The following is a 55,892-nucleotide window of genomic DNA, read 5'->3' as shown; positions in this document are numbered from 1 at the left end:
CGATCATACCGAGATTGGCCATGGTCAACCTCCGCCGCCCTGCGAGATGCGCTCGATGAATTCGTCCGGCGTCTCATCGGGCGAGCCCTTCTCGTAGCTTGGGCGGCGGCCGCCGACGACATTGACCATCTCATCGATGAGCGCGATCGACAGGATCGCAAGGCCGCCGGCAAAGCCGAGCTGCGGAATCCAGAGCGGGAGCGCGACGACGCCCTGCGCCACATCGTTGAAGCGCCAGGAATCGTAGGTCATCTGCACGGCATAGCGGGTGAAATAGAGGATGAAGGCGGTGGCGATACCGAGCGCCGTGATCTCGGCGATCTGCTTGGTCCGCCCGTGCAGACGCTCCAGCAGCAGGCCGACGCGGATCATCTCTCCGCGCTTGAAGGTGTGCGCGAGACCGAGGAAAGCCATCGCGGCCATGCACCAGGACGCGAAATCGTCGCCGGCGGGAATGTTGATCGCAAATTGGCGCCCGACCGACATGGCCATCATGATTGCGAAGATCGCGACCAGGAAGACGCCCGCGGCGTAGCCCGCGCCGAGATAAAGCAGGTCCAGAGCGCGTCGCACCGGTCCTTGAGCCGCCACATCGTCCTCTGCCAACGCGATCCCCATCCTCACACGAGGCGATTCGACCGACCGATTGCACTTGGGTAGTGCCGGTTCCGTTTGAATATCGCCCTGCCCAGCGCCTGTCTTTCAGACGTTAGATCAACATGATGGGGCAAACGCAAGCAAGGTCTATGCCGGCCGGCAGCAGAATTTCCACCCCAGGTTCAGTGCATTTCCAGTCGCAGCCCGTCATAGGCTGGCACCACGCCGGCCGGCAGCGACTGCCGGATGACCTCGTAGTCGACGTCGGCGGTCATGTTGGTGATGACCGCGCGCTTCGGCTTGAACCGCTCGATCCAGGACAGCGCGTCGTTGATGCTGAAATGGCTGACATGGCTGGTGTAGCGCAGGCCATCGACGATCCAGAGGTCCAGATTTTCCAGTGCGCCCCAGCTCTCGCGCGGGATGTCGTTGAGGTCGGGCGTGTAGGCGGCATCGCCGATGCGATAGCCGAGCGCGGGAATGTTGCCGTGCTGCACCAGGAAGGCTGTCATCGTCACCGCGCCACCCTTCCCCAGGATGGTCTGGCTCTCGCCCGCCTCGATCGAATGCCGAGTCAGGATCGGCGGGTAGTCGCTGCCCTCCGGCGAGATGAAGCAATAGGAGAATCGCGACAGGATGTCCTTGGCGGTCGACTGGTTGAAGTAGGTCGGGATACGACGGCGCATGTGCATGACGACCGAGCGTAGATCGTCCATGCCGTGGGTCTGGTCGGCATGCTCGTGCGTCAGGAACACTGCGTCGATGTGATCGACATTGGTCGAGAGCAACTGCTCGCGCAGATCCGGCGAGGTGTCGATCACGATGCGTGTCGTGCCGTGCTCGGACGTCCGTTCGACCAGCAGCGAGCAGCGGCGACGGCGGTTCTTTGGATTGTTGGGATCGCAGGCGCCCCAGCCGAGCGCCGGGCGCGGCACGCCGGCAGAGGAGCCGCAGCCCAGGATCGTCAGCGTCAACGTCATGTGGCCCCCAGTCTCAAGCTCTCACCTTCGAGAACAGGCGGAAGAAGTTTTCGCTTGTCTGGCGCGAGATCTCGTCAAACGACACGCCGCGTGTCTCGGCGAGCACCTTTGCCACCTCGACGACATAGGCCGGCTCGTTGCGCTTGCCTCGAAACTTGCCGGGCGCAAGATAAGGCGAGTCCGTTTCAACCAGAATACGGTCCGATGGCAGCTCGGCCGCGAGCGCGCGCAAAGCCTCTGATTTCTTGAAGGTCAGGATTCCCGTGAAGCCGATATAGAGCCCGAGCGACACCGCCTTCAGTGCCAGCTCGCGTCCGCCCGTATAACAATGCAGCACGGCGCGAAACGATCCCTTTGCCACCTCGTCTTCCAGAATGCGTGCGCAGTCCTCGTCGGCTTCGCGGGTGTGGATCACCAGCGGCAGGCCGGTGGCGCGGGCGGCGGCGATGTGAGCGCGAAAGCCCCTCGCCTGCGCCTCCGGCGAGCCGTTGTCGTAGAAATAATCGAGCCCGGCTTCGCCGAGCGCGACGACCTTGCGGTGCTGCGTCAGGGCAACGAGCTCGTCCGGCGCGATGCCGTCCTCCTCGTCCGCGTTGTGCGGATGGGTGCCGACCGAGCAATAGACGTCGTCATAGCGTTCGGCGATCGCGAGCAGATCCTTGAGCCGGCGCACCCGCGTCGAGATCGTGACCATGCGCGTGATTCCGGCCGCTCGCGCCCGCGACACGATCCCGTCGAGATCTTCCGCAAAGTCCGGAAAATCCAGGTGGCAGTGGCTGTCGACCAGCATCACGCGAGCGCCTTCAGGCCGCCGGCTCGACGTAGCGCGGGAACGCCGGCGTCGGCGCGGGCAGCGTCGAACCGGGCGCGATGCGCCTGGCACCGCCGAGCATGGCAAAACCGCGCTCGGTCTCGGGGATGCCGAGGCTGTCGAGCAGCTTGGCTAAGGCGGTCGGCATCGCGGGCTGAGCCAGGATCGCGATCTGGCGCACGACTTCGGCGGTGACGTAGAGCACCGTCTTCTGCCTTGCAGGATCCGTCTTCGCGAGCGCCCACGGCGCCTCGCCCGCGAAATAGCGGTTGGCCTCCGCGACCACGGCCCAGACCGCGTTGAGCCATTGATGGATCTGCTGCGTCGCCATGGCCTCGCGCGACGCAGCGATCATGCCGTCGGCCATTGCCAGCATCGCCTTGTCGTTGTCGCTGAAGTCCCCGGGCTCGGGCAGCACGCCGCCGAACTGCTTGGCGATCATCGAGAGCGAGCGCTGCGCGAGGTTGCCGAGGTCGTTGGCGAGATCGGCATTGATGCGCGCCACGATGGCCTCGTGATTGTAGTTGCCGTCCTGGCCGAACGGCACCTCGCGCAGGAAGAAATAGCGCATCTGGTCGACGCCGTACTGGTCGGCGAGATTGAAGGGATCGACGACGTTGCCGACCGACTTCGACATCTTCTCGCCCCTGCTGAACAGGAAGCCGTGGGCATAGACCCGCCTCGGCAGCCGGATTCCGGCCGACAGGAGGAAGGCCGGCCAATACACCGCATGGAAGCGGATGATGTCCTTGCCGATGATGTGCACGTCCGCCGGCCAGTAGCGCCAGTTCCTGTCGCTCTCATCGGGAAAGCCGACGCCGGTGATGTAGTTAGTCAGCGCGTCGACCCAGACATACATCACGTGTCCTTCGTCGCCGGGCACCTTCACGCCCCAATCGAAGGTGGTGCGCGAGATCGAGAGATCGCGCAAGCCGCCCCTGACGAAGCTCACCACCTCGTTCTTACGGGAGTCCGGACCTATGAAATCAGGGTGGTCCGCGTAGAGCTTGAGCAGCCTGTCCTGGTACGCCGACAGGCGGAAGAAATAGCTCTTCTCCTCGACCCATTCGACCGGCGTACCCTGCGGGCCCAAGCGCACGCCGTCGTCGTTCACGCGCGTCTCATCCTCGGCGTAATAGGCCTCGTCACGGACCGAGTACCAGCCCGAATAGGTGTCGGCATAGATGTCGCCGTTCGCTTCCATGCGCCGCCAGATCTCCTGGCTGGAGCGGTGATGCTGCTCCTCGGTGGTGCGGATGAAGCGGTCGAACGACACGTTCAGACGCTCGTCCATCTCCTTGAAGCGGCCGGCATTGCGGGTCGCGAGCGCGGCGGCGGACATGCCCTCCCCGGCCGCGGTCTGAACCATTTTCTGACCGTGCTCGTCGGTGCCGGTCAGGAAGAACACATCCTTGCCGTCGAGCCGCGCAAAGCGCGCCAGCGCGTCGGTCGCGATCGCCTCATAGGCGTGACCGATATGCGGGCTGCCATTGGGATAGGCGATCGCGGTCGTGATGTAGAAGACGTTGTCGCGCGCGGGGGCGGTAACGGGCGCGGCAGTCACGGCAGGTGCAGCGACCGGCTTCGGCGCACGCGGGCTCTTGGGTTTCGATACCTTGGGCGTCACAGCCCTCGGCGGCGTGACGACAGGAGACGGCGCGGCGGTCACGGCAGGTGCAGCCGCCTTCTTCGCAACCTTCTTCGCCGGAGCCCTTGCCGGAGCCTTTGCCGGCTTGTTGACAGCTGATTTCTTCGAAGCCTTCTTGGCGACGACCTGCCCCTTCGCGGCCTTTTTGCCGGCCTTCTTCGTGGTCTTTGCAGCGCTCTTCGTCACGCCCTTCCTGGCGGCGGCCTTCTTGGACTTCTTGGTCTTTTTGGCGGCTTTGGCCGGGCGCGCCTTCACGGTCTTCACGGCCTTCTTGGCAGACTTCTTCTTGCTGCTCTTGCCTTTGACGGTCTTCTTAGCTCGCGTTGCCACCACGAATTCCTTTACCGGCCTGTCCGAAATCTGGAAACGAACCTGCGTTAGGTTGTTGTTTTGCGCATGATCTTTTCGGAAAACCGCTCCACACTTTTCCGGATCATGCTCTAGCGCGTTGCGTCCGCCAGCCAGCCAAACACCGAGAAGACCAAGGGCTTGCGCTCCAGATTGTAGGTTTCGGTGTCGCGCGCGGCGCGGACGATCTTTTCCCATACCTCAGCTAGGCGCGCAAGGCGCGGCAGGTTCTGGTTGGCATTGGCCTCATCCGCATGCAGCCGCTCCGCGATCCAGCGGTCGATGCCGTCGATGAAGGCGGCAAGCGCGACGCGGTCGCTGGTGCCGAGCGAATCGCCGAGCGTGTGCAATTCGCGTGGATCGACCTGCGGCAGGCGCGCGAGCAGCGCTGCCGTGCGCTGTTGAAGTTTCAGGGCGTCGCCGCCGAGCAGCGTCAGCGCCCGTGCGACGCTTCCCTCGGAGGCCTCGGCCGCCTCGCGCAGCGCGGGATCGTTCGGATCGAGCTCGGCCGCCGAAGCTGTGGCCGCGATCACGTCATCCGTGGCGAGCGGCCGCAGGCGCAGCTTGCGGCAGCGTGACTGGATCGTGGCGAGCACACGCGCGGGCGCGTGGCTCACCAGAAGGAATAGCGATTGCTGGGGCGGCTCCTCGAGGATCTTCAGAAGCGCATTGGCCGCGTTTGGATTGAGCTCGTCGACGGTGTCGACGATGCAGACGCGCCAGCCTTCGGCTGCCGCGGTCGAGCCGAAGAACGCAATCGTCTCGCGCGTCTCGTCCACAGTGATCACGGTGCGCATCACGCCGCGATCATTGGCGGTTCGCTCCAGCGCCAGCAGGCCACCATGCGAGCCGGCGGCCACCTGCCGCGCGACCGCGTCGTCAGGATCGCTCGCAAGGTTCTCGGCGCGCTGCACGGCGGACGCGAGCGGCTGAGAATGAGCGAGCACGAAGCGCGCCATGCGGTAGGCCAGCGTTGCCTTGCCGATGCCTTGCGGCCCGCCGATCAGCCAGGCATGTGGAATGCGCCCGCTGCGATAGGCCGCCAGCAACGCGGCCTCGGCCTCTCGATGGCCAAACAGCCGCGATGTTTCACGCGGATGGGGAATGGCGGTTTCGCGTTCGGCCTGACGCGGGCTCATGCCGAAATCACCGAAGCCGGCGTGGGAAGAAGACGATCGCGCAGCGCCGTCCAGATTCGGGCTGCGACCGTGTCAGGATCGGAATTGGCGTCAATCAGCACGCAGCGCGCGGGCTCGTCCGCCGCGATCTTGCGATAGGCTTCGCGGAGGCCCTCGTGGAAGCTGAGCTTCTCGGCCTCGAACCTGTCAGGCGTGTCGCTGCCGCGGCGCGCGGCAGCGCGTTGCAGGCCAATCTCGACCGGCAAATCGAGGATGATGGTGAGATCAGGCTTGAGATCGCCGATCGTGACCCTTTGCATGGCGTTGATCAGGCCCTCGGGAACGCGGCCGAGGCTGCCCTGATAGGCCCGAGTCGAGTCGGCGAAACGGTCGCAGAGCACCCAGGTGCCCTGGTTGAGCGCAGGCAGGATCACGGTGCGGACATGGTCATCGCGCGCGGCGGCAAAAAGCAGCGTCTCCGCCTCAGGGCCGAGCAGCTTGCCCATACCCGACAGCACCAGGTGACGCATGATCTCAGCGCCTGGCGAGCCGCCCGGCTCACGCGTGACCCGGATGCGCAGCTTTGCCGCCTTGAGGCGGTCAGCGAGCTTCTTGATCTGGGTCGACTTGCCCGCGCCCTCGCCGCCTTCAAAGGTGATGAAGCGTCCACGTCCGGACGGCCGTTGTACCGCACTCTCACTCATGATCAGAGCTTCTCGGCGCCTGCGCGGAACATGCCGATCACGAGCTCGCTGGCACCGTCGATCGCGCGGCGCATGGTCGAACCGGTTCCGATCGCTTCCGCCGCATAGACCGGCGTCTCGACCGCGATGTTGCCGCTGCGCCAGACCCTGACCACGCCGACCCGCTGGCCGGCCTCGATCGGCGCGCGCACCGGACCGCTATAGACGATGCGCGCAATCAACTTGTCGCTGCCGTTCTTGTGCACCATCACCTTCACCGGCGTCCTGGCGACGAGCTTGACCGAGCGGCTCTCGCCGCCGAACACCTTGGCGTAACCGACCGGCTGCTCCGCCGCGAACAGGATGCGGGTCTCGAAATTGCGGAAGCCCCATTCCAGCATCTTCTTGGCTTCCGTGGCGCGATCCTCGGGGTCTTCGAGGCCATTGACGACGACGATCAGCCGCGTGCCGTTCTGCACGGCCGAGCCCACCATGCCATAGCCGCCTTCCTTGGTGTAGCCGGTCTTGAGACCGTCAGCGCCTTCCATCGAATTGAGCAGCGGATTGCGGTTGAACTGGCGGATCTTGTTCCAGGTGAACTCCTTCTCGCCGAACAGTTTGTAGAAGTCGGGAAAGTCGAGAATGATATGACGGGCGAGCATGCCGAGCTCGCGCACCGTCATCTTGTTGCCGGGGTCGGGCAAGCCGTTGGAATTGGCGAAGGTCGATCTGGTGAGACCGAGTTCGCGTGCGCGCTTGGTCATGAAATCGGCAGCAAAGATCCGCTCATTGCCCGCCATGGCCTCGGCAAGCGCGATGCAGGCGTCATTGCCGCTCTGGATGATCGCGCCGTGCAGGAGATCGTCGACCGAGACCTTGCTGTTGATGGCCGCGAACATGGTCGAGCCGCCCGAGGGCGCGCCGCCCCGGCGCCAGGCGTTCTCGCTGATCCGGTACTCGTCCGTCAGCTTGATGTCGCCTTTCTTGATCGCATTGAAGACGACCTCCGCGGTCATCAGCTTCATCATGCTCGAGGGCGCGCGCAGCTCGTCGGCGTTCTTCTCGAACAGCACGCTGCCGCTGGAGGCTTCGATCAGGATCGCAGTCGGGGCATCGCCATCGAATCCGGCCTCTTCCGCTTTCTTGGCGCCCTGGACGCTCTGGTTGGCGGCATAGAGCGCCCCGCCCCAGCCGATCCCCGCCACCAGGGCCGCAGCGATCAGCCCGCGCACCAGCCTGCCGGCGGTGAGCCGGTTGCGACGAAGCAAAGGAAGACGAAATGCCATGGCGAAGCCCTGAGGGAGGCGTTCTAACAGCTGGAACAGATGCGAACAACACGCGGTTGGATGCTTGCCCGTGAGATTGCACGATTCTCCTCGCGCCCCTATCGTGGCATCTCATATTTCCCGACCAAACCCCTGAAACAAGGCGGAAAAGCGAATGTCCTCAACCCGCATGATCAAGGCCAACGGGGTCGAGCTGTTCGTCCGCGAAGCCGGCCAGGGACCGCTGGTGGTGCTTTGCCATGGCTGGCCGGAACTGTCCTACTCCTGGCGCCACCAGATCCCCGCGCTCGCCGAGGCCGGGTTTCACGTCGTCGCGCCCGACATGCGCGGCTACGGCCAAAGCGCGGCGCCGCCCGATGTTGCGGCCTACTCGATCTTCGATACGGTCGGTGACGTGGTCGGCCTCGTCCAGGCGCTCGGCGAGACCAGGGCGATGGTGGTCGGCCACGATTGGGGCGCCCCGGTCGCCTGGCACGCGGCACTGTTCCGGCCCGACATCTTCACGGCGGTCGCGGGCCTCAGCGTGCCGCCACCGTTCCGCGGGCGCGGCAGGCCGCTCGATTTGTTGCGCCAGGGTGGCGTGACCAATTTCTATTGGCAGTATTTCCAAACACCGGGCGTCGCCGAGGCCGAGCTTGAGCGCGACGTCGCCCGCACCATGCGCATCGTGCTCGGCGGACGTGGCCTCGCCGATCCCACCGCGGCCATGTTCGTGCAGGAGGACAAGGGCTTTCTCGGCCATGCGGGCGCCGAGCAGCCGCTGCCCGGCTGGCTCAGCGAGACTGATCTGGCCTATTTCACCGAAGCCTTCCGCAAGTCCGGCTTCCGCGGCGGGCTGAACTGGTACCGCAACATCGACCGCAACTGGGAGCTGACCGCGCCCTGGCAGGACGCACAGATCGACCAGCCTTCCCTCTTTATCGCAGGCTCAAAAGACGCCGTGATCACCGGCCTGATCGGCGCCAAGCGCGTCAACGAACTCGAGCGGGTGCTGCCCAATCTCAAGGGCAGGCTGATCCTCGAGGGCGCCGGCCATTGGGTGCAGCAGGAGCGGCCCCATGAGGTGAACGCGGCGCTGGTGAAATTCCTGACGGCGAGCGCGGCTCAGTAGAGCCCGCGGCCGCTCAGGATGTTGCGCGCCTCGGCGGCGCCATCCGATGAGGGCGCGCCCTCGGCGAGGTAGCGGCGGTCCTCGTCATAGGACACCGCGCGGGCGTTCTGGAGCGGCCGGCCCCGGCCGCGGCTCGAGGCCGACATTTCCGAGGTCGCATTGAGCGATGCCATGTCGGCCGAGGTGTTGCCGAGATTGTAGGGGCGTCCTTCCGGCATCGGGACCTCGCCGCGGATGGAGCCGCGGCTCGATGACGGCAGCTCCGGCACGAACGGCTTTGCCGAAGCGACACGGACCATCGAGGGCGACGGTGCCGGAACGCCGGTGCGCAAAGTGGCCATCAGCTGGCGGTCGTCGGAGCCTTCAAGCGGCGCCCGGCCGACATATTCGACGCGGACCTTGGCGACACCATTGCCTTTGAATTCAAGGAGTTCGGCAGCCTTGTTCGAGACGTCGATGAGGCGATTGCCGTGATAGGGCCCGCGGTCATTGACACGGACGATCAGCGACTTGCCGTTCGAGATATTGGTCACCCGGGCATAGGACGGCATCGGCAGGGTCGGATGCGCCGCGGTCAGCGAGGTCATGTCGAACACTTCGCCGTTGGCGGTCAAGCGGCCGTGGAAATCATCGCCGTACCAGGACGCCATGCCCTCGGCGCGGTAGTTGACGTCCTCCTCCGGCACGTAGGTCCGGCCCGCCACGACATAGGGCTTGCCGACACGGTAGGTGCCGCCGCCCTTCGGGACCGGTTCGCCCCAGGCCACCACTCGCGGGCTCGACGACACGCCGTATTTCGGATCGACGCGGCTGGCGAATTTGTTGGACGAGGCGCAATTGGCGAGCGCGATGCAGGTCGCGACCGCCGCAACACCACGCGCGGCCCGCAAAACCGAATCTGACCGTCGGATCCCCATGCGCCCCAAAATACCATTCCGCCGGAGGCGTACCCAACCCGCTTTGGCAACGGAGAGCGCTATCCGGTCCTGTGATTCCAAGGCGGCCCACCACCGCGTCGGAAGTAGTAAGGATAACGCAACCCGAACACGGCGGAAATGGGGAGCCCACACCGATCACGCCGGCATGGTAAACGGCGGGTTCGCTTCTCCCGCTGATCTACGGAACCTGGGCGCCCTGCTCTGTGCCACCGCTGGACAAGCTGTTGCGCCAAATCCTCACCCCACCCCGATTGTCGCGGCGCTCACCGAAATTCTTTTGACTGTGCAAGGCCGCACGCGTTTTCTCGGCTGGCAGGGGCGGATTGGAATTTAACGATGATCGAGACGGTTTCGGCACTGATGGGTCTGGTAAGCGCGGGGATCTTCCTGGCCCATGCGTTCGAAGGTTACCGCACGAGGGCCTGAAGGCACTCGCGCGGGCGGTAAGCGTCACCTCTTTCAAGGCGGCCCGTTCGGACGATTTTGATGGATCCGACCGAGCATCGTAGACGAGAGCAGCAGGTGTCCCATGCGCAACCATGACCTCGTATCCGATGGTTTCCTGGCATTGACCGCGGGCGGCCTGGTGCTGCTCTGCTCGAGCCTCGTGGCCCTGGCATTTGCCTGAGGGCCTTGCTTCCCGATCTACGACATCGCTGCACCGCGGCGCGGCAAGCGCCACTGTCCCGCTCCCATTCAGTTGATTGAATTTCTGCGTTCGGCGCCTCGACCAATTGGGAGAGCCATCACCAACGAGGGTGACGCAGATGCTTGCCGAGAAATTCTTCCTGGTCCTGGAATCCTTGATCCGCGGCGACCGTACCTATCCGGATGGAAGTCCCCGGATCATCAGCACCTGCCAGCACGTGCCGATCAAGCTGCCGGCGCAGAAATAGCCGGCGCGTCGGCAAGCCTGGATCACGTGCCGCTCAGCGCAGACCCAACAGTGAGCGGCGATAGAAGCCGCCCCGCGCCTCGCTCAGGCAGACGAAGCTGCCGTCAAATCCCTGGCCATAGCGCTTCTGACCCTTGCGGTAGTAGACGCCCTTCCTGAAGTCGAGCCAGACCACCCTGTCATGCGGGCAATGACGCTGCGCCTGCGCCTCGTAGCGAAACGGCGTCAGCGGCGTCGCCGAGACCTCGGCGCCGCCTGCACCAACCAGCATGGCGCCCGCGCACGCGACTGCGCCGGACCACTTGCTAAGGCCGCTCCGAGACACTCCCCACCTCCAGCTTCCGGTCGTCCCGTGATGGTCGCCGGTCTCACTGCTTGTCTGCTTCGAGCTGCGCCAGCGCCAGATGCAGGCACTCCTGAAGCTTCAGAGCGACCTGCTCGCGCGCGACGCCCTTGTCTGCGAGATCGCCCGACACCTTGCCGACGATATCGTTGATCGTCCGGCTCTCCAGGTGGTCCGTCACCAGCGCGGTCGCGTAGCCTGCGGCGGCATCCCCGCTGAGCCCGAGCTGGCCTGCGGCCCACAGCCCGAGCAGCTTGTTGGACCGCGCGGTGGCCTTGAACATGAACTCCTCGTCGTGAGCGAATTTGGCTTCAAAGCCCTGCTCGCGCTTGTCGAACGTGGTCATGGTCAGCTCCATTTTGGTTTCGCTGATGAGGATCGGACTTGCTGGGAGCGAAGGTCTCCGTGCTTCAGGTCAGTTTGGGATCATTTGAAGCTTCCTCCCGGAAGCCGAACGGCGTCAAGCCTGCCGATGCACGCGGGTGCACGGGACGCACCAGCCCCGCGCCAATCAACCCGGCCAGGCCGGCGATGCGTAGAAACGAACTGCTGAAGGTCGCCGACGTTTGTCGCAGCGCGGCCGAAGCGTCGCGCCGCGGGCCTTGGCAGAGGCCGTCCTGACGCTGAGCTGGCCCTGAGTGTCCAAGCGACACAAGCGGACAAAAAGGCCGCCGGGAGAAAGGAGAAAAGATTCAAGGATTGGGCAGCAAGCGCGTCCGCTCAGCCCTTCGGCGCCGCCGCTTCACGCGCCAGGCGCTCGGCCCTCAGCCGTTCCTTGTTGGCGTAAAACGCCTTCTGCGCCGCCTCGTGATCGCGCATGGCCTTCTCGGCCTCGATCCGGCGCGCCGCATCGCGCGCCTGGCGCTGTTCGGGGGTCAGGGGTTTGCGTCGAAAGGAAAGGTCTTCAGTCATGCCGAATGAACGCGGCGGCAAGGCAGAAGTTCCGTATGGTCCCGTTGAAGGGCATAGGCCCATCCATGAAGATTTGCGAAAACAACCCCATGCACAGCAGATAAGTCCTGCTGCCGCAACGCTTTTTCAAGGGCGCAAGAGCCCGTTCATCCCTCGGAACATCGTCTGACCGGGTTCCCCTTTTTGGGCCACGGCGAGAGGAGAAATGAAACGGGCGCGCCGGCAAATCAGATCTCGATGTCCGCGATCACAGGCAAATGGTCCGAATAGGCCCTCGCCTCGTCGTCGGTCCAGACTTTCCCGAACCGGCTATCGCGCGTTGCATAGATCCGGTCGAGCCGAAGCAAGGGTAAGCGTGCCGGGAAGGTTCGCAGCCGCGTACGGTTGGGGCAGGCTTGCGCGAGCACGCGCCGCACCGATTTCACCCAGAACCAGTCGTTGAAATCGCCGAGGACGACAGTTCTTCCAGGCTTCACCAGGCTCACCAGGGCCTGAGCCTGCGCATAACGCTCGTGGATACTCAGGCCGAGATGAGTGGCGACCACGCGGACGTCGCCAAGAGGCGTCAGCAATCCCGTGGCAATCGCTCGGCGTGGCTCCCGCTCCCGATACGACACGTCGACGATCTCCGGCACACCGGAGAACGGAAAGCGGCTCAGGAGCATCTGACCGTAATCACCATCCTCCGTGACGATCGACTTGGCGTGGACGCGATGATCGCCGACCACACGCGCGAGCTTCCCAAACGGATCGTCCGACCGGGATCGGGAATCCACCTCCTGAAGCGCGACGACATCCGGCGACCATTTGCGAATGATGGAGCAAACACCCTCCAGATCGAATTTCGGATTGAGACTGAACGTGCCGTGCACATTCCACGTCATGAAGCGCATCGGCGCCATCAGCGCCTCCCGGCGAGCCAGGTCGCGAGGAATTGCGCGCCCGCGCAGAACCCGAGCCAGCCCAGAAACGCCAGTGCGAGCAGCAAAACGTTGCTCCAGGACGCATTCCTGGCCAGATCCGCGATCTGAGCTCCCAGAACGGCCATGGCGAGAATCCCGGGCGTGATACCCAGCAGCGTTCCAACCATAAAGTCGCGAAGCGGCAGCGTGCTCGCACCGGCCACGACATTCACGATCGAGTACGGCGCGACGGGAATCATCCTGATGACGACGACGGCCAGAATACCTCTACCGACAATGCGTTCCTGGATGCGCGCTGCGCGTCGTCCAAGCAGATGCTGGAGGCGCTCTCGACCGAGTACCCGTCCGATCGAGAAAAGGACAAGGGCGCTGAGCAAGGCGCCAGCCATTGCAGTGAAGAAACCCAGCCATGGCCCGAGTGCGGCCGCAGTTGCGGCGATGAGGACGAGAATCGGAAACACGACCAGCCCGCCGACGACAAACGCTGCGATCGCGAACAATGGCCCCCAGATGGATTGCGAATAGGCAGACAGGAGCGTCGAAATGCGGCCCTCATCGGCGAAACCGCTCAAGGATGTGTACGACCAGGCCAGCGCCAGCCCAAGAAGCGCCACGACGATCGAGGCGATCCCGATTAAGGTCTTCGTTCTCCACATGCGAGATGCCGCGCGCTCCAGATGAAGAGGCAGCTCAGGGTCCGCCACGGGCTGAACCAAGGTAGCCAGCGTACTGGTTAGAGCCGAAGACTCGACTTTCCGCAACGCCTTGGCGCCACGCGCTTTTGACAGCTCGCCCAGCAGAGCGAACAGTCGATGCTCGTTTGTTGTGATCGCGTGCTCATCGAGATCGCAGAAATGGGCGATCAGGCGACGGCGGACCGATGTGATGAAATCCCGATGCTCCTCGGTCGCGGCTTCAAAGATCAAGTCACATTCGCTGTCCGCGCCCATCGACCGGTTGTTCAGGTTGGCCGAACCGATCCGCAAAATCCTGTTATCGACGATCATGAGCTTGCTGTGCACCATCACCGCGGCTTCCTTATTCCCGCTGCGCGAGACCGGGTAGACGAAGCGGATGCGATCGGCCACGCCGGCCTCGCTGAAGCAGTCGATGAAGGCACCGCGGCCGTTTTGCATGGCCTGGGATTCCAGCCACGAGGAATGCAGTTTCGGAGCGACGATCAGGGCTCGGAGCGACGGCACGCGGCGCATCTGCTCCGCCAGTTCGCGCGCCATCCTGGTCGCGCTGGTGAACTGATTTTCGATGTACACGAAGCTGGTCGCCGACCGGATCGCCGCAATGAAGGAGCGTTCGACTTCCCTGATGGTCGAACCTGCCGGACAGACCACCTCGGTCCTGGCGATACCGACCGGCAAGTCCTCGGCCTCGACCGGCACGTTCGCCGGCCAAGCGCTGCCCTCCGCTGCGTGCAGTACGTCCACCGGTTGACCGGCTGCACGCCAGCGCTGCTCCACGAGGTCGAACAGATCTGCCGCGGCATCCCCGTCGACCAGGCACTGAACATCATGAAACGGCGGGTATGGCTTGCGCTGGGGGTCGCAGCGCATGGCGAGATCGGCGCGATGATCACTCGTGTCCCAGCGCCTGATCGTCAGATCCAGCCCGCCGACGAACGCCAGCAAGCCATCGATACAGACGATCTTCTGGTGCTGGGCCGAACCGAACGGCAGCGTGGCGTCCAGATGAAACCGCACGCGGCCGTCCGTGCCGGCGGTGAATTTCGCAGCCGAATTCCATTCCCGTTCCGAGGCGTAAAACGAGACAAAGTCCCAGACGAGAATGTTGACGCGCAAGCCGGGACGTCGCTGGACCAGCGCGCGCAGGAATGGACCAAGCTCCTCAGGCAAGCCGTCATCCGTGCGTCCGGAAGCTCCGACCAGCCGGGTTTCACTGTGAATGTCCCACCCGACGATATAGACGAGATCTTGCGCCTCCAGCAGCGTCTCCCGCAGGGCCGCGAAATAAGCGGCAGCATCGTTCAGAACCGCCACACGCCGCGCTTCGCACCGCCGCCAGACGGTGTCGCCGGGGATCAGGATCGATGAACTCTGAAGCAGGTGGACCTCGCAATTCGCATTCGCATCTAAACACCTTGGATGCTCAAGGGGTTCCCACGATCGCGGTTCGGAGCGCAAAGGCCGTTGCCGCATCCCTGCATGACGTGCTCAACCGCAAGCTCGGCACCACGACGCGTGGTCGAATTCTCCGATGATGGTACTTCCAAGCATGCTCTCCATGTGGTCGAGAGTTCGAACAACAGACCGGACGGGACCAAGTTCCTGAAGCTGAGCGAACGACATCTCGAAGGCGGAGAGCGCCGAATGCAGACCACAAGGTCATTGAGACAGGTCAATACGGGCCAGCCCGAGCTCTGGAATTCTGACCTCGCAAGTCAACGGAGGCGGCCATGTCACAGCAGAGCAGCATGCATTTTTACCTCAACTGGGCCAAGGAGCGGATCGACGAAATGGATGCCGCATTGGCTTCCTTCGAGGTCAAGGCCGGCCAGGCCAAGGCTGAATCCAAGGTCAAGACTGATCAATTCCTGTCCGACCTGAAGAAGCGTCGCGATGAGTTTCAGGCGCAGCTCAAGACCCAGGCGGAGGCGGGCGAAGCCGCTTGGGCTAGTGCCAAGACAGATCTCGAAAGGCAATGGGCTGGATTCGAAGCCCAAATGAAGACCTTCTTCGAAGACGCTGGCAAACAGCTCGAGCAGCAGCAGGCCACGTTCAAGGACGTTGCGGCGGCACAGGCCAAGGCCTGGCGCGAAGCGGCGGACAAATTCCGCGAGGCCGCGGGCAAAGTGACTACGGCGCGCACCGCCGACGTCGATGCCGCACTCAAGCAGATGAAATCGGACGCGTCCGAAGCGGAAGCACGTCTGCAGAAGCTGAAGCAGGCCGGCAGCGAATCCTGGTCGGTCCTGAGCGCCGCGCTCGCCGAATCCCGGAAGGCGTTCGATCAAGCGAACCAAGCCGCGTGGAATGCGCTGAAGAGCGCTGATACGAAGAGCTGAAGCCGAGGCCCGCCAGTTCACCGCTGGCGCGGCTTCTCAATAATAGCGGCGTCTGGGGCGGCGTTCGTAGTCGTCGTAGCCATAGTACCCCTGTCGACCCTGCTGAAACTGCGGCGGTACCGTACCGTTGGGGTAGCATTGACCGTCTCGAACATCGACGTCTGCGCCATGACCACAGGGAACACGATATCTGCCGTAGCCTCCACCACCGCGATAGTAGTACTGCCGCGCAGCCTGTTCCTGAGGAGGAAGGTACCCGTTTGGATAGCACATGCCGTCACGGGCGCTCACATCCCAACCATGACCGCACGGTGGCGGCCTAACGGGGACATGATATTGGACAGTCTGAATCTCGGGTGAAATGTCCTGTGCCGCCGGGGTCCCGAAGTGAAGGGCGAGCGCAGCCGCGGCAACGCTGATGATCATGATCCGTCTCCTCCCCACAACGTATGACGGAGGCGCTGAATACCCGATGAACGGCATCTTGCGCGTCTCGAGACGCGCATGCTGGTCGGTGGTAGCCTTGATGGTTGGCTATGAAGCGGGCTCGTTTTGCCAGACCAACCTGATGTGATTGCGAGCACCACCACCGGCAGAAGCCATCCGACGATATCGACCGCTATCTTGGCCGTACCGAAACGATTGTACGTTCGCTCGTGCTCCGGTCGGTCGAACTCAGCTCAAACACCTGATCTTGCTGATTTTTTGGCGGAAGGGGTGGGATTCGAACCCACGGTACCCTTGCGGGCACGCCGGTTTTCAAGACCGGTGCCTTAAACCACTCGGCCACCCTTCCCCGTCAGCGGGCTCAAGCACTTAGCCAATGGTGGCGTTGAACGCAAGGCGAACACGTACAATCCGGTTCTGAACCGCGTCGCCGCTCCCGCATGATCAAGCCGAAACAAGGCAATCCCGTTCTTGAACAGATCGTCGCCGCATCATCGAGACTGATCAACAGGCGGCCTCGCCGGCGGCCGACGGAAACGGTGCGCATATCCCCGGAATACGCGACCGACAGCCGTCGACTCGCAGCGGGTCGGCGGCTCGATGGCTGTCCCAGGCTGGCACATGAACCTTGGCACGCGCCATGCAGACCCACCTTTAACCGGGGATTTTGCATTTCCCTCCCTGGGGCTGGAGCAACGCCGCCTGCCATATTTCAAGCAGGCGGCGTTGCTGTTTCCGCGGCCTGCGGATCGGGCGTATCCGTGTCAACGATCCGATTGTGCCGGCGATCACGGAAGTTCTGCCTGTTCGCGCTCTGAAGCAGCACCGGAAAAGAAAACGGCGCCCCCGAGGGAGCGCCGCGTGATGCTCGTCCGTGTCGGCTCAGTAGCCGCAGGACGCGCAGCCCATCTGGACCGGGGCGTAGTAGGAATAGCCCGGCGAGACCATCTCGACGCGCTGGCGCGTGGCGTATTGCGGGGGGATGCGCTCGTACTGGACGCCCGGGGGCGCGACCATCACGGTCTGCGGCACCATCACGGTACGGTACTGCGCCGGCGTGCGGTGCGCGACCACGGCGCCCGGCGAGACCATCACGGTCTCGTCGACCGCGCGGTATTGCGGCGGCACATATTGCTGCTGATAGCAGGTCGTGCAGGGCGGCGGCGTGTAGCAATTGTAGCAGCCGGCGGAGGCTGCGCCCGTCAAGGAAACCGCGGCGACGGCAGTCGAGAAGACGACGGCGAGAGTACGAGACATTGTGGTGGCGCCCCAGTTGCCCGAAATGGATTTGCGAAGGTGCCGCAGTATACGCCGTAAAATCCTCGGCTGCCGAACTTCGTCGAGGCATCCTTAATGCGAACAGCCGGCTTTCGCCGGCCGTTCAGAACTCGTTGACCATCTGCGTGCCGCGCAAACGCAGCGTGCGCTCAGTTCGAGCGGCGCTTGACCTCGCGCACCGCGCCGCGCGCGGCGCTGGTGGTGAGCGCGGCATAAGCCTGCAGCGCGGTCGAGACGTTGCGCTTGCGGCCCGTCGCCTGCCAGGCGGCATCACCCTTCGCCTCTTCCGCTGCGCGGCGGCTGGCGAGCTCCTCGTCGGAGACCTCCAGCGTGATGCTGCGGTTTGGAATGTCGATGGCGATGATGTCGCCGGTGCGAACCAGGCCAATGTTGCCGCCTTCGGCGGCTTCCGGCGACAGATGGCCGATCGACAGGCCGGACGAGCCGCCGGAAAAGCGTCCGTCGGTGACGAGCGCGCAAGCTTTGCCGAGGCCCATCGATTTCAGGTAGCTGGTCGGATACAGCATCTCCTGCATGCCGGGGCCGCCGCGCGGGCCTTCGTAGATGATGACCACGACCTCGCCGGCGATGACCTTGCCGCCCAGAATGCCTTCGATCGCGGCGTCCTGGCTTTCGAACACGCGCGCGGGGCCCGAGAATTTCAGGATCGAGGCGTCGACGCCGGCGGTCTTCACGATGCAGCCGTCCTGCGCGAGGTTGCCGTAGAGCACCGCGAGGCCGCCGTCCTTGCTGAAGGCATGCGCGAGGTCGCGCACCACGCCCTTCTCGCGGTCGGCATCGAGCTCGTCGTAGCGGCGCTCCTGGCTGAAGGCGACCTGGGTCGGGATGCCGCCGGGCGAAGCACGGTAGAAGGTGCGCACCGTCTCGCTCTTGGTGCGCTTGATATCCCAGCGCTCCAGCGCCTCGTTCATGGTCGGCGCATGCACGGTCGACACCGAAGTGTCGATCAGCCCGGCGCGGTCGAGCTCGCCCAGGATGCCCATGATGCCGCCGGCGCGGTGCACGTCCTCGACATGCACGTCGGCGACCGACGGCGCGACCTTGCACAGCACGGGCACGCGGCGCGAGAGGCGATCGATGTCCTGCATGGTGAACGCCACCTGCCCTTCATGGGCGGCGGCCAGGAGATGCAGCACGGTGTTGGTCGAGCCACCCATGGCGATGTCGAGCGTCATCGCGTTCTCGAACGCCTTGAAGTTGGCGATGTTGCGCGGAAGCACGGATGCATCGTCCTGCTCGTAATAGCGGCGGACCAGATCGACGATGGTGTGGCCGGCCTCGACGAACAGGCGCTTGCGGTCGGCATGGGTGGCGACCACCGAGCCGTTGCCGGGCAGCGCGAGGCCGAGCGCCTCGGTCAGGCAGTTCATGGAGTTGGCGGTGAACATGCCCGAGCAGGAGCCGCAGGTCGGGCACGCCGAGCGCTCGATCACCTTGACGTCGTCATCGCTGACCTTGGAGTCGGCGGCGGCGACCATGGCGTCGATGAGGTCGACCGCCTTGGTCTTGCCGGCCAGCTTGACCTTGCCGGCCTCCATCGGCCCGCCCGAGACGAACACGGCGGGGATGTTGAGCCTGAGCGCGGCCATCAGCATGCCGGGCGTGATCTTGTCGCAGTTGGAGATGCAGACGAGGCCGTCGGCGCAGTGCGCGTTGGCCATGTACTCGACGCTGTCGGCGATCAGCTCGCGCGACGGCAGGCTGTAGAGCATGCCGTCGTGCCCCATGGCGATGCCGTCGTCGACCGCGATGGTGTTGAACTCCTTGGCGACGCCGCCGGCCTGCTCGATCTCACGTGCCACGAGCTGGCCGAGGTCCTTGAGATGGACATGGCCCGGCACGAACTGGGTGAAGGAGTTGACGACCGCGATGATCGGCTTGCCGAAATCGCCGTCCTTCATGCCCGTGGCGCGCCAGAGGCCGCGGGCACCCGCCATGTTGCGGCCGTGAGTGGTGGTGCGGGAGCGATAGGCTGGCATGGCGGTTTCCGTCCTCGGGTTTGGGCCGGGCGGGAAAATGTGGAGCCGCCTCAGGCCTTTCCGGCCGGATAGCGCACGGGGTGAGCGGGCGCAACGGGAACTTGGGGCGGACAGGGCTCCCCTGCTCCCGGCGCGGGCTCCTGCCGCGCCTTCAGTTGTCGTCCCGGACAAGCGCGCCTTCGAGCGCGCGCCGATCCGGGACCCATACCCACAGGGAGCGGTAGGGGCACGAAGCTGATCGCTCCAAGTCCCCGCAACCACGTCCGCCAGTGGGTATGGGTCCCGGATCTGCGCTTACGCTTGTCCGGGACGGCGACTGAGAGTGTCGCACTGGCGCGTAACCGCCGGACGCCTCTCATGCTATTGCAATGTCGGATCGAGCCGGTCGCGCAGCCAGTCGCCGATCACGGAGACGGCCAGCGTGGTGATCACAATGGTGGTGGCCGGGGCCAGCATGATCCAGGGCGCCCGGGTCAGGTACTCGCGGCCATAACCGACCATGTTGCCGAGGCTGGTCATCGGCGGCTGCACGCCGAGGCCAAGGAAGGACAGCCCGGATTCCATCAGGATCACTTCGGGGAAGACCAGCGTGGTCGAGACGATCAGGGTCGAGGCGATGTTGGGCAGGATATGGCGGAGATAGATCCGCGACGGCGTCGCCCCCAACTGGCGAACAGCGGCCGCATAGCCTTGCGCGTTGGCGGAGATGGCGAGGCCGCGCGCGATGCGGGCATAGCGCTCCCAGCCGAACAGGCCCATCAGGCCAATCAGCAGGGGCAGCGAATTGCCGAAGAAGGCGAGCACGGCCAGCGCCATGATCAGGAAGGGCATGCTGGCCTGGAAGTCGGTCAGCATCAGCACGAGTTGCTCCGCGGCGCCGCGGAAATGAGCGGCGAGGAAGCCCAGCGTGGTGCCGACGATCGCCGAGATCGCGGTGGCGCCGAAGGCGATCAGCAGCGAGATGCGGATGGAAACCAGCAGCCGCGACAGCACGTCCCGGCCGAGCTCGTCGGTGCCCAGCCAGTGCGCGGCATTGCCGGGTGCGGCGAGGCGATTGCGCAGATCGAGCTGGGTGAAGCCGTAAGGCGCAAGCTTCTCGGCGAAGGCCGCAACGACGAGCATGGCGACGATCCAGCCGATCGCGAGCGCGACCGAAATCGGGATCGCCGGCAGGTTGATGCGGCGCAGTGTGGTGTCCTTCAGCGTCGCCTCGCTCATGCATGCGCTCCTTTGCTGCGCAGCCGCGGGTCGAGGAAGCCGTAGAGGAAGTCGACGATCAGGTTGGACGTCACCATGGTCATCGCGACCAGCAACAGGATGCATTGCACCACCGCGAGATCGCGATTGGCGACGGCGACCACCAGCAGGCGCCCTACCCCCGGCCAGGCAAACACGCTCTCCACCACCACCGCGCCGGCGATCAGCGTGCCCACCATGAAGCCCAGAATGGTGACGGTCGGGATCGCCGCATTCGGCAGCGCATGCGACGTCACCACCCTTCGCCACGGCACGCCCTTGGCCGAGGCGGTCCGGATATAGGGCTGGCCGAGCACTTCCAGCATCGCGCTACGGGTGAAGCGCGCCAGCACCGCGGCGCCGCCAAGGCTAAGGGTTGCGATCGGCAGGATGGCGTGACGCCAGCTGTCCTGCCCGCCCGACGGCAGCCAGCCGAGCTGCACGGCAAACACGAGCACCAGCAGCAGCGCGAGCACGAAGCTCGGCACCGTGAAGCCGGCGACCGCCGTCATCATCACGGCGCGGTCGATCGCCGAGCCGCGATGCAGCGCGGCGTAGATGCCGGCGGGAACGCCGAGCGCGACCTTGAAGAAGAAGGCCGGCAAGGTCAGCGCCAGCGTCGCCGGAATCCGCTCCAGCACGAGCTCGATCGCGGGCCGTCCGTCGCGCATGGAGCGGCCGAGCTCGCCCTTGGCGATGGCCCCGAAGTAATCGAGATACTGGAACCAGATGGGATCATCGAGGCCCCAGGCCTTGCGAAACGCCGCGAGCACCTCCGGCGGCGCCTCAGGCCCCAGGATCATCAGCGCGGGATCGCCTGACAGCCGCAACACGACGAAGGCAAAGGTGACGACGAGCACGATCGTCAGAGCCGCGCGCCCGATCCGAATGGCGAAATAACGTCCCATCAGGCTGCGTCCCGTGTCGCGGCGCCCGCGACGAGATGACAGGCGACCTGCCTGTTGCCGCCGACGGCCGCGAGTGCCGGCACCTCGCTCGCACAGCGCGCGATGGCGCGCGGGCAGCGCGGATGAAAGGCGCAGCCGCTCGGCCGTGCCGCCGGGTTCGGCGGATCGCCCGACAGGACGATGCGGCCGGCGCTGCGGCGGCCCGGTGCCGGCGATGCGGAGACCAGCGCCTGGGTGTAGGGATGCTCGGGCCGCGCGAACAGGTCGTCGGCGCTGCCGATCTCGACGATGCGGCCGAGATACATCACGGCAACGACATTGCTGATCTGCCTGACGACGCGCAGATCGTGGCTGATGAATAGCAGCGTCAGCCCAAGCTGCGCCTGGAGATCGGCGAGCAGGTTCACCACCTGCGCCTGGATCGAGACATCGAGCGCGCTGACCGGCTCGTCGCAGACCAGGAAATCAGGCTTGGTGGCGAGCGCCCGCGCCAGCACGATACGTTGGCGCTGGCCGCCGGACAGTGCGCCCGGATAGCGCGCACCATGCGCCGGCGTCAGCTCGACCGCGCGCAGCAACTCGCGGACGCGGTCCTCGCGCTCGGCGGGCGTGCCGAGGCCATGGATGTCCAGCGGCTCGCGGATTTGCGTCGCCACCGGCAGGCGCCGGTCCAGCGCGCCGAGCGGATCCTGGAAGATCATCTGCATGCGTGCCCGCTGCGCGCGCCAGGCGGCCGTCCCGGCAGCGGCCATCGGCTTGCCCTGGAAACGCACTTCGCCCTTATCGGGCGGCTCAAGGCCGAGCACGATACGTCCCGTGGTCGATTTGCCCGAGCCGGACTCGCCGACGAGACCCAGCGTTTCACCCTTGGCGATCGTGAGCGACACGCCATCGACCGCATGCACGGCCGTGCTGCGGCCGAACATTCCGGAGCGCATGGCATAGCTGCGCGAGATCGCGGACACCTCGACGAGCGGCGGGCTCATTCAGCCGCAACCCCAAGCAGCGCGCGGCGCGAGGCCTCGGCCCGGATGCAGGCGACGCTGCGGTCAGCCGCGATCGGCGCCAGGCTCGGAGCGGCAAGGCCGCACGGCTCGGCCGCCAGCGTGCAGCGCGGCGCGAAGGCGCAGCCGCTCGGCATGTGCGCCGGATCAGGCACCGTCCCGGGAATGGCGACGAGACGCCGGCGTGGTCCATCGAGCGGCGGCAGCGCGCCGATCAGCCCTTGCGCATAGGGATGCACGGGATCGGCGAAGAGCTGGTTGCTGGGCGCCTGCTCGACGATGCGGCCGGCATACATCACCGCGACACGGTCGCAATTCTCGGCGACGACGCCGAGATCGTGGCTGATGAGCACCATCGCCATGCCGAGCTCGCGGCGGACCGTGGAGAGCAGCTCCAGGATTTGGGCCTGGATGGTGGCATCAAGCGCCGTGGTCGGCTCGTCCGCGATCAAAAGGTCCGGATTTCCGGCGAGCGCCATCGCGATCATGATGCGCTGGACCTGGCCGCCGGAGAATTCGTGCGGATAGGCCTCTAACCGCCGCGCCGCATCGGGAATGCCGACGAGATCGAGCAGCCGGCGCGCTTCCGCCTTCACGGCGTTGCCTTGGAGATCACGATGCAGGGCCAATGCTTCGCAGAGTTGCTTGCGGATGGTCAGCACCGGGTTGAGCGCGCTCGCCGGATCCTGGAAGATCATGGCAATGCGTCCGCCCCGCACGCGATCGAGCTCGGCGGCCGACGCGCCGAGGATCTCTCGTCCCTCGAGCCGCACCGAGCCGGAGACCTGCGCATGGCGCGGCAGGAGGCCCAGCGCACCGAGCCATGTGACCGACTTGCCCGACCCGGACTCGCCGACGAGGCCGAGGGCCTCGCCCTTCTCCAAGGTCAGATCGACGCCGCGCAGGACCGGCACGCCGCTGAAGGCGACGCTCAGGCCTGCAATGCTGACCAGCTGCGGCACGTCAGGCCTCGAAATTGCCGGCGCGGAAATCCATCGCGAAGGCGGGAGATGCCTTCCACTTGATCGATTTCGGCTTGGCGGTGAAGGTCGCGTTCTGGTGCAGCACCGTGTAGGCGGGGTCTTCGCGCTCGGCGATCTCCAGCATGCGGCGGAACGCCTTCTTGCGCGCAGGCCGGTCGGTCGAGGTCTCCAGGAACTCCGACAGCTTGTTCAGCTCGACATTGGTCCATTCGCCGATCTGCTGCTGCTGGCCGTTCGGCCCGTGCTGGGCGACCAGCGAGGACACGGGATCGTTGAACGCGGCCGAGTTCGACCAGTCGCGGACGGCGCGCGCGGGTCCACGCTCCATGATCTGCGACCAGTTCTCCTTGGTCTCGATCTGGACGTTGAGGCCGACCGACTTCCACATCTCGACCAGAATCTGCGCCGTTGCGACCTGGTTGGTGTAGTAGTTGTTGAGCAGGCGATACGGGATCGGATCGCCCTTGTAGTTGGCCTGCTTCAACAGATCCTGCGCGAGCTTCGGGTCGTAGGCCGGCACGCTCCAGTCGGCATTGAACATGTCGCCGTAGAATTCCCACTGCAGGCCCTTCGGCACGCGGGTGCGGCCAGCCCACAGGCTGTCGACGATGGCCTGGCGATCGATCGCATGGGTGAACGCGCGCCTCACCAGCGGATTGGCGAGCTGAGCGTGGTTCTTGTCGAATACGGTCAGGCGGTGATTGAGGATGGTGCCGCCCTGCACTTCGAATGCGGCGTTCTTCTCGATGCCGGCGATCTGGTCCGGCGGGATGTCGCAGGCGAACTGGTATTCGCCCGACAACAGGCCATTGATGCGGCTCGCGACTTCAGGCACTTCGAGGAAGCGTATGCGCTTGAGCGGCGGACGGCCACCCCAATATTCGTCGTGGGCTTCGAGCGTCAGCGAGACGTCGGGCTTGAGCTCGACGACCTTGTAGGGGCCGGTGGTAACAGGCTTGCGCGCCCAGTCGAGATAGCTCGCGGACTCATCCCAGGCGCGGCGGTTCATGATGTCGGAGCCGTAGCGCGACAGCCGGCCCTCGATGGTGACGTCGGGCGTCGCGTTGTAGAAGCGCACCGTGTACTTGTCGACGGCATCGACGCGCACGAGGTCCGGCCAGATGCGGCGGGCGACGGCCGGCACATCCGGCGGCAGCTCCTTGCCCGGCCGCGGCGTCGGGATCTTCTCGAACGCCTTGATGGTGGAGCGGTTCTTGGCCTCGGTCTCGCCGAACATGCGTTCGCGGCTGAAGGTGAAGACGACGTCGTCTGCCGTCAGTTCGTCGCCATTGTGGAACTTGACGCCCTGACGCAGCTTCACCTCGACAGTCTGATCGTCGATGCGGCGCCATTCGGTGGCAAGGCCGGGCACGGCTTCGAGATTGCCGCGCCAGTTCTTGGAGATCAGGCCCTCCCAGATCGAGGAGAAGAATACACGCTCGCCGACATTGGACTGCTCGCGCAGCACGTCGAGCACGTTCGAGTTGGTGACCTTCTGCACGGCGATCGTGACCGACGGACGGTTGTCGCCTTGCGCAATCGCAAAGCGCGGAAGCAGCAGCGTGCTCGCGGCAACGCCACCGGATTTCAGGATGCTGCGACGGGTGAGCTTGCTCATGATGATGACCCTGCCCTTTGTGATGACGGTTATTCGGCGAGGCCGAGCGCGGCGAGATGGGCGGCGCCGGTGCGGACGTCGTCGTGATTGCGGAGCTCGAGGATCAACCGCGGATTTGACGTCAGACGGCCAAGGGCGCGGAACACGGCCACCCACGGGATATTGCCTTCGCCCGGCGCCCAGTGCCGGTCGGCAAAGCCGTCGGTGTCCTGGAGGTGCACGTGCGTGAGCATGTCGCCGGCGGTCTCGACATAGTAGTCGACCGGCGGCGCTCCGGTGGAGATGTGCGCGTAGTTGGCGTGCCCGGTGTCGAGCGAGACTCGGACCTTGCTGCTTTCGAGCGCCCTGGCGAGGCGCACGCGGTCGCGCGGATCCTTGTCCTCGATGTTCTCGATGACGATCTCGCAGCCGATGGTCTCAGCGCGCGCAATCACCTCGGCGAGCGTCGCCTTGACGCGTTCGACGATGTTGCCGCGGCTTTCGGGATAGAGATCGAGATTGTTGTGATCCCATGTCGTGAACGGCGAGTGGATCACCATCTGCGTCGCGCCGAGGAACTCGGCGGCATCGAGCCCCTGAAGCAGGCGCTTGGTCACCGCCTGGCGGATCATCGGATCGTGACTGTCGATCTTGAAACCCCAGAACGGGCCGTGGATGCCGAGCCGGCCGGTATGGCCGGAAAGCATCTGCTTGATCTCGCCCGCCGTGCTCCGCCAATCGCTGTCGAGCAGATCGGCGCGGAAAAAATCCTGGATCTCGAGATCGCGCTGCCGTTCGAGAAGCCAGTCGCGATGCGCGGGGATCGATTTGATGGACAATGCGGCGCCCAGCACCGGCTTCGACATGGCTTGCTCCTTGACCGTCGGCGATGACGGGAGCAGCGCTAGACCAGTTCAATGACAGGCCCGTGAATGTGTCTTCGGCGGCGCTGACGAGATGTGGACATCCTGCGCATTGCAAGCAACGATGTTGAGCAGCGGTGCTGCCGTCAATGCAGGCATCTGCAGATTCCCAAAGCAGCAAGTTCGATCGTGTCCGTAGTGATCCGGATTTGAATCCTATTCAGATCTCGCGTACATCGCGCGACATCGATCGGCGGCACTTCAAGAGGCATCACCTTCTGATCGCGCACCTCGGGGTTGGGGGACCACATGGGGCGGGGGATCTAAGGCTGGGGCAAGGTGACGAGGTCCGGACTCCTAGGCACTCCGGACCTCGAAACTTTCGACATCGAACGCAATCGCGCCGCCCGGCTGGTTTCTGCCGGGCGGCGCGTTGTCGTTTCAGCGTCGTCGTAGTCAGCGCGTCTGAGGCTCGATCGTCACCGTGCAGTCGCCCTGCCCTTGCGTTGCGACCACGATGTTGCCCGCGGGAGCGCCGAGCGCGATCGGCGCGGACGAGCCGCCGTCGGGCATCTGGACCGTCACGCTCAAGGAATCGGTGCGCGCAGTCGAGCCAACGGTCGAGGGTTCCGCTTGGGCGACATTGCCCGAAGCGTCACGCCGCATGATCTGGCAGTTCAAAGGGCTTCCGCCGGCCGCCGCCATGCTCGACGAGGCACTGCCGCCCATTTGTGCACGCGCCCGCGACGGATCGCGGGGCACCTGGCTGACGATGCGATGCGTCCGGGGCTCGACAATGACCACCTCGTCGTCCGTTGCGAAATATTCGTAGTCCCGATATTCGGGCTCGATCGAGACGATCTCGGGCGGCAGCCGGTGGAGACGCACGCGCGGCGGAATCGTCTCGCCGATCCGGATCGAGATGTTCAGATTGCGCTCCGGTTGCGCGAGTCGTGTCCGGCTCATCGTTTCGGAGATCCGCACCTGCTTCTCGGTCGTCACCTGGGCCTGCTGATTGACCTGCGTGTTGGTCTGGGTGGTCTGATTGGTCTGCGTGCCCGATGTGCTGGGCGCGGTCTGCGCATTGTTGGCCGGAGCCGTCCGGCTCGTATCCGTCGCGGTTGCCGGCCGGTTGGTCTGTTGCGCTGGCTGCTGTTGCTCGGCGGCATTGCGCGGCGGCTGAGCCTGGTTGCGCTCGTTCTGCTGAGCAGTTGGGGCGGTCCTGGACTTCTCGGACTCGGCGGTTGATTTCTGCGGCAAAGACTTGTCCTGCTTCGTTTCCGCGCTGCTCTTGCCGCTATCGCGTCCCGGCTTCGCGCTCTCAGCCTCGCGGTTGCGATCGCGTGAAGGTTCGCGAGAGTCTCGTGCCTGATCCTTCGCCTTCGGTTGATCGCGCTCGGCAGAAGGGGTCGGCTGGCGCTTGTCGTCGGCCTCGCGCCTGGCCGCGCCGCCCTTGTCCTCCCGTCCCGCTCCCTGCAGTCTCTCTTGAGCGCCCTGCGCGCGCTCTTGAACGCGCTCTTGAGCGCCTTGGGCAGCGCCACCGCGCTGCGGCGCAGCGCCTTTCGCGGGTTCCTCGGTTCGTTTCGGCTCGTCCCTTCGCTCACCGGGCGCCTGAGCGTAGGCGAATCCGGATGCGAGCATGAGTCCGATGGCTGCAGTCGATAGCATCAAGTGTTTGCGCATGGTCCCTCTCCTCGACAATTCGCAACAACAGACGCGAACGTTCTGTTCTTGCGAAGGTTCCTGAGTGGGAACGTAGCGTTTCACCAGCGGGCCGATCAGGCCGCGCCTCACATCGCATCCTTGAGTGTCAGTCGCGCCGTGAACGTCACGCTGGTCTTGCCGACCAGTGCCATGCCTTCGACGTCCGCACCGCCGGGAAAATAGTCGCCGGAAAAGCCGCAGGTGACCTCCCTGCCGCCGAATGCAAGCGTTCTGCCGACCGCCTCGGCGTGCTGGTTGACGACCAAGTCGCCACGCCACTTGCCGTTCCGGAAAGAGTAGCTGCCGGTGTAGTAGAAGTAGCTGTCGCCGCCCATGATGCGGCCCTCGCAGAGCACGACCACGCCTCGCGCCCGCCCGCGCTTGCCATCACGCATTTCGATGTCGAAAATGTAGAGGCCGTTGGTGACCTTGGCCTCTTCGCTCGTTTGCGCCCCATCTCCGGTCGACATCGATCGTCTCCCAACAACGCCGATCGGCCGCGCCGATCAATCCGGCACGTTCCTTTCGAGATCCTCGAGCCACGCGGCCGCACTCGAATCCGACGGCGCACGCCAGTCGCCGCGCGGCGACAGCGAGCCGCCGGCCGAGACCTTCGGCCCGTTCGGCATGGCCGAGCGCTTGAACTGGCTGAACGCGAAGAAGCGGCGCAGGAACACTTCGAGCCAGCGGCGGATCTCCGCCAGATCATAGGCCTTGCGCCGATCATTCGGGAATGCTGGCGGCCACTCGCCCTTGGCGACGTCCTTCCATGCCTGAAGCGCCATGAAGGCGATCTTGGACGGCCGCATGCCGAAGCGCAGCGTGTAGAACAGGTTGAAGTCCTGCAGCTCGTAAGGTCCGACGGACGCTTCCGTGCTCTGCGGCCTCTCGCCGGCCTCGACCGGCACGAGTTCCGGCGAGATCTCGGCCACAAGGATCGAGCCAAGCGTCCGATTGACGTCGTCGCTGAACTGTTTGGAGGAGATCACCCAGCGGATCAAATGCTGGATCAGCGTCTTCGGCACGCCCGCATTGACGTTGTAATGCGCCATCTGGTCGCCAACACCATAGGTGCACCAGCCCAGCGCGAGTTCGGAGAGATCGCCGGTTCCGATGACGATGCCGCCGTGATGGTTGGCGAGCCGGAACAGGTAATCCGTCCGAAGGCCCGCCTGCACGTTCTCGAAGGTGACGTCGTAAACCTTCTCGCCCTTGCCGAAGGGATGACCGATGTCCTTCAGCATCTGGGTTGCGGTGGTGCGGATGTCGAGCTCCTGCCAGCTCGTCCGCAACGCCTGCATCAGTGCCAGCGCATGGGTCTTGCTCTCGCTGCCGGTGGCAAAGCCCGGCATGGTGTAGGCCAGGATGTTCTCGCGCGGCAGGCCGAGCAGATCGATCGCCTTGGCGGCCACGATCAGTGCATGGGTGGAATCGAGCCCGCCGGATACGCCGATCACGACGCGCTTGGTGCCAGTCGCGCGCATGCGCTGCACCAGCCCGGCGACCTGGATGTTGTAGGCCTCGTAGCAGTCCTGCTCGAGCAGGCTCTCGTCGCTCGGCACGAACGGAAAGCGCTCGACCTTGCGCAGGAAGCCGATGTCAGCGGCTGGCGGCTTCAGGGCAAATGTCACCTTGCGGAAAAACGCCTCGCGCTGCCGGCGGTTGTCGTCGAACGTCCCCATCAACGCGCGTTCCTGCCTGAGCAGGTCAAGATCGACGTCGGCCAGCGTGATCTGGCCACCCTGGCGGAATCGCTCGCCCTCGGCCAGCAGCACACCGTTCTCGAAGATCGAGGTCTGGCCGTCCCAGGCGAGATCCGTGGTCGATTCCCCTGCCCCGGCGGCCGCGTAGACGTAGGCCGCGAGGCAGCGCGCCGACGTCGATTGGCACAGCAGCGCGCGCGAGCGCGCACGGCCGATCGTGATCGGGCTCCCGGAAAGATTGATCAGAACACTCGCACCCGCGAGCGCGAGCTCCGAAGCCGGCGTCACCGGGATCCACATGTCCTCGCAGATCTCGACGCCGATGGTGAGGCCCGGAACGTCCTCGGCGGCGAACAGGAGATCGACGCCGAACGGAGCGTGCAGGCCGCCGAAGGAGATCGTCTCGCCGGCGATGCCGGCGCCGGAGGCGAAATGCCGTCCCTCATAGAACTCGCGGTAGGTCGGCAGGTAAGATTTCGGCACCACGCCGAGAACGTTGCCGCGATGGATGACGACAGCGCAGTTGTAGATGCGATGACCAAAGCGCAGCGGCGCCCCGACGATCAGGACCGTCATCAGCCCCGCGGACGCTTCAACGATCGCGGCGAGCCCGCGCTCGACGGCATCGAGCAGCGGATCCTGCTTGACCAGGTCCTCGATCGCATAACCGGACAGGCACAGCTCAGGGAAAACCGCGACCGCCGCCGACTGCTCGTGGCAGGCATCGGCCGCTGCCAGGACAGCCCTGGCGTTGGCCGTGGGATCGGCGACATGGGACGTGGTGACACAGGCCGCCACGCGCGCAAATCCGTGAGCGTAGATCGAGTGGAAAGTCATCGAGCGCCGTACCCTTAAATCTCTTCAATCTCTTCGCTGGCGAAGCCGTTCAGCCCCGGATCCTATGTAGCTCATCGACCGGGTCCCGTGCGAGCCATCCGCCGGCATGCATAACGGACTTGCAGCGCGGCCCGCCCGGCGCCGGCGAGCTCAGGCGCTGCGGGCCAGCACGCCGGGCAGATCGTCGCGCAGCCACCCGGCGATCCGGCGCCAGGCATGCGCGTGGGTGCGCGCGCCTATGAACAGTCCAAGATGATTGCTCGGCTCGGAGGCCGCCGCAATGAAGGCTGGCGGTGTGCCGACGAGCCCGGCGGTGGCGAGCGCTTGCGCCGCCGGCACCACATCGTCGTCGAGCCCGGCCAGCAGGAAGATTGGCGTCTTGACGTCCTTCAGATGAACCGGGCGGCCGAGCGCGACGAAACTGCCCCCGGCAATCCGGTTCTCCCGGAAAATTCCGTTGACGATCTGGAGATAGTAAGTGCCCGGCAGATTGAGCGTCTCGGCGTTCCAGCGGTCGAAGCGCGCGAGCAGCGCGGTGCCCTGCTCGTCCGAGAGATCCCGCTGCAATGCCGCTGCGATATCGTCGCTATCAGGCGCCTTGGACCAGAAGTGCAACATCTCCTCGCCGCTGACATTGCCGCCGCCGCGCGAGACGAGCTGGTCGTAGACCAGCTCGGGCGCGTTGCGGGCGAGGCGCGAAAGCGAGGAATCGATCGACAAGTCCACGGGAGCACCGACCAGGACCAGCCGCCGCACCTTGGCTGGAAAGCGCGCCGCGTAGAGCAGCGACAGCCATCCGCCCTGGCAAAGGCCGACGAGATCGACCGGCGCACCGATCTCGTCGATGGCGACGTTGAGGTCGGCGAGATAGCTGTCGATCGAGAGATAGCGCATGCTGGGGGTGGCCGACCGCCAGTCGGTGACATAGATCCTCTCGACACCGCCTTCTTGCAGCGACTGCACTACGCTATGGCCTGGCGCGAAATCGGCGATCAGGGCCCGATGCAGCGCATAGGGGGCGCAGACCAGCGCCGGCTGGCCGGACCGGGTCCGCGAGCAATCGCGCAGCTGCATCGTTGCGAGCTCCAGGGCAACGCTGTTGGGCGTCGTCCATGGCAGGCTGCTCTCACCCTGCTTCGCGGGTCCGCGCTCCAGCCACCAGAAACAGGCATCCATGGCGAGCTGCGCCGCCGCAAACGGCCACAGCCGTGGATCGTCAGGGGCATGCCTTGGTCTACGTGGCTGTTTGGCGGTCCTGTCCACCATGGCTACCTCTAGATCCTCACAGGAACGCCTCAAGGCTGACGACAGCGATGCCGCGGTCCCTGAAACTTTGATGGGTCGCGGCCACCGAGCCGTCGAGATCGATGCCACGGCAGGCATCCTCGATGACGGCCACCTCCAACCCCGCCTTACGCGCATCCTCCGCCGAGAAGCGGACGCAGAAGTCCAGCGCCAGACCGGCGACAAAGACGGTCTTCAGCTCGCGTTCGCGCAAATAGCCGAGGAGTCCGGTCGGCGTCCGATGGTCGTTCTCGAACAGCGCCGAATAGGAATCGATGCCACCGCGAAAGCCCTTGCGCACCACGAGGCCTGCCCGCGTCAGGTCGAGATCGCGATGAAATTCGGCGCCCGCCGTGCCTTGCACGCAGTGCGCCGGCCATAGCACCTGCGTGCCGTAGTCGAGCTCGATGACCTGGAACGGCTGCTTGCCCGCATGGTTTGACGCGAACGAGACGTGGTCGCTCGGATGCCAGTCCTGGGTCAGCACCACATTGGCGAATTTCTGGGCGATCCGATTGATGGCAGGGACGACCTTCTCGCCACTGGGAACGGCGAGCGCTCCGCCGGTACAGAAGTCGTTCTGCACGTCGATCACCAGCAACACGTCGCGGTCGGAAATTTTCATTGCAGGGCCCCACTCGATCCGTCCGGCGTCAGGCGCCGGACGCTCCTTCCCAATGTCGATCTTCCGGCGCAGCTTAGCAACCACCGACCGCGTGCGGCGATACCGCGCTGACGGCCAGGATTTGCCCAGAATGCAACGGTTTGACCTTGTCCGTGTTGACTAGGAACAACCAAGCGAGGATTCTCAGACCGTCCGCGGTTTGCGGATCGGATCAGGAACGGAGGAGAAGGTTCCCGAGGGCCGCAAGGCCGCGGAAGCCGCAGGGCTATGGGCATCGGCAAGACAGGAACCATTCTTCTCGCCGATATCGGCGGCACCAATGCGCGCTTCGCGCTGAACCGGAACGATCAGACCGGACCGATCGACTACGTGAAGGTCGCCGACTTCCCGACCGTACGGGAAGCCATCGCGGATGTCCTGGCGCGCCGGTCAGGCGGCGAGCAGCCCCAAAGGGCGGTGCTGGCCGTTGCCGGTCCCGTCACCAACAACCGCTGCGTCATGACCAACAGCCCCTGGGTCATCGACGGCAACGAGCTGCAGCCCGCGCTCGGCTTCGACAGCGTGCACGTGCTGAACGACTTCGAGGTGGTCGCCTGGTCCCTGCCCGCCTTGCAGCCTGCCGATCTGATCCCGCTCGGCGGAGGCGATGGCCTGCCCGGAGAGCCGTTGCTCGTCGTCGGGCCCGGAACTGGCTTTGGTGTCTCCTGTCTGATCGAACGCCATGGTTCGCGACTGGCGGTCGTCACTGAGGCCGGACATGCGACCCTGCCGGCGGAGAACGAGCGCGAGGAACGCGTGATCGCCTGCTTGCGCCGGCGCCTCGGCCATGTCTCCATCGAACGTGGCGCCCTCTCGGGTTCCGGACTGCAGAACCTCTATGAAGCCTTGGGCGAGATCGATGGCGTCCAGGTGCCGCATCGCGACGCCGCCGCCATCACCAAGGCTGCGCTGGAGGGCAGCTGTCCCGTCAGCCGCGCGACGCTGGAGATGTTTTGCGCCATCCTTGGCTCGGTTGCCGGCAATCTCGCCGTGACTTTCGGCGCGCGCGGCGGCGTCTATATCGCCGGCGGAATCGTGCCGCGCTTTCGCGAGTTCCTCGCGGCCTCCGCGTTCCGGGCGCGCTTTGAAGCCAAGGGACGTTTCCAGGACTATCTGCGCGACATCCCGACCAGGCTGGTGATCAAGCCCGATGCGAGCTTCGTCGGCCTGAAGATGTTTGCCGACCACACTGCGGATTGACGGACGATCACGCTCCGCTTGCTGGCGTATTCCAGTAATTCACAGATGATTCAGCACGCGCCCGGTTCCAGGCGGGAACGTGCTTGCGTGCATGTTTCAGATGCGAAACAATCTCTCCGTGTGTGGCGTAGTTGCGGGGGCGTGACATGCGTAAGCAGGATCTGGGTTTCGACTATCACCGCTATCACCGTCTGCTGAGCGAAGCGGACAGCGAAGACAAGCGGCTGGCCCTGATCGAACTCCTGATCGAGGAAAAGGCGCGCGACCGGCTGGCCGCTCAGCGCGCGTCGGATCGCGCAGCCATGACGGCCCACACCATTGCCAAGGTGCTGAGGAACGGTCGCAACTGAGTCGGCTGAATCACCCTGCGGCCGTGCGCGTCGGGCGTGATCGGTCAGCCTGGGGTTTTGGTTGACGGCCCGGGAAACATCGAATCGATCATCGCCTTGAGCTGATCCATTGCGATCGGCTTGCGCAGGATCGGCCTGCGTCGGAGCAAGGACGGCAGCAGTTCCGGACCGTAGCCGGTGGCGAACAGAAACGGTTTTCCGCGACGTTCGATCAGATCGGCGACGGGATCGACGTAGACGCCCATGAGATTGATGTCGAGGATGGCCATGTCGTATTGCGCGGTCATGGCAAAGGCGCTGGCGTCGCGCACATTATCCGCTTCCGCGACGACGTGGTGGCCGAGTTCCGCCACCATGTCGGCCATCATCATCCGGATCAACGCCTCGTCTTCGACCAGGAAAACGGAGAGTCCGTCCGCCATATCAACCCCGCAGTCAGCTTACGAAGCTAATCATAATCGAATTGCGGGGAGGATTCACGAATTCGTGGCGGGCGCCGTTAATTCGGCCCCGCCCGGACCGATTCAACTTGATCAGTCCAGCCCCCGCTCGTGACTGAGGTGCACCATCTCCTGAATGAAGACCTGCTTCTGCTTGTCGTCGAGGCTCGAATAGAGCGGCTCGGCAGCGTCGGCAACGTTGCGCTGGTCGGCGGCGCGATCAATCAGGAATTGGGCCTCGTTGCGCATCTGCTCGATGATGTCGTCGGGCGGATCCCGCTTGGCGCGCGCAACCCTCAGGTTGAGCCGCTCTGCACCATTATGCCCGAGGTAGTGCATCGCGCTCGAGAAGCCGTACCAGTGCTTCTCCTGGTCCGGCGTGAGGTTCAGCTGGGTCTTGATCCGCTCGATGTAGGAATCGCTGTTGGCGACGATCTGTTCGGCGGTCAGCTGCGGCGTCCCGGGCTGGGTGAGAACCGTGACGTCCTTGTTGCCCTTGTCCTGCGGCGCGTTCTTCGCCTCCTTGGTTGCCTTGGCGCCCTTGCCCGGCTTGGCGCTCTTGGCATCCTTGTCCTTGGCTGCGCCTTGCTGCTTGGCGTCCTTGCTGGACTCCCTGGCGGCCGGCGGAGGATTGCCGCCGCTGTTGTTGCCGACACCGAGCACGCCCGTGAAGACCCCAACCACGCCGCCGATTGCGCCGCCGAGCACGCCACCGACCGGACCTGCCGCCTTGTTCCCGGCCGCAGCGCCTTCCTGAACGCCTTTGACCAATCCTTGAGCATTCGCCCACGTCGCTGCGCCGAGCAACAGCGCGAGCATGGACCCCAGCGCGAGCCATCGTCGCAGGTAAGGCCGCGCTGGCGGCGCCGCATTGATCATTCTCGTCTCCATCGTCGATCCAATTGGTCTTGGCGGGCGGAAGCAAACCACCAGCTGAACTCTATCGTTTCCAGCGCTTTGCGGTCCAGACACGGCCGACTGCTGTCCACGCCGGAAAAGTCTGTCACGCGAAGCGGTTATGCAGGCTCATTCGAAACTGCGGCGTAATTGCGCAACGGATCGTTCCGGGTTGGCCCGTGCGCTGTGTGCGTCGCAAAATGTGCGTTCGCGGTTCACGTTCGACGCATGGCCCTGACATGCGGCGACGCGCGTCTTGGGCACAACGTTAGTTTTAGACGCGGAGCCGCTAGGCTTTCTCGACAGACGCCATCAATCATGATCTGATCGCGCTACCAATTTGCCCCGGGCGGCGTGAGTTTTCACGTCGACCGCCGGCATCAATAAGAAAATTCGAAAACAAGAAACTCATAAAGTCTCTCAGAGGAAACTCCAACAACAACACCCAGGCGAGGAAACGAGATGTCACGCAAGACACTGACGCGACGTCAATTTGTGGCTGCCACTGCAATGTCCTCCGCGGCGCTGATCACGGCGCCCTACGTCCGGGGCGCCTACGCCGCCGGCAAGCTCTCGATCGGCTTCTGGGACCATTGGGTTCCGAATGCCAACGATGCCTCCACCGCCATGGTCAAAGCATGGGGCGAAAAGGAGAAGGTCGAAGTCTCGATCGACTACATCACCAGCAACAACAACAAGATCCAACTTACGGTCGCAGCCGAGGCCCAGGCAAAATCCGGTCACGACATCCTGCAGATGCCGACCTGGTGGCCGCACGCCTACGCTGAAAATCTCGAGCCGGTGAACGACGTCATGGAGCCGCTCATCAAGCAGAACGGCGAGGTCAACGGCACCGTCAAATATCTCGGCCAGGCCGGCGGCAAGTGGCTAGCCGTTCCCGCAACCCCGGGAAGCCAGATCAAGGGACCCTGCTCCCGCATCGATCTGATGAAGAAGCATGCCGGCATCGACGTGCAGGAGATGTACCCTGCCGGTGCGCCCGCAAAGGCGGACAATTGGACGTTGGAGACCTTCCTCAAGGCGGCCGAGGCCTGCCACAAAGGCGGCGTGCCATTCGGGATCGGCCTCGGCGAAACCACCGACAGCGTCGACACTGCAGGCGCGATCTTCCAGTCGTTCGGTGCCGAGCTCGTCAACGCCAAGGGCGACGTCACGGTGAAGACCGATGCCGTTCGTCAGGCGCTCGAATACTACAAGAAGCTGATCGCCTTCCTGCCGCCGGACGCTCCGTCCTGGGACGATGCCTCGAACAACAAATGGCTGATCTCGGGCCGCGGCGCGATGATCCTGAATCCGCCGAGCGCCTGGGCGGTCGCAAGGCGCGACGCGCCGCAGATCGCCGAGCAGTGCTGGACGCACGGCATGCCGTCCGGGCCCAAGGGCCGCTTCGCACCCTACCTGCCGTACTTCTGGGGTCTCTGGAGCTTCAGCAAGAACAAGGAAGCGGCCAAGAGCCTCCTCACCTACCTGTCGCAGCCGTCATCCATCGAAAAGTTCGTCGCGGCGAGCGGCGGCTACGATCTGCCCGCCTACGCCAACATGACGACGCTGAAGACCTGGGCGGAGGAAGGGCCGCCGAAGGGGACGCTGTATCACTATCCGAACCCCAACAACCATCAGACGCTGTCGATCGCAGCGTCTCCGGCGCCGCCCAAGATCGCACAGCAGATCTACTTCCAGGCGACGTTGACCAAGATGGCACTGCGCTATGCGCAGGGCGAAAAGATGGAGGCCACGCTCGCCTGGGCCGAAGGCGAGTGCGAGGGCTTCATGCGGAGTTGATGCCGGGCGTGTGCCAGGCGGCTCACGCTTGAGACGTGAGCCGCCATGCACCGCGTGCCGCCAATCGAGGAGCCGGCCGATCGGGCCGGCTTCGCCAGTCGACAATTTCCGAGAAAGCTACGCCATGGCCGATGTCGTCGTTGAGCAAGGTCAAGCGGTCCGTGCGGCGCGCGCGCGCAAGCCGGCCAGCCTTCGCAATGTCCTGGGACGAAAATCGACGGTCGCGTTCTTCCTGACGCTGCCGCTGATCCTGCTGATAGCGCTCCTCGTGCTCTATCCCGCCGTCTACTCCGTCCATCTCGCCACCCTGAACAAGTCGATGCAGAAGTTCGTCGGCTTCGGCAACTTCCTGTTCCTGTTCAAGCGCGACACCTTCTGGATGGTGGTGAAGCAGTCCTGCATCTTTGCCGTCACGGCCGTGTTCTTCAAGGCGCTGATCGGATTCATCGTCGCCCATTTCGTGCACAACATTCCGGCTAAGGGGCAGCGCAAATGGCGCGGCATGCTGCTGGTGCCCTGGGTGATCCCGCCGGCGATGAGCACGCTGGCGTGGCTGTGGCTGTTCGACCCCTCCTACAGTGCCTTCAACTACACGCTCTCATTCTTCGGCATCGGCCCGATCAACTGGCTCGGCGACAATGTTTGGGCGCGCTTTTCCGTCATCCTCGTCAACATCTGGTACGGCGCGCCGTTCTTCATGATCATGTATCTGGCCGCGCTGAAATCGGTGCCGGACCAGCTCTACGAGGCCGCGGCGATCGACGGCGCCAATTGGTGGCAGAAGATCTGGTACGTCACGCTGCCGATGATGCGGAATATCATCGCGATCACGGCGCTGTTCTCGCTGATCGTGACCTTCGCCAATTTCGACATCGTGCGCATCCTGACCTCGGGTGGCCCGCTCGACCAGACGCATATCTTCGCCACCTGGGCCTTCAAGGTCGGCATCGAGGGCAGCGACATTCCACTCGGCGCCAGCGTCTCGCTGTTCATGGTGCCGATCCTCGCCGTCGCAGCGATCTTCATCCTGCGCGATGTCTCCAAACGCGGGAATGAAGCCTGATGAGCACGCTTGCAATCGACAAGGCCGGACCGTCGCGGAAGGTCAAGTACGGCAGCATGAGCCGGGACCGCGCCTGGGCGCTGCGCTGGTCCTATTTCTTCCTGGTGCTGTTCGCGATCTTCTTCCTGACGCCGCCGATCTACATGCTGATCACCTCGCTCAAGAGTAGCGCGGAAATATCGGCGGCGACCAATCCCTGGTGGGTGTTTCACCCCACCTTGTCGAACTATGTCGAGCTCCTGACCTCCAACCAGTTCCTGCGCTTCTTCTGGAATTCGTCGATCGTCTCGCTCGCGGTCGTCCTCGTGACCATGCTGATCAGCGTCCCCGCGGCGTTTGCACTGGCGCGGATGAAGTTCTGGGGCTCGACGACGCTGGCAACCGGCGTCTTCCTCACCTACCTCATCCCGGACAGCCTGTTGTTCATTCCGCTGTTCAAGATGCTGGCGTTGGTCCAGGACTACACCGGCATCACGCTGCTCAACAGATGGTACGTGCTGCTGTTCATCTATCCGACGCTGACCGTGCCGTTCTGCACCTGGATCATGATCGGCTATTTCGCCTCGATTCCGAAGGAGCTCGATGAAGCCGCGCTCATCGACGGCGCCTCCTGGTTGCAGACCCTGACGCGGATATTCATCCCGGTCGCCCTGCCCGGGCTGATCGCAGCGACCATCTTCGCCTTCACGGTGTCCTGGGCGCAATTCCTCTATCCCCTCGTGTTCACGACGTCGGTCGACCAGCTCGTGCTGCCGGTCGGCATCACCACCACGCTGATCAAGGGCGACGTCTTCAACTGGGGGCAGATCATGACCGGCGCGCTGCTCGGCGCCGCGCCGCCGCTGATCATCTACGCATTTCTGATGGACTACTACATTGCCGGCCTGACCGCCGGCGCGACAAAGGGTTGATGACGAGGAGCTGAAGTTCGATGGCTGACGTTGCTTTGCGGAAGGTAGTCAAGCGTTACGACGACGTCGAAGCCGTGCGCGGCATCGACCTCGACATCGCCGATCATGAGTTCATCGTGCTGGTCGGCCCCTCCGGCTGCGGCAAGTCGACGACGCTGCGCATGATCGCAGGCCTCGAGGACATCAGCGACGGCGACATCATGATCGGCGGCGACGTCGTCAACGATGTGCCGCCAAAGGACCGCGACATCGCGATGGTGTTCCAGAACTACGCGCTCTATCCGCACATGACGGTCGCGGAGAACATGTCGTTCGGGCTGCGCCTGAAGCACTACCCCAAGGCCGAGATCAAGGCACGGGTGACGGAGGCCGCCCGCCTCCTCGACATCACCGACCTGATCGACCGCAAGCCGAAGCAGCTCTCCGGCGGCCAGCGCCAGCGCGTCGCCATGGGCCGGGCCATCGTGCGCAATCCCAAGGTCTTCCTGTTCGACGAGCCGCTGTCCAATCTCGACGCCAAGCTCCGCGTGCAGATGCGGATCGAGATCAAGAAGGTGCACCAGAAGGTGCGCACCACCACGGTCTACGTCACCCACGACCAGGTCGAGGCGATGACGCTGGCCGATCGGGTGGTGGTGATGAACAAGGGCCGGATCGAGCAGATCGGCACGCCGAACGAGCTTTACCACAAGCCGGCGACGCGCTTCGTCGCGGGCTTCATCGGCTCGCCGGCGATGAACTTCATCCCGTGCCGGCTCGAAGATGTCGGCGGCACGCTCCAGATCCGCCTCACCGACCGCATCGCTTTCCCGCTGCCGCCGGCCCGCGCCGCGCGCTACAACCCGCTGCCGCGCACCGACAAGCTGCTGCTGGGCCTCCGGCCCGAGCATCTCACCGAGTCGCATGCGCATCTCGAGCCCGGGGTCGAGACCTTCGATACCGTGCTCGACGTCACCGAGCCGATGGGCATGGAGACCCTGGTCTATTTCGGGCTCGACGGCACGCCGGTCTGCGGCCGCGTCAATCCCAATGCCGGCGCCAAGGACGGGGCCCCCATGCGCCTGGCGATGGACCTCAACAACATGCACCTGCTAAATGAAGAGACCGGCGTCGTGTTGTGACGCTGTGAAGAAACGCGAGCAGGCAGGGGAGCGATGGCGACCAACAAGAAGAAGATTTTCGTTACACAAACTTTGTCGCAAGGGGCACGTGCCCTCCTCACCCAGCGGGACGATATCGAGCTCGTCGAGTTTCCGAACCTGATCTCGGCGAAGGACTTCGAGACCTTGCTGAAGAGCCATGCCCCAGTCCACGGCGTGGCCCTCGGCGCCACCGCCTTCGGCGAGACCGAGCTCGAGGCATCAAAAGACATGAAGGTGGTGACCCGCATCGGCGTCGGCTACGACGCCGTCGACGTGCCCGCCCTCTCCCGCCGCAAGGTGCCGCTGATGGTGGCGGGCAGCGCGAACTCGCCCTCGGTTGCGGAAGCGGCGCTGTTCATGATGCTGACGCTGGCCAAGCGCGCGCAGGAGATGCACGCCTGTGTCAGGGACGGCAAATGGGCCGACCGGCTCGGCATGCTGCCGTTCGATCTCTACGGCAAGACCGTGCTGATCGTCGGCTTCGGCCGCATCGGCAGTCGCACCGCCAAGCGCTGCCTGGCGTTCGAGATGAACGTCCAGGTCTACGATCCCTACAAGGAAGCCGCCGAAATCAAGGCCGCCGGCTGCGAGCCCGTCACCGACCTCGACGCCACGCTGCCCAACGCCGATTTCGTCACGATCCATTGCCCGAAGACGCCGGAGACGGTCGGCCTGTTCGACGCGGCGCGGATCGGGCGGATGAAGCCGAAATCCTACCTCATCAACACCGCGCGCGGCGGCATCGTGAAGGAAGCTGCGCTCTACGACGCCCTGGTCTCCGGCAAGCTCGCCGGCGCCGGCATCGACGTCTTCGAGGTGGAGCCGCCGCCGGTCAGCAACGCGCTGTTCGCGCTGGCAAACGTCATCATGGCCCCGCATGTGGCCGGCGTCACCGTCGAGGCGGTGAGCCGCATGAGCGAGCAGACTGCGCGCAACATCCTGAGTGTGCTGGACGGCGATCCCATCCGGCAAAACGTCATCAATCAGGACGTGCTGGGCTGAGCCGAGCTCCGGGCGGGCGTCGGGTGCGCCCGCCTTCGGAGTGCCAGAAAGCGTCCCATTTTGGTGCAGATCGAGCCCCAACTCAGCCTTAATCAAACGCGCGTAATAAGATCCGCCGCGGCGGCAGTGGGACAGACTGGCCGGCCGCGTCGAGCTGGAGGATGAACCCTTGTCAGAGATCGACCCGACCGACCACGCGCTCGCGACCATCGCCAGCATCCTGGAGCACCCCGAGCCCGTCCTCGTCATTCGTGAGACCGAGACCATCCGGGAGACCGAGATGGTCGTCGTCGGTGAGGAGCCGTCCGCCGAAGAACATCATGCGGTCGACGAGCATCCAATGGTCGATGAGCAGCCGCTAGTGCCGGAGCACACCGATGCGGACGGCTACAGCAAGGTTGGCCCCGGCCCGATGGTCGCGATCCGCCTCAAATGGACGGTCCATCGCGGCGATGACGGCCAGTTCTACGTCCACGAGACCATCGGCGAGCAATCTGCCCCCGTGGTCAGCGGCCCGATGACGAGCGAGGCCGCCGTGCGCTTCGTTGACGAGCGGGAGGACGAGTCACATCGTCGCTTCGAAGAGCTGCGCAGCGAGATCGCCGGCCGAAGCTCGCTCGCCGACTACGAGCGCAAGGGCGAAGCGTAAGGCAGCTTGCAGACCGGATGTGTCTGCACCTCCTCCCCGTCGGAGACAGGGCAATCGTATTTGAACCTTTGGCAGAGGTCGTCATGCCCGGGCTTGTCCCGCCTGCGCGGCCGAAGCCGCCACGGCGCGGCGAAGGCCCGGGCATCCACGTTCTTTGTGCTGCGTGGAGAGGCGTGGATGGCCGGGACAAGCCCGGCCATGACGCTGTAGAAACAGTCGGAGCCCCACAACCCACACCTCATCGGCGATTACCCCGCCGTCGGGGAGAGGTGTGGATCAAGCTCTACCGCCGTCCGAGATAATCCTTCTTCACGAGCTCGACGCCGGCGTGCCGCAAGAGGTCGTAGGCCGTGGTGACGTGAAAGAAGAACTGCGGGATGCTGAACGTCAGCAGCAGCGTCCGCCCGGTGAAAGGCAGCTCGGTCCCGTTCTTCAACCTGAAGAAGACACTCCGTTCCGCCGCCGCGTCGATGTCCGCGCGCGGCAGGCTTTCGATGAACTCGATCGACGTCGCGATGCGCGCCTGAAGCCCGGCCATGTCGTGTTCGAGCACGGGCAGCGTGACCGGGTCGCGATCGGCCAGCAAGGCCGGAGCGACTGTGGCGTGGCGGCAGGCTTCGCCGACCTGCTGCGCCAGATCATACATGTTCGGCGCAAGGCGCATGCCGAGCAGAACCGTCGGATTGAACTTGCGGGCCTCCGCATCAGCGACGCCCTTGTCGAGCAGCGCGGACAGGTTGCGCAAATAGGGCACGAAGAGGCCGACTGAGGCCTCGTACATCGAGATCGTCACCTCTGGATTCCCTTCAATTCAATTCTGCCTCGCCACCGAGAGGCATCTGGTCTAAATCCACCGCTCAAGGGCTGCACAATGACAGCTCGGGTATGGGTGGAAAAGAGATGATCGTTCGGTTCTGGACGGCTTTGGCCGTGGCGTTGCTGGTGAATGTCTCGGCGCAGGCTCAGCAGGCCGCGCCTTCGCGCCTCGACGAGATCGTCAAGCGCGGCACGCTACGGGTCGGCATGACCGGCGACTACAAGCCCTTCACCTATCTGGACAAGACCACGCAGCAATTCAGCGGCTTCGACGTCGACATGGCGCAGGCCCTCGGCAAGGCGCTCGGCGTCAAGGTCGAATTCGTGCCCACGGCCTGGCCGAGGCTGATGAAGGATTTCGAGGCCGACCAATTCGACATCGCCATGGGCGGTGTCTCGGTCACGCTCGACCGGCAGAAGAAAGGCTTGTTCTCCACACCGATCATGCGCGAGGGCAAGACCCCGATCGCGCGCTGCGCCGACGTCGGCAAGTACCAGACGCTTCCGGATATCGACAAGAAGGGCATCCGAATCATCGTCAATCCCGGCGGGACCAATGAGCGCTTCGCGCGTGCCAACATCAGGGATGCCGAGATCACTGTCTTCGCCGACAACACCGTGATTTTCGACGAAATTGCCAAGGGCAACGCCGACCTGATGATGACGGACGCGTCCGAAACCCGCTACCAGCAGAAGCAGCATGCCGGGGTGCTCTGCGCGGTCCATCCCGACAAGCCGTTCGACTTCTCCGAGAAGGCCTATTGGCTCCAGCGCGACATGGCGCTGAAAGCCTTCGTCGACCAATGGCTGCACATTGCCATGGAAGACGGCAGCTACAAGAAGATCTACGCCGCCTGGTTCGACTAGCCGATGCCCTCGCGGCGTGCGCCCGTCGTTACTCCAGGTGCGCGCGGAAAAAGGCGACGGCCGCGGCATTGAACTCGTTGTGAAACGCGGTGCGATCGAATCCTGGCGGATCGGTGCACAGGATCGGCGCCATCTCTGCGAGTTTAGGCGGACATGGAGTAATGAAGGAGAAGTGTGCGGAGTTCGGCACGGTCCGATAGTCGGGCCGTACGGGTAGCAGCGGTACCAGCAAATCGATTGCTTCGGGCGCGACGCCGTCGCCACCGAGCGCAGAACGCCACAGCAGCAGTGGGATCGTCACGTTGGCTAGGCGCTCACGACTGAAGAGGCCCTCAAAAAGGGGGGGATCCGCCAATATCGCGGCTCTCACGCGAGGATCGTGGGCCGCCGGCGCGGTGGGCAGGCGGCCCTCGCGAATATCCCGACATTTCGGCGTTGTGGTCCCCTCGCAGAGCGCAGCCAGAGCGCCGAAATCGGGATTGCCGCCGATTACCACGAGACCCGTATAGGCACCGCGCGAAAATCCAAACAGGCCGACCTGCTGCGGGTCCAGCACCGCAGCTTGCTTCCAGGCACCGAGCATGAAATTCGTGAGGCGCTTCATGTCGGTGGGACGTTCGACCAGCACAGAGAATTCATCAGTCCGGCTACTGTCCCTAGCGGTGTCGCCCGGATGGTTGACGGTGGCAACTACGAAGCCGGCGTCGGCCAGCGCAGCCGCGGTGTCACTATGCGACAAAAACGAGACGCGCCGCCCGTGCGAGATGACAATCAGCGGCAGCCGATTGCCCGAAACCGGACAATCCTTGACGCCTGGAACCACAACCCCGCCCCCCAGCGCGACCTCAGACGGCGGCGCCGCGCACGGTGTCCACACCATCCCCGTGAGCGCTGGCCCTCGGGCATCGGCCGGCACTTCGAGAAAGCTCAAACCAGCCGCTTGCGCCGGCGTCGCGACGAGGCACCAGACTGCGGCCAGAACTTCTCTGCCAAGCCTTGGTCGTGACATCAACGTGTATTCCAATTATTTCTCAACCATAGCGGTTATACTTGTCCATTCCCCGCCCCGTCCAGGGGTGATGCCGCGGCCGTCCAACTCTGGGCTGACTTTGCTGTCATTGAACCCGGAACTATCGGAAGACGACTCATACCAACGACAGTGATCTAGATCACTTTTGGCGAGCGAGCCGGCGCGTAAGCGTCGGTCCGGGACCACCTGTTCAGGAGACGGAAATGAGGAAGCTGTTGGCCACGGCCGCATTCCTTTTGGCGAGCACCGCAGCGCAGGCGCAGTACACGTTCGAATATGGCGGGCGCACCATCCGCATCGATCCGGACCGCGGCACGGTGCAGATCCCCGGCGTCTACGACAACACCGGCCAAAGCAAGCCCAAGAAGGTCAAGAAGAACGAGACGGCCCCGGGCCAGCAAGCGCCGCAGCAGGCCACGGTCGAGCCGCAAACGCCGGCAGCGCCAGCCCCCGCTCCCGTCGCCCCACCGCCCGCGGCTGCGCAGGCACCTGTGCCCGCTGCACCCGCTGCCACAGCAGCACCGCCTGCTCCGCCTCCGGCGGCAACCGCCAGCAATGCGCCGGCAGAGACTGCCGTGCTGCCGCCGCCGGCGCCTGCACCGGCCACGCAGCAGGCAGCTCCCGCCGTGACACCACCGCCGGCCCCGGCCGTCGCTGCGGCCCCTCCGGCGCCGCCTCCGCCCGCTCCACCCCCGGCAACCGCCCCCGTCCAGGCGGCTGCCGTCGCGCCGCCTGCTCCCGCAGCAGCGCCCACGCGCGATCTCAATTCACCGCTCGGCGTCTGGCTCACCGAGGAGAAGGAAGGCAAGGTCCGCATCGAGCAATGCGGCAGTAATCTCTGCGGCTATTCGGTCGACAGCAGATCGAACCAGAACGGCGAGCAGGTTCTGATCAACATGAAGCCCGGCAAGGACCAGAAATGGTCCGGCCGCATCCTCGATCCGAACTCCGGCTCGACCTACGATTCCACGATCGCGATGAAGGGCACCGACCGGCTGCGTGTGCAGGGCTGCGCCTTCGGCGGCATGTTCTGCGGCGGCCAGACCTGGACACGCGTGAACTAAAGCCTCTCGAATTTTCTTTTACCGAGTCATTCCGGGGCACGCGAAGCGTGAACCCGGAATCTCGAGATTCTCAGGTGCGCAATTGCGCACCATAGTTTGGCTCTACGAGCCGCCCCGGAATGACGGCGGAAAATGCGTGCGCCGTCTCACGCAGGTCGAACTAGGCGTGGCGCGGCGCGATGTGCACGGGCACGTGGACGGCCGGAAAAGATGTAGTCAAGGGCGAATGAATGTCGTGTTTCCACTCAGGCACACGCTGGTGCGCTTTGCGCCTATTCAGCACCAATAGCTTCACAACCTTCGGTTCGCGCGACTGAGAACGTACTTCATTCAATTGGATCACACCGCCGTGAGTTTCGCTGCAAGACTCGCAACCCTTCGCTCCGATTCCCCCGAAACCTGTAACCTAAGTCACATCCATTCTCGGCCACTCGCTCTAAGGTAGACAATTGGCAAGACGAGTAGAGCTCCGCCGCACTGGACCTCAGCCAGCGTCGCGCCGTCCCTACAACAAGCATTTGATGTCTTGCTATTTCGTCAAATTGGCAAGCCGCCTAGGCGGCAGCAAGGAGCAATTGCGATGACAGCCACTTCAGCGAAACTCCGATATTGGGTCGACATGGCGATTGAGTGTATTCGTCGAGATCACACTCAGACGCTCAGTCCCGGCGATCAAAGAGGCCCCTTCTTGACCGCGCGTGCCCTTGGCATGGCATTGGGTGCGCTCAACGATGCTCATGCGCACGCCTCTGGGGGCTCTCCTCTCCTGAACGTGGCCGCCACGCCCGGCCTGAGCGGCGCGAATTCCGAAGTCGCCGCGGGGGCGGCCTGCTCGCAGGTCCTGCTCCGACGATATCCGAGCCAATTCCGTTTCTTGGAGCCCGCCTGGTCGCATTGGCTCGAATATTTCGAACTAGGTCAGGGTGGGAGCGCGGCTGAACACGCCGGCCGGAGCTTTGGCGATGCGATCCACGCGCTCGGCTCGACCGACATGGCCAACGCTGCGGTGGATCAATACGTCCCCACGAGCACTCCCTATACACATGTTGCGCCCCCCAACCAGCCGATGCAGCACTACGCGGGCGGCAAATGGGGCGATGCAACACCTTTGCTTGCGACCCGGATCATGAATTTTCCGCCACCTCCAGGCCGTATTTCCGCAACCGTGGTGAATCCGACGGCTCACTATGCGGCCGATTATGCAAAGGTCGTCGAAAAGGGAGTGTTACAACGCACAGCGGGTACGCGCAGCCTGCAGGAGGAAGTCACCGGAATCGCATGGGGCTATGACGGTCCTCCAGAAATCGGTACGCCGCCCCGGCTTTATCTCCAGATCGTTCTCGCCGCGCTCGACGCTATCGAAGCGCGGACGCCGAGCAAGCTGAACACGGCAGAGGAATTGACCATCGTCGCCGGCGTTGCCATTGCCATGGCTGACGCCGGTATCGACGCTTGGCACTACAAATATTCTCCGACGCATATGATGTGGCGACCAATCGTCGGTATTCAGAATGCGCAGGCGGGAAATGGAACGGCGGTCCCAAGCTGGTTGCCGCTTGGCCGTCCGGATACCAACGGCAATGGCGTCGCGTTGACGCCCGACTTCCCAGCCTATCCGTCAGGACATGCCACCTTTGGTGCGGCCGCTTTTCAGCTGTTGCGGCTGTTCCTCGTCGAAAAAGGCGTCACCTCGTTCCATCCCAATGGAATCGACAAATTCAGGCTCGACTTCGTCTCCGACGAATTCGATGGCCGGAACACCGACCCCCGAACCATGCTGCCTCGCGATCACGTCACGCTGAGTTACGATAGCCTGTGGCAGGCGATTGCCGCAAACTCGGTCAGTCGCGTCTATCTCGGCGTTCACTGGCAATTTGACGGTATCACCAGACGCAACGCGGCGGATAGCGATGACGAGTTTGGAATTCCAACACCCGACAGACTCGGACGTACTGGTGGCGTTTGGCTAGGCGCACAAATAGCCAACCAGATCGCCCCGAAGCTCGGTATCCAGCCAACGACGATCGCCGCATCGAGAATCAATTGAGGCGAGTGTGCTCGTTGCTCGCCCAGAGTCACGAGCGCTCTTTGTCCTGAACTCCCGACGCGGGACATTGCAGAGTTAATTCTTAACCATCAGGTTCGAGCCCCGGATCAGCAACGCACCGTTCCGCGCTGTATTGCTTCCGGGGCACGTCATCTAGCCTACCGCCGCCCCGTACTCCGCGTCGGTGACCGGCTCGAGCCAGGTCGAATAGACGCCGTCGAGCGCTTCCTGCATGGCGATGTGGCACATGGCGTTGGTCGGCGATGCCCCGTGCCAGTGCAGTTCACCCGGCGGAATCCAGACGGTGTCACCGGGACGGATCTCGCGGATCGGCCCGCCCTTGGCCTGGATGCGGCCCACGCCGGAAATGACGTAGAGCGTCTGCCCGAGCGGATGGTGATGCCAGTTGGTGCGCGCGCCCGGCTCGAACGACACGCGCGAGCAGTTCAGCCGTGCCGGCGCGGGCGCCATGATCACGGGGTCCTGCAAGACAGTGCCGGTGAAGTGTTCCTTGGGCGCGTGGCGGGTCGGCCGCGTGCCTGCAACAGTGATCTCCATCGAAATGACCTTTCTTCTTCCCGGTTACTTCTTGCTCGCGGCGTAGCGCGCCTTGGTTTCGGCATTCATGGGATAAAGGCCCGGCAGCACCGCGCCATTGTTCACCTCGTTGACGATCCAGGCCTCCATCCGCTCCTGCTCGACGCCCTCGGCGAGGACGTGATCGAGCATCGCCTGCGGGATCAAGACGCAGCCATCCTGGTCGGCGACGACGATGTCGTTCGGGAAAACAGCAACGCCGCCGCAGCCGATCGGCTCGCCCCAGCCGACGAAGGTGAGGCCCGCGACGGAAGGCGGCGCGGCATAGCCGTCGCACCATACCGGAAGATTGGTGCCGAGCACGCCCTCGACGTCGCGCACGACGCCGTCGGTGACCAGCGCGGTGACGCCGCGCTTAACCATGCGCGCGCACAGGATGTCGCCGAAGATGCCGGCATCGGTGATGCCCATGGCGTCGACCACGGCGATGCATCCTTCCGGCATCGCCTCGATCGCGGTGCGGGTCGAGATCGGCGACGACCAGGATTCCGGCGTCGCCAGATCCTCACGCGCCGGCACGAAGCGCAGGGTGAAGGCCGGTCCCACCAGGCGCGGCAGGCCCGGGCGGAGCGGACGGGCTCCGCGCATCCACACATTGCGCAGCCCCTTTTTCAGCAGGACCGTGGTGATCGTGGCGGTGGTGATGCCGGCGAGGGTCTTGCGGGCCTCGGGGGACAGCGACATGGACGAGAACGAGCTCCGGATAGGCGGGAAAGAACGCGCGCATCTTGCGAGCCGCAGCCCTTGCGTCAAGGGCCAAGAGGGGCCCAATTACGCAGGGCCGCTGAGCTGTTATGCGACGCGATAACAAGGCTTTATCGGCTCCCCTTGCATTAATTTATTGGACTTGCGGGCGCATTTACGCGAAGCAGGGGTGACGCGGAACTCAACGTCGAGCCCGCGCACTTCCAAAAGTCCGATTTCGACAGCTCTTCGACAGCTCAATGGCCGCGACGCTTTCCCCGCCCCGCCTTCTGCCCAGTGGCGACAGCGCCGTCACGGTCGAGTTCAGCCGCACCATCGACGAGGACGCCAACCAGCGCGTGCTGGCGCTCGACAAGGCGCTCGCAGCGAGCCTCATCGACGGCATCACCGAGACCGTGCCGACCTATCGCTCGCTGCTGGTGCACTACGACCCCGAAAAGATCGGTTTCGACGCGCTCGGCGAGAAGATCCTTCCGATCGCCATTCGGCCGCTGCCGCCGGTCACCAGGGCGCGCCGCTGGCGCATTCCCGTGGCCTATGGCGGCGAGCATGGCATCGACCTCGAGGATGTCGCGAAGGCGCTCAACACCACGCCCGACGACATCATCGCCCGGCATGCGGGTGGTGACTACAAGGTCGCCATGATCGGCTTCACGCCGGGCTGGTCCTATCTCAGCGGCCTCGACAAATCGCTGCACATGTCGCGGCGGCAGAATCCGCGGCTGCTGACGCCGGCCGGTACGATCTCGATCGGCGGCATCCAGGCCGGGATCCAGTGCCTCGCCGCGCCGAGCGGCTGGCATCTGCTCGGCCGCACGCCGGTGCGAACCTATCAGCTCCACCGCAAGCCGACCTTCCTCACCGAGCCCGGTGATCGCGTGACGTTCTTCGCCATCGACCACAAGACGTTCGCGGACCTGGACCGCGCAGCGGAAGCCGGCGAGATCGTCGCCGAGCAGGTGGACGCATGAGCCGCCTCGTCGTCGCCAGCATCGGCCCTGCGAGCTCGGTCCAGGATGGCGGCCGTTTCGGCGCGCAGCGCTACGGCTTGACGGTCAGCGGGGCGATGGACCGCCTGTCGCTCGCGGCGGCGAACACCCTCCTCGGCAACGAGCCTTTCGCGGCCGCCGTGGAGATCGGCCCGTTCGGCGCCTCCTTCACTGCCCGCGACGGCGCCGTCCGCGTCGGGATATCAGGCGCGCCGCGCAATGCGGACATCGCCGGAACCCCGGTGGCGATGGACACATCGGTGACGCTGAAGGACGGCGAGACCTTGACGCTCGGTTTTGCCCGCGGCGGCGCCTTCACCTATCTCGCGATCGAGGGCGCGATCAAGGGCGAGCTGGTATTCGGCAGTCTCGCGGTCAATGCCCGCGCCGGCCTCGGCAGCCCCTACCCGCGCCCCCTCCAGGCCGGCGACGAGTTCAGCGTCGATGCTGCGAGCGGTGCGCCGGAACGAGGCATCGAATTGCCGAGGCCTGCGACAGGTCCGATCCGGGTCCTGCTGGGTCCGCAGGATGACGAGTTCGACGAGGCCAACAAGGCGCTGTTCCTGGACAGCGAGTGGAAGATCTCGGCAACCTCCGACCGCATGGGCTACCGGCTCGAAGGCCCCGCGATCAAGCATCTGCACGGCCACAACATCGTCTCCGACGGCACCGTCAACGGCAGCATCCAGGTCCCCGGCAATGGTGCGCCGATCGCGCTGATGATGGACCGCGGCACCTCCGGCGGCTATCCGAAGATCGCAACCGTGATTACGGCCGACGTCGGCCGCCTCGCCCAGACCTCGGCGGGAACCGCGTTCCGCTTCAAGGTCGTCAGCATGGCCGAGGCGCAGGACGAGGCGCGCAAGTTCGCACGGTTGATCCGCAGCCTGCCCGATCGCCTGCGCTCCTCCGACACCGTCGCGCTCAACATCGCGGCGCTCAGTGATGCTAACGTGGCGGGCTATGCGGTCAGCGCCGTCGATGCCGGGACCTGGCAGGTCACGGCCGAGCCGTAAGCGACAACAAGACCAGAGGCGGAGAGCAACCCATGAAGACAGTCGATCTGAATTGCGACCTCGGCGAAGGTTTCGGCGCGTGGGAGATGGGCAACGACGCCGCCATGATCGAGCTCGCAAGCTCGGTCAACGTCGCCTGCGGCTTCCACGCCGGCGACCCCGACATCATGCGCCGGACGGTGGAGCTGGCGAAAGCGCGCGGCGTCTCGGTCGGCGCGCATCCCGGCTACCGCGATCTGCACGGCTTCGGCCGGCATCCGATCGCAGGGCTCAAAGCCTCCGAGATCGAGAACCTCGTCGCCTACCAGATCGGCGCGTTGCAGGCGATCGCGACCGCCGCCGGCCACAAGGTAACCCATGTGAAGGCGCATGGCGCGCTCTCCAACGTTGCGTGCGAGGACGACATGACGGCGAAGGCGATCGCCGCCGGCATCAAGGCCGTCGACCCCGGCCTGATCTTCGTCGTGCTCGCGAATTCGAAGCTGGTGAAGGCCGGCGAAGCGGCCAATCTGCCGATGGTGCACGAGGTGTTCGCCGACCGGGCCTATGAGGACGACGGCAACCTCGTCTCACGCAAGAAGCCCGGCGCGGTGCTGCACGATGCCAAGGCGATCGCCGACCGTGTGGTGCGCATGGTGCAGGACGGCGCGGTGATTTCAGTCACCGGCAAGGTGATCAAGATGCGCACGGACACGGTCTGCATCCACGGCGACACGCCCGGCGCGGTCGAGATTGCGCGCGGTGTGCGTCAGGCGTTGAAGAATGCGGGGATCGAGGTCGCGCCGTTCAGGCGCGGGACGTGATCAGACTCGGTGCCGCAGGGTAGATTAGCGAAGCGTAATCCACCTTTTCTGCTGCAGCCATACCAGTGGTGGGTTACGCCTTCGGCTAACCCACCCTACACAGAGACATCAGAACGGATGCACCGAGAGCGTGCCGAACACGATCGCCGCGATGACGGCAAAGGCGCTGTAGAGCGCCAGATGATGGGCGTTCGCCCGGGTCTGCCGCGAGAGCGAGCGCGCGTAGAAGTGCAGCCTGGCTTCCGCCGATAGTTCGCGCATGGTCGATCTCCAACGCCCCATTTGCGGGAGTATGAGGGATCAACCAGGGCGGGAGGCAAGATGATGGCAAAAATAGCGATGCGGCTCCTCCGAGGCGGCCGTCTCGCAGACGTAAATTCTCTGAGGGCCCGGGTTCCGAGAATCTTATTCGTTCAAATCCGAGCCAGTCGGAACCGGCTCGGATATGGGTGAGCGGCAGCGGTCAGTACACATCCGCCTGGAAGCGGCCGGTCTTCTTCAGCTCGGCGACGAAGCTGACGGCTTCGTCGGTCGAACGTGCGCCGAACTGGGCGACGATGTCGACCAGCGCGCGCTCGACGTCCTTGGCCATGCGCTTGGCGTCGCCGCAGATGTAGAGGTGCGCGCCGTCGGCAAGCCAGGTCCACAATTCGCGGCCGACCTCGCGCATGCGGTCCTGCACGTAAAACTTCTTCTCGCCGTCGCGCGACCAGGCCAGCGACAGGCGCGTGAGCACGCCCGATGTCTTCATGGCGTTGAGCTCGTCCTGGTAAAAGAAGTCGCAATCGCTGCGCTGATGGCCGAAGAACAGCCAGTTCTTGCCGGGCGCACCGGTCGCCTTGCGGTCGAGCAGGAAGGCGCGGAACGGCGCGATGCCGGTGCCGGGGCCGATCATGATGATCGGCGTCTTCGGGTCCTGCGGTAGGCCGAAACCGTGCGCCTTCTGCACGTAGACCTTGAGCTTGTCGCCGTCATTGATGCGCTCGCCGAGGAAGGTCGAGGCGACGCCGAGCCGCCTGCGCTTGCCGATGACGTAGCGCACGGAGTCCACCGTCAGCGACAGCCTTCCGGGCGTCGCATTGTGCGAAGACGAGATCGAGTAGAGTCGCGGCTGCAGCGGCTCCAGCGCCTCGACGAAGGCCTCGGGATGCGGCCGCGTGCCCGAAAACTTCTGCAGCGCCGCCATCACGTCGAGGGTGGCGGCATCGCCGTCGGGATCCTCGCCCTGCGCCAGCGCCCGCGCCTTCTCGCGCGCCGCGCCGCCGGTGATGAAGGAGATCAGCTCGAACAGCGTGTCGGGTGCCGGCGACAGCGAGACGTCGTCGATCAGCACCTCGCGCAGCGTCTTGCCGTTGACCCTGGTCGTGTGGGAGGCGCCGAGCAGCGCGATGATCTGGTCGACGAGGCCGACATCGTTGCGTGCGAACACGCCGAAGGAATCGCCGACGACGTAGTCGAGCTTGCTGTCGGAGAGATCGAATTCGACGTGATAGGTCTCCTTCTCCGACTTCCCCTTGTTGAGAAGGCGGCGCGACAGGAAGGTTGCGGTCACGGGGTTGTCGCGCGAGCGGCCCGGCTCTGCTATCGTCACTGTCACGGCCGGCGCCGCCGCGTCCGGCTTGTCGGCCGATTTGGCCACCGGGGCCCTGTCGAGCTCTTCGTACAGCGACTTCAGCATCCGCGCGGTTTCCTTGCCGCCGGGAACGCAGAGGTTGAGCCGTGCTTCGCTGCGGCTCGCGATCGCCTCCGAATAATCGTGGCAATTGTAGCCGCACTGGCCGCAGTCCTGCTGCGCCATCGCCGCCATCATCTTGCGACGCAGGGGCCGTCCCTCGGCGAGCTTCATCCGCTCGGCAATCGGCATGGTCTGGTCGTGCCACGGCGCCTCGCCATCGTCGCCGTCGCCGGCTTGCATGACGGCAGCGCCCTGCTCCGCCGACAATGGAGTTGCGACGCCGGGCGACAGCAGGCCGGCGAAGAAGCCGTTCAGCCAGGAGCGTTGCGCGTCCGAGAACGGTGCGCTGGGTGGGATGATGTCGAGCTTGGGTGGAGGGGTGATCTGGTTCATGCGGACACCTGTGCATCGGCAAGCTTGCGCAGCGTTTCGCCGTCATGGCGGCGCGCAAAAGACAGGAACGTTTCTTCGGGAGATGAGCGATGGGCGATGTAGGCCTTGAGCAGCGCTTCGACCGTCTTCGGCGCGTCCTCGGCCTTGAGGTCGTGATAGACCTCCTGCCCGACATCGGCGTCGGGACCAAAGCCGCCGCCGGTGAAGAGATGGTAGCCCTCGACCGTATCTTCCTCGCCGACCGGCACACGCGCACCGATCAGGCCGATGTCGCTGATGTAATGCTGCGCGCAGGAATGATGGCAACCGGTGACGTGGATGTTGACCGGCTTGTCCATCGCGACGCGCGGCTCGCACCAGTCGCCGATCTCGGCGGCATGGCGCTTGGTGTTCGCCGCGGCGAAGCGGCAACCGGCGTTGCCGGTGCATGCGATCAGGCCGGCGCGGATGTGCGAGGCCTCCACGGCGAGCCCGATCTGCTTGATCGCCGCGACCGCAAGCTCGACATTCTCGTCGCGCACGCCCGGGATCAAGAGGTTCTGCCAGACCGTGAGGCGGATCTCGCCGTCGCCAAGGTCGCGCGCGACCTTGGCAAGGCCCCGCATCTGATCGGAGCTGAGCTTGCCGAGTGTCAGCGATACGCCGATCCAGTTGAGGCCGGCCTGTTTCTGCTTGTGCACGCCGATATGGGCCATGCGATCCGCCGCGGGGCGCGGGAGAAACGCCTCTTCCGGCACGCGCGTGAACGGCGTCTTCAAGCGCTCCTCGACCAGCTTGAGAAAGCCGTCATGGCCCATGGCGTCGAGCACGTATTTCAGCCGCGCCTTGTTGCGGTTGGTGCGGTCGCCATGGTCGATGAAGACGCGCACGATGGCGTCGGCGACGGCCGTCGCCTGCTCCGGCTTGACGATGATGCCGGAATATTTTGCAAAGTCCTTGTGGCCGGTGATGCCGCCGAGGCCGAGACGGAACCAAACGCCGGGCTCGACGCCGAACCCGTCCTTCACCTCGTAGGCGGTGAAGGCGATGTCGTTGGTCTCCTCGAGCACCGCGATCCTGCCGGCACCGTCGAAGGCGACGTTGAACTTGCGCGGCAGGCCGTAGAGCGAGCGGTCGTTGAGGATGTGGTAGTGCCACTCGCGCGCATAGGGCCGCGTGTCGATCAACTCCTGCGGATCGATTCCGGCCGTCGACGTTCCCGTCACGTTGCGGATGTTGTCGGCGCCGGAGCCGCGCGAGCACAGGCCGAGGTCCTGGATGCCCTCGATCAGCTTCACCGCATGCTTCGGCGGAATCTCGCGAAGCTGGAGGTTGGCGCGCGTCGTGACGTGGCTGTACGGGCCGCAGAGCTCGTCGGCGAGATCGGCAAGACCCGACAGCTGCCAGTGCTTCATGATGCCGTTCGGAATGCGCAGGCGGCACATGTAGGAATCCTGCGTCGGCGCGACGTAGAAGATTCCGTAATAGCGCCAGCGGAAATTGTCCGCCGGGCTCGGCGGCGCGTTGTCGAGCGCCTGCTGGCGCAGCCGCGGATAGGCATCGAAGGGATGCTCGTCGCGCTTGAACTTCTCCTGGTCGGCGAGCTTCTTGCCCGACGCGATCACCTTGTCCTGCGCCTTGATGTGCACGGCATCGGGACCAACAGGCTCGGCATTCGCCTTGCCGGCACCCGCGCCGAGACCGCGGCCGACCCGGCCGATCTGCAAGCCGGTCGTGAAGCCTTCGAGATAGCGTTTCTGCTCGTCGGTAAAATCGACTGAGAGCGTTTCGATTTTCATGGTCGGTAACGAAGCTCCTGCGGCCACCAAAGTGGCTTCGACGGGAATTGTGCGACCCGCGGGGAACTCGGCTGGCTCAAGAGCCCGCTTCGCAACCCGACGGTCCGTTCAGCTTCGTTGCTGTGGGACTTGGCTCAGCAGGCACCTATGACAAGCTGGCCGCACCGCAATATTCAAGTTGCGTGCCAGCTCGATCGAAATAAAAAACCTCAAAATATCAGGTGATTAGGACAGTCCATGGGAAATACTGGCCCGAGAGCTCTCCCGAAATTCGAGCAGTCAGCCCAAACATTAGCCAACGAACCTACGTGCTCGAAAACGAAGCAGATCCGAATCAGGCCTTCCAGTGCCCGACCTCGAAGGCGTCGAGATGCCCCCGGATGTTGTCGGGATCGAAGACGGGTCCGGCGAAGGCGCCGAACGCCGCTGGAGCTTCAACGGGCGCCGTGCTGCCCAAGGCTGCGTCGTAAAGGTCGGGCCTGAACACCGCCATTGCCGTCTTGACGCCGTCCGGGGT

Annotated in this window: 54 protein-coding genes and 1 tRNA gene (2 of these 55 only partly in view); 17 read left to right on the top strand and 38 right to left on the bottom strand. The window is 64.6% G+C overall.

The features are described 5' to 3' along the window. The 8 genes from IVB23_RS01355 to IVB23_RS01320 form a co-directional block, all read right to left on the bottom strand. A protein-coding gene (locus tag IVB23_RS01355) for a TRAP transporter large permease subunit (RefSeq protein WP_197966280.1) crosses the window boundary here: on the bottom strand, window positions 1-22 show its beginning. The gene continues 1,292 nt to the left of window position 1, outside the view; only the first 22 of its 1,314 coding nucleotides appear in the window; its start codon is at window positions 20-22; its stop codon lies off the left edge, out of view. Between the two features lie 2 nt (window positions 23-24). Then, the gene (locus IVB23_RS01350) at window positions 25-618 is read right to left on the bottom strand and encodes a TRAP transporter small permease (protein ID WP_061881630.1); all 594 of its coding nucleotides are present in this window, start codon (window positions 616-618) and stop codon (window positions 25-27) included. 161 nt (window positions 619-779) lie between these two features. After that, window positions 780-1,577, bottom strand: a complete 798-nt coding sequence (locus IVB23_RS01345) for an MBL fold metallo-hydrolase (protein ID WP_061881631.1) — start codon at window positions 1,575-1,577, stop codon at window positions 780-782. 13 nt (window positions 1,578-1,590) lie between these two features. Beyond that, window positions 1,591-2,367 (bottom strand): TatD family hydrolase, encoded by a 777-nt coding sequence (locus tag IVB23_RS01340; RefSeq protein ID WP_061881632.1) that lies wholly within the window; start codon window positions 2,365-2,367, stop codon window positions 1,591-1,593. A 13-nt stretch (window positions 2,368-2,380) separates the two neighbouring features. After that, a complete protein-coding gene (metG, locus tag IVB23_RS01335; RefSeq protein ID WP_247802275.1) occupies window positions 2,381-4,366 on the bottom strand; it encodes a methionine--tRNA ligase in 1,986 nt (661 codons plus the stop codon). Window positions 4,367-4,476: 110 nt separating this feature from the next. Next, the gene (locus IVB23_RS01330) at window positions 4,477-5,523 is read right to left on the bottom strand and encodes a DNA polymerase III subunit delta' (RefSeq protein WP_061881633.1); all 1,047 of its coding nucleotides are present in this window, start codon (window positions 5,521-5,523) and stop codon (window positions 4,477-4,479) included. Continuing rightward, window positions 5,520-6,206 (bottom strand): dTMP kinase, encoded by a 687-nt coding sequence (gene tmk / locus IVB23_RS01325; protein WP_061881634.1) that lies wholly within the window; start codon window positions 6,204-6,206, stop codon window positions 5,520-5,522. Before tmk ends, IVB23_RS01330 begins: the two co-directional genes overlap by 4 nt. A gap of 2 nt (window positions 6,207-6,208) precedes the next feature. Further along, entirely contained in the window at window positions 6,209-7,471 is a 1,263-nt protein-coding gene (locus IVB23_RS01320; RefSeq protein WP_247802274.1) for a D-alanyl-D-alanine carboxypeptidase family protein, read from the bottom strand. A gap of 154 nt (window positions 7,472-7,625) precedes the next feature. On the opposite strand from IVB23_RS01320, the gene IVB23_RS01315 reads away from it, so the two are divergent. Further along, entirely contained in the window at window positions 7,626-8,582 is a 957-nt protein-coding gene (locus tag IVB23_RS01315) for an alpha/beta hydrolase (RefSeq protein WP_247802273.1), read from the top strand. On the opposite strand, the gene IVB23_RS01310 is transcribed toward IVB23_RS01315, so the two are convergent. Next, window positions 8,576-9,499 (bottom strand): septal ring lytic transglycosylase RlpA family protein, encoded by a 924-nt coding sequence (locus tag IVB23_RS01310; RefSeq protein ID WP_247802272.1) that lies wholly within the window; start codon window positions 9,497-9,499, stop codon window positions 8,576-8,578. The genes IVB23_RS01315 and IVB23_RS01310 overlap by 7 nt on opposite strands. A 788-nt stretch (window positions 9,500-10,287) precedes the next feature. On the opposite strand from IVB23_RS01310, the gene IVB23_RS39320 reads away from it, so the two are divergent. Continuing rightward, the gene (locus IVB23_RS39320; RefSeq protein WP_256469072.1) at window positions 10,288-10,416 is read left to right on the top strand and encodes a hypothetical protein; all 129 of its coding nucleotides are present in this window, start codon (window positions 10,288-10,290) and stop codon (window positions 10,414-10,416) included. A 33-nt stretch (window positions 10,417-10,449) separates the two neighbouring features. On the opposite strand, the gene IVB23_RS01305 is transcribed toward IVB23_RS39320, so the two are convergent. From IVB23_RS01305 to IVB23_RS01285, 5 genes are all read right to left on the bottom strand, one after another. Continuing rightward, the gene (locus IVB23_RS01305) at window positions 10,450-10,686 is read right to left on the bottom strand and encodes a hypothetical protein (protein WP_210343316.1); all 237 of its coding nucleotides are present in this window, start codon (window positions 10,684-10,686) and stop codon (window positions 10,450-10,452) included. Window positions 10,687-10,783: 97 nt separating this feature from the next. Then, a complete protein-coding gene (locus IVB23_RS01300) occupies window positions 10,784-11,104 on the bottom strand; it encodes a DUF1476 domain-containing protein (RefSeq protein WP_247802271.1) in 321 nt (106 codons plus the stop codon). Between the two features lie 374 nt (window positions 11,105-11,478). Next, complete coding sequence (locus IVB23_RS01295; protein ID WP_061881641.1) at window positions 11,479-11,670, bottom strand: hypothetical protein; 192 nt, start codon at window positions 11,668-11,670, stop codon at window positions 11,479-11,481. Between the two features lie 227 nt (window positions 11,671-11,897). Next, the gene (locus tag IVB23_RS01290; RefSeq protein ID WP_247802270.1) at window positions 11,898-12,572 is read right to left on the bottom strand and encodes an endonuclease/exonuclease/phosphatase family protein; all 675 of its coding nucleotides are present in this window, start codon (window positions 12,570-12,572) and stop codon (window positions 11,898-11,900) included. Continuing rightward, window positions 12,572-14,605: a VTT domain-containing protein gene (locus IVB23_RS01285; protein ID WP_247802269.1), complete on the bottom strand. Its 2,034-nt coding sequence runs from the start codon at window positions 14,603-14,605 to the stop codon at window positions 12,572-12,574. The genes IVB23_RS01290 and IVB23_RS01285 overlap by 1 nt, the downstream gene beginning before the upstream one ends. Window positions 14,606-15,021: 416 nt before the next feature. On the opposite strand from IVB23_RS01285, the gene IVB23_RS01280 reads away from it, so the two are divergent. Beyond that, window positions 15,022-15,630 (top strand): hypothetical protein, encoded by a 609-nt coding sequence (locus IVB23_RS01280; protein WP_247802268.1) that lies wholly within the window; start codon window positions 15,022-15,024, stop codon window positions 15,628-15,630. Window positions 15,631-16,336: 706 nt separating this feature from the next. On the opposite strand, the gene IVB23_RS01275 is transcribed toward IVB23_RS01280, so the two are convergent. The 14 genes from IVB23_RS01275 to pncA form a co-directional block, all read right to left on the bottom strand. Further along, window positions 16,337-16,426 (bottom strand) — tRNA-Ser (locus tag IVB23_RS01275). A gap of 533 nt (window positions 16,427-16,959) precedes the next feature. After that, window positions 16,960-17,334 (bottom strand): hypothetical protein, encoded by a 375-nt coding sequence (locus IVB23_RS01270; RefSeq protein ID WP_247802267.1) that lies wholly within the window; start codon window positions 17,332-17,334, stop codon window positions 16,960-16,962. Between the two features lie 170 nt (window positions 17,335-17,504). Further along, window positions 17,505-19,355: a dihydroxy-acid dehydratase gene (gene ilvD, locus IVB23_RS01265; RefSeq protein WP_247802266.1), complete on the bottom strand. Its 1,851-nt coding sequence runs from the start codon at window positions 19,353-19,355 to the stop codon at window positions 17,505-17,507. A gap of 360 nt (window positions 19,356-19,715) precedes the next feature. Further along, on the bottom strand, window positions 19,716-20,573 hold the full coding sequence (locus IVB23_RS01260; RefSeq protein WP_247802265.1) for an ABC transporter permease: 858 nt from the start codon (window positions 20,571-20,573) through the stop codon (window positions 19,716-19,718). Then, window positions 20,570-21,499 (bottom strand): ABC transporter permease, encoded by a 930-nt coding sequence (locus IVB23_RS01255; protein WP_197966292.1) that lies wholly within the window; start codon window positions 21,497-21,499, stop codon window positions 20,570-20,572. Before IVB23_RS01255 ends, IVB23_RS01260 begins: the two co-directional genes overlap by 4 nt. After that, window positions 21,499-22,485 carry an ABC transporter ATP-binding protein gene (locus tag IVB23_RS01250; protein ID WP_061881665.1) on the bottom strand — a complete coding sequence of 329 codons (987 nt, stop codon included), beginning with the start codon at window positions 22,483-22,485 and terminating at the stop codon, window positions 21,499-21,501. Before IVB23_RS01250 ends, IVB23_RS01255 begins: the two co-directional genes overlap by 1 nt. After that, window positions 22,482-23,465: an ABC transporter ATP-binding protein gene (locus IVB23_RS01245; RefSeq protein WP_197966294.1), complete on the bottom strand. Its 984-nt coding sequence runs from the start codon at window positions 23,463-23,465 to the stop codon at window positions 22,482-22,484. Before IVB23_RS01245 ends, IVB23_RS01250 begins: the two co-directional genes overlap by 4 nt. Window position 23,466: 1 nt before the next feature. Then, a complete protein-coding gene (locus IVB23_RS01240) occupies window positions 23,467-25,104 on the bottom strand; it encodes an ABC transporter substrate-binding protein (protein WP_247802264.1) in 1,638 nt (545 codons plus the stop codon). A gap of 29 nt (window positions 25,105-25,133) precedes the next feature. Further along, complete coding sequence (locus IVB23_RS01235) at window positions 25,134-25,949, bottom strand: sugar phosphate isomerase/epimerase family protein (RefSeq protein ID WP_247802263.1); 816 nt, start codon at window positions 25,947-25,949, stop codon at window positions 25,134-25,136. A gap of 453 nt (window positions 25,950-26,402) precedes the next feature. Further along, a complete protein-coding gene (locus IVB23_RS01230) occupies window positions 26,403-27,629 on the bottom strand; it encodes a DUF1236 domain-containing protein (protein ID WP_247802262.1) in 1,227 nt (408 codons plus the stop codon). Between the two features lie 107 nt (window positions 27,630-27,736). Next, window positions 27,737-28,120 (bottom strand): GrlR family regulatory protein, encoded by a 384-nt coding sequence (locus IVB23_RS01225; RefSeq protein ID WP_061881669.1) that lies wholly within the window; start codon window positions 28,118-28,120, stop codon window positions 27,737-27,739. A gap of 36 nt (window positions 28,121-28,156) precedes the next feature. Further along, window positions 28,157-30,190, bottom strand: a complete 2,034-nt coding sequence (locus IVB23_RS01220; RefSeq protein WP_247802261.1) for an NAD(+) synthase — start codon at window positions 30,188-30,190, stop codon at window positions 28,157-28,159. Window positions 30,191-30,340: 150 nt separating this feature from the next. Beyond that, window positions 30,341-31,456, bottom strand: a complete 1,116-nt coding sequence (locus IVB23_RS01215; RefSeq protein WP_247802260.1) for an alpha/beta fold hydrolase — start codon at window positions 31,454-31,456, stop codon at window positions 30,341-30,343. A 16-nt stretch (window positions 31,457-31,472) separates the two neighbouring features. Then, the gene (gene pncA / locus IVB23_RS01210; RefSeq protein WP_247802259.1) at window positions 31,473-32,099 is read right to left on the bottom strand and encodes a bifunctional nicotinamidase/pyrazinamidase; all 627 of its coding nucleotides are present in this window, start codon (window positions 32,097-32,099) and stop codon (window positions 31,473-31,475) included. Window positions 32,100-32,366: 267 nt separating this feature from the next. Between pncA and glk the strand changes: the two genes are divergently transcribed. Further along, the gene (gene glk, locus IVB23_RS01205; RefSeq protein WP_197966299.1) at window positions 32,367-33,338 is read left to right on the top strand and encodes a glucokinase; all 972 of its coding nucleotides are present in this window, start codon (window positions 32,367-32,369) and stop codon (window positions 33,336-33,338) included. Window positions 33,339-33,484: 146 nt separating this feature from the next. Next, complete coding sequence (locus IVB23_RS01200; protein ID WP_061881674.1) at window positions 33,485-33,688, top strand: hypothetical protein; 204 nt, start codon at window positions 33,485-33,487, stop codon at window positions 33,686-33,688. A 44-nt stretch (window positions 33,689-33,732) separates the two neighbouring features. Here the strand turns inward: IVB23_RS01200 and IVB23_RS01195 are convergent, their stop codons facing one another. Together IVB23_RS01195 and IVB23_RS01190 are read right to left on the bottom strand one after the other, a co-directional pair. Next, on the bottom strand, window positions 33,733-34,110 hold the full coding sequence (locus IVB23_RS01195; protein WP_061881675.1) for a response regulator: 378 nt from the start codon (window positions 34,108-34,110) through the stop codon (window positions 33,733-33,735). A 111-nt stretch (window positions 34,111-34,221) separates the two neighbouring features. Continuing rightward, window positions 34,222-35,007: a Spy/CpxP family protein refolding chaperone gene (locus tag IVB23_RS01190; protein ID WP_247802258.1), complete on the bottom strand. Its 786-nt coding sequence runs from the start codon at window positions 35,005-35,007 to the stop codon at window positions 34,222-34,224. A 480-nt stretch (window positions 35,008-35,487) separates the two neighbouring features. Here IVB23_RS01190 and IVB23_RS01185 point away from each other — a divergent pair, with 480 nt between their 5' ends. The 6 genes from IVB23_RS01185 to IVB23_RS01160 all read left to right on the top strand — a co-directional run bounded on the left by IVB23_RS01185 (window position 35,488) and on the right by IVB23_RS01160 (window position 41,595). Continuing rightward, window positions 35,488-36,828 carry an extracellular solute-binding protein gene (locus IVB23_RS01185; RefSeq protein WP_061881677.1) on the top strand — a complete coding sequence of 447 codons (1,341 nt, stop codon included), beginning with the start codon at window positions 35,488-35,490 and terminating at the stop codon, window positions 36,826-36,828. 124 nt (window positions 36,829-36,952) lie between these two features. Further along, window positions 36,953-37,891, top strand: coding sequence for a sugar ABC transporter permease (locus IVB23_RS01180; protein ID WP_061881678.1), 939 nt, complete (start codon window positions 36,953-36,955; stop codon window positions 37,889-37,891). Continuing rightward, a complete protein-coding gene (locus IVB23_RS01175; RefSeq protein ID WP_061881679.1) occupies window positions 37,891-38,802 on the top strand; it encodes a carbohydrate ABC transporter permease in 912 nt (303 codons plus the stop codon). Before IVB23_RS01180 ends, IVB23_RS01175 begins: the two co-directional genes overlap by 1 nt. A 20-nt stretch (window positions 38,803-38,822) precedes the next feature. After that, entirely contained in the window at window positions 38,823-39,923 is a 1,101-nt protein-coding gene (gene ugpC, locus IVB23_RS01170; RefSeq protein WP_247802257.1) for a sn-glycerol-3-phosphate ABC transporter ATP-binding protein UgpC, read from the top strand. 33 nt (window positions 39,924-39,956) lie between these two features. Continuing rightward, the gene (locus tag IVB23_RS01165) at window positions 39,957-40,946 is read left to right on the top strand and encodes a hydroxyacid dehydrogenase (protein ID WP_247802256.1); all 990 of its coding nucleotides are present in this window, start codon (window positions 39,957-39,959) and stop codon (window positions 40,944-40,946) included. Between the two features lie 169 nt (window positions 40,947-41,115). Beyond that, on the top strand, window positions 41,116-41,595 hold the full coding sequence (locus IVB23_RS01160) for a hypothetical protein (RefSeq protein ID WP_061881682.1): 480 nt from the start codon (window positions 41,116-41,118) through the stop codon (window positions 41,593-41,595). A 283-nt stretch (window positions 41,596-41,878) separates the two neighbouring features. Here the strand turns inward: IVB23_RS01160 and IVB23_RS01155 are convergent, their stop codons facing one another. Beyond that, window positions 41,879-42,376 carry a DUF1993 domain-containing protein gene (locus tag IVB23_RS01155; protein ID WP_061881683.1) on the bottom strand — a complete coding sequence of 166 codons (498 nt, stop codon included), beginning with the start codon at window positions 42,374-42,376 and terminating at the stop codon, window positions 41,879-41,881. 119 nt (window positions 42,377-42,495) lie between these two features. Here IVB23_RS01155 and IVB23_RS01150 point away from each other — a divergent pair, with 119 nt between their 5' ends. Continuing rightward, entirely contained in the window at window positions 42,496-43,278 is a 783-nt protein-coding gene (locus IVB23_RS01150; protein WP_061881684.1) for a transporter substrate-binding domain-containing protein, read from the top strand. Between the two features lie 28 nt (window positions 43,279-43,306). Here the strand turns inward: IVB23_RS01150 and IVB23_RS01145 are convergent, their stop codons facing one another. Then, a complete protein-coding gene (locus IVB23_RS01145) occupies window positions 43,307-44,302 on the bottom strand; it encodes a dienelactone hydrolase (RefSeq protein ID WP_346659132.1) in 996 nt (331 codons plus the stop codon). A 209-nt stretch (window positions 44,303-44,511) separates the two neighbouring features. On the opposite strand from IVB23_RS01145, the gene IVB23_RS01140 reads away from it, so the two are divergent. Further along, entirely contained in the window at window positions 44,512-45,372 is an 861-nt protein-coding gene (locus tag IVB23_RS01140) for a DUF2147 domain-containing protein (RefSeq protein ID WP_247802255.1), read from the top strand. 688 nt (window positions 45,373-46,060) lie between these two features. Beyond that, window positions 46,061-47,419 (top strand): vanadium-dependent haloperoxidase, encoded by a 1,359-nt coding sequence (locus IVB23_RS01135; protein ID WP_247802254.1) that lies wholly within the window; start codon window positions 46,061-46,063, stop codon window positions 47,417-47,419. A gap of 153 nt (window positions 47,420-47,572) precedes the next feature. Here the strand turns inward: IVB23_RS01135 and IVB23_RS01130 are convergent, their stop codons facing one another. Both IVB23_RS01130 and IVB23_RS01125 read right to left on the bottom strand, forming a co-directional pair. Then, on the bottom strand, window positions 47,573-47,977 hold the full coding sequence (locus tag IVB23_RS01130; RefSeq protein WP_061028305.1) for a cupin domain-containing protein: 405 nt from the start codon (window positions 47,975-47,977) through the stop codon (window positions 47,573-47,575). A 24-nt stretch (window positions 47,978-48,001) separates the two neighbouring features. Then, entirely contained in the window at window positions 48,002-48,700 is a 699-nt protein-coding gene (locus IVB23_RS01125; RefSeq protein WP_027550912.1) for a ribonuclease activity regulator RraA, read from the bottom strand. A 260-nt stretch (window positions 48,701-48,960) separates the two neighbouring features. Between IVB23_RS01125 and pxpB the strand changes: the two genes are divergently transcribed. From pxpB to IVB23_RS01110, 3 genes are read left to right on the top strand one after another with little or no spacing between them, the layout of a single operon-like run. After that, window positions 48,961-49,692 (top strand): 5-oxoprolinase subunit PxpB, encoded by a 732-nt coding sequence (gene pxpB, locus IVB23_RS01120; RefSeq protein WP_247802253.1) that lies wholly within the window; start codon window positions 48,961-48,963, stop codon window positions 49,690-49,692. Next, window positions 49,689-50,726: a biotin-dependent carboxyltransferase family protein gene (locus IVB23_RS01115; protein ID WP_247802252.1), complete on the top strand. Its 1,038-nt coding sequence runs from the start codon at window positions 49,689-49,691 to the stop codon at window positions 50,724-50,726. Before pxpB ends, IVB23_RS01115 begins: the two co-directional genes overlap by 4 nt. Window positions 50,727-50,758: 32 nt before the next feature. Continuing rightward, on the top strand, window positions 50,759-51,529 hold the full coding sequence (locus tag IVB23_RS01110; RefSeq protein ID WP_247802251.1) for a 5-oxoprolinase subunit PxpA: 771 nt from the start codon (window positions 50,759-50,761) through the stop codon (window positions 51,527-51,529). Window positions 51,530-51,637: 108 nt separating this feature from the next. On the opposite strand, the gene IVB23_RS01105 is transcribed toward IVB23_RS01110, so the two are convergent. From IVB23_RS01105 to IVB23_RS01090, 4 genes are all read right to left on the bottom strand, one after another. After that, entirely contained in the window at window positions 51,638-51,790 is a 153-nt protein-coding gene (locus tag IVB23_RS01105) for a hypothetical protein (RefSeq protein WP_035677849.1), read from the bottom strand. A 202-nt stretch (window positions 51,791-51,992) separates the two neighbouring features. Next, the gene (locus IVB23_RS01100) at window positions 51,993-53,597 is read right to left on the bottom strand and encodes a sulfite reductase subunit alpha (protein WP_247802250.1); all 1,605 of its coding nucleotides are present in this window, start codon (window positions 53,595-53,597) and stop codon (window positions 51,993-51,995) included. Continuing rightward, on the bottom strand, window positions 53,594-55,375 hold the full coding sequence (locus IVB23_RS01095) for a NirA family protein (protein WP_247802249.1): 1,782 nt from the start codon (window positions 55,373-55,375) through the stop codon (window positions 53,594-53,596). The genes IVB23_RS01100 and IVB23_RS01095 overlap by 4 nt, the downstream gene beginning before the upstream one ends. Window positions 55,376-55,709: 334 nt before the next feature. Beyond that, window positions 55,710-55,892, bottom strand: the end of a protein-coding gene (locus IVB23_RS01090) for a CmpA/NrtA family ABC transporter substrate-binding protein (protein ID WP_247802248.1). Its footprint extends 981 nt past the window's final position; 183 of the gene's 1,164 nt are visible here — the last part of the coding sequence; its start codon lies beyond the right edge, outside the window — the gene reads right to left on this strand; the stop codon is at window positions 55,710-55,712.

Source organism: Bradyrhizobium sp. 191 (assembly GCF_023100985.1).
Lineage (GTDB): Bacteria > Pseudomonadota > Alphaproteobacteria > Rhizobiales > Xanthobacteraceae > Bradyrhizobium > Bradyrhizobium diversitatis.
The sequence above is the reverse complement of the archived record's forward strand: the minus strand, read 5'-3'. Positions and strand labels throughout refer to the sequence as shown.

Excerpts from the sequence above, each read along its gene's own strand:
- IVB23_RS01350 (WP_061881630.1), bottom strand. The coding sequence starts at position 618 with ATGGGGATCGCGTTGGCAGAGGACGATGTGGCGGCTCAAGGACCGGTG.
- IVB23_RS01345 (WP_061881631.1), bottom strand. The coding sequence starts at position 1,577 with ATGACGTTGACGCTGACGATCCTGGGCTGCGGCTCCTCTGCCGGCGTG.
- IVB23_RS01340 (WP_061881632.1), bottom strand. The coding sequence starts at position 2,367 with ATGCTGGTCGACAGCCACTGCCACCTGGATTTTCCGGACTTTGCGGAA.
- IVB23_RS01330 (WP_061881633.1), bottom strand. The coding sequence starts at position 5,523 with ATGAGCCCGCGTCAGGCCGAACGCGAAACCGCCATTCCCCATCCGCGT.
- tmk (WP_061881634.1), bottom strand. The coding sequence starts at position 6,206 with ATGAGTGAGAGTGCGGTACAACGGCCGTCCGGACGTGGACGCTTCATC.
- IVB23_RS01320 (WP_247802274.1), bottom strand. The coding sequence starts at position 7,471 with ATGGCATTTCGTCTTCCTTTGCTTCGTCGCAACCGGCTCACCGCCGGC.
- IVB23_RS01315 (WP_247802273.1), top strand. The coding sequence starts at position 7,626 with ATGTCCTCAACCCGCATGATCAAGGCCAACGGGGTCGAGCTGTTCGTC.
- IVB23_RS01310 (WP_247802272.1), bottom strand. The coding sequence starts at position 9,499 with ATGGGGATCCGACGGTCAGATTCGGTTTTGCGGGCCGCGCGTGGTGTT.
- IVB23_RS39320 (WP_256469072.1), top strand. The coding sequence starts at position 10,288 with ATGCTTGCCGAGAAATTCTTCCTGGTCCTGGAATCCTTGATCCGCGGC.
- IVB23_RS01305 (WP_210343316.1), bottom strand. The coding sequence starts at position 10,686 with ATGCTGGTTGGTGCAGGCGGCGCCGAGGTCTCGGCGACGCCGCTGACG.
- IVB23_RS01300 (WP_247802271.1), bottom strand. The coding sequence starts at position 11,104 with ATGACCACGTTCGACAAGCGCGAGCAGGGCTTTGAAGCCAAATTCGCT.
- IVB23_RS01295 (WP_061881641.1), bottom strand. The coding sequence starts at position 11,670 with ATGACTGAAGACCTTTCCTTTCGACGCAAACCCCTGACCCCCGAACAG.
- IVB23_RS01290 (WP_247802270.1), bottom strand. The coding sequence starts at position 12,572 with ATGGCGCCGATGCGCTTCATGACGTGGAATGTGCACGGCACGTTCAGT.
- IVB23_RS01280 (WP_247802268.1), top strand. The coding sequence starts at position 15,022 with ATGTCACAGCAGAGCAGCATGCATTTTTACCTCAACTGGGCCAAGGAG.
- IVB23_RS01270 (WP_247802267.1), bottom strand. The coding sequence starts at position 17,334 with ATGTCTCGTACTCTCGCCGTCGTCTTCTCGACTGCCGTCGCCGCGGTT.
- ilvD (WP_247802266.1), bottom strand. The coding sequence starts at position 19,355 with ATGCCAGCCTATCGCTCCCGCACCACCACTCACGGCCGCAACATGGCG.
- IVB23_RS01260 (WP_247802265.1), bottom strand. The coding sequence starts at position 20,573 with ATGAGCGAGGCGACGCTGAAGGACACCACACTGCGCCGCATCAACCTG.
- IVB23_RS01255 (WP_197966292.1), bottom strand. The coding sequence starts at position 21,499 with ATGGGACGTTATTTCGCCATTCGGATCGGGCGCGCGGCTCTGACGATC.
- IVB23_RS01250 (WP_061881665.1), bottom strand. The coding sequence starts at position 22,485 with ATGAGCCCGCCGCTCGTCGAGGTGTCCGCGATCTCGCGCAGCTATGCC.
- IVB23_RS01240 (WP_247802264.1), bottom strand. The coding sequence starts at position 25,104 with ATGAGCAAGCTCACCCGTCGCAGCATCCTGAAATCCGGTGGCGTTGCC.
- IVB23_RS01235 (WP_247802263.1), bottom strand. The coding sequence starts at position 25,949 with ATGTCGAAGCCGGTGCTGGGCGCCGCATTGTCCATCAAATCGATCCCC.
- IVB23_RS01230 (WP_247802262.1), bottom strand. The coding sequence starts at position 27,629 with ATGCGCAAACACTTGATGCTATCGACTGCAGCCATCGGACTCATGCTC.
- IVB23_RS01225 (WP_061881669.1), bottom strand. The coding sequence starts at position 28,120 with ATGTCGACCGGAGATGGGGCGCAAACGAGCGAAGAGGCCAAGGTCACC.
- IVB23_RS01220 (WP_247802261.1), bottom strand. The coding sequence starts at position 30,190 with ATGACTTTCCACTCGATCTACGCTCACGGATTTGCGCGCGTGGCGGCC.
- IVB23_RS01215 (WP_247802260.1), bottom strand. The coding sequence starts at position 31,456 with ATGGTGGACAGGACCGCCAAACAGCCACGTAGACCAAGGCATGCCCCT.
- pncA (WP_247802259.1), bottom strand. The coding sequence starts at position 32,099 with ATGAAAATTTCCGACCGCGACGTGTTGCTGGTGATCGACGTGCAGAAC.
- glk (WP_197966299.1), top strand. The coding sequence starts at position 32,367 with ATGGGCATCGGCAAGACAGGAACCATTCTTCTCGCCGATATCGGCGGC.
- IVB23_RS01200 (WP_061881674.1), top strand. The coding sequence starts at position 33,485 with ATGCGTAAGCAGGATCTGGGTTTCGACTATCACCGCTATCACCGTCTG.
- IVB23_RS01195 (WP_061881675.1), bottom strand. The coding sequence starts at position 34,110 with ATGGCGGACGGACTCTCCGTTTTCCTGGTCGAAGACGAGGCGTTGATC.
- IVB23_RS01190 (WP_247802258.1), bottom strand. The coding sequence starts at position 35,007 with ATGATCAATGCGGCGCCGCCAGCGCGGCCTTACCTGCGACGATGGCTC.
- IVB23_RS01185 (WP_061881677.1), top strand. The coding sequence starts at position 35,488 with ATGTCACGCAAGACACTGACGCGACGTCAATTTGTGGCTGCCACTGCA.
- IVB23_RS01180 (WP_061881678.1), top strand. The coding sequence starts at position 36,953 with ATGGCCGATGTCGTCGTTGAGCAAGGTCAAGCGGTCCGTGCGGCGCGC.
- IVB23_RS01175 (WP_061881679.1), top strand. The coding sequence starts at position 37,891 with ATGAGCACGCTTGCAATCGACAAGGCCGGACCGTCGCGGAAGGTCAAG.
- ugpC (WP_247802257.1), top strand. The coding sequence starts at position 38,823 with ATGGCTGACGTTGCTTTGCGGAAGGTAGTCAAGCGTTACGACGACGTC.
- IVB23_RS01165 (WP_247802256.1), top strand. The coding sequence starts at position 39,957 with ATGGCGACCAACAAGAAGAAGATTTTCGTTACACAAACTTTGTCGCAA.
- IVB23_RS01155 (WP_061881683.1), bottom strand. The coding sequence starts at position 42,376 with ATGTACGAGGCCTCAGTCGGCCTCTTCGTGCCCTATTTGCGCAACCTG.
- IVB23_RS01150 (WP_061881684.1), top strand. The coding sequence starts at position 42,496 with ATGATCGTTCGGTTCTGGACGGCTTTGGCCGTGGCGTTGCTGGTGAAT.
- IVB23_RS01140 (WP_247802255.1), top strand. The coding sequence starts at position 44,512 with ATGAGGAAGCTGTTGGCCACGGCCGCATTCCTTTTGGCGAGCACCGCA.
- IVB23_RS01130 (WP_061028305.1), bottom strand. The coding sequence starts at position 47,977 with ATGGAGATCACTGTTGCAGGCACGCGGCCGACCCGCCACGCGCCCAAG.
- IVB23_RS01125 (WP_027550912.1), bottom strand. The coding sequence starts at position 48,700 with ATGTCGCTGTCCCCCGAGGCCCGCAAGACCCTCGCCGGCATCACCACC.
- pxpB (WP_247802253.1), top strand. The coding sequence starts at position 48,961 with ATGGCCGCGACGCTTTCCCCGCCCCGCCTTCTGCCCAGTGGCGACAGC.
- IVB23_RS01115 (WP_247802252.1), top strand. The coding sequence starts at position 49,689 with ATGAGCCGCCTCGTCGTCGCCAGCATCGGCCCTGCGAGCTCGGTCCAG.
- IVB23_RS01110 (WP_247802251.1), top strand. The coding sequence starts at position 50,759 with ATGAAGACAGTCGATCTGAATTGCGACCTCGGCGAAGGTTTCGGCGCG.
- IVB23_RS01105 (WP_035677849.1), bottom strand. The coding sequence starts at position 51,790 with ATGCGCGAACTATCGGCGGAAGCCAGGCTGCACTTCTACGCGCGCTCG.
- IVB23_RS01100 (WP_247802250.1), bottom strand. The coding sequence starts at position 53,597 with ATGAACCAGATCACCCCTCCACCCAAGCTCGACATCATCCCACCCAGC.
- IVB23_RS01095 (WP_247802249.1), bottom strand. The coding sequence starts at position 55,375 with ATGAAAATCGAAACGCTCTCAGTCGATTTTACCGACGAGCAGAAACGC.